Annotated in this window: 55 protein-coding genes (2 of these 55 only partly in view); 23 read left to right on the plus strand and 32 right to left on the minus strand. The window is 71.7% G+C overall.

Going from position 1 to position 55,769, the window contains the following annotated elements:
* On the minus strand, positions 1-257 hold the beginning of the coding sequence (locus tag BM314_RS17750; RefSeq protein WP_020090865.1) for an NAD kinase. 511 nt of this gene lie to the left of the window's left edge; the window shows 257 of its 768 coding nt (coding positions 1-257); the start codon lies at positions 255-257; its stop codon lies off the left edge, out of view.
* A gap of 143 nt (positions 258-400) precedes the next feature.
* Here BM314_RS17750 and cutA point away from each other — a divergent pair, with 143 nt between their 5' ends.
* Together cutA and BM314_RS17760 are read left to right on the plus strand one after the other, a co-directional pair.
* The gene (gene cutA, locus BM314_RS17755) at positions 401-754 is read left to right on the plus strand and encodes a divalent-cation tolerance protein CutA (protein WP_091979273.1); all 354 of its coding nucleotides are present in this window, start codon (positions 401-403) and stop codon (positions 752-754) included.
* A 364-nt stretch (positions 755-1,118) separates the two neighbouring features.
* The gene (locus BM314_RS17760) at positions 1,119-1,697 is read left to right on the plus strand and encodes a cupin domain-containing protein (protein ID WP_244539970.1); all 579 of its coding nucleotides are present in this window, start codon (positions 1,119-1,121) and stop codon (positions 1,695-1,697) included.
* Positions 1,698-1,742: 45 nt separating this feature from the next.
* Here the strand turns inward: BM314_RS17760 and BM314_RS17765 are convergent, their stop codons facing one another.
* From BM314_RS17765 to BM314_RS17780, 4 genes are all read right to left on the minus strand, one after another.
* Positions 1,743-2,879 carry a glycosyltransferase family 2 protein gene (locus BM314_RS17765; RefSeq protein ID WP_091979277.1) on the minus strand — a complete coding sequence of 379 codons (1,137 nt, stop codon included), beginning with the start codon at positions 2,877-2,879 and terminating at the stop codon, positions 1,743-1,745.
* A 67-nt stretch (positions 2,880-2,946) separates the two neighbouring features.
* Entirely contained in the window at positions 2,947-3,705 is a 759-nt protein-coding gene (locus BM314_RS17770; RefSeq protein WP_020090861.1) for a lysophospholipid acyltransferase family protein, read from the minus strand.
* A 95-nt stretch (positions 3,706-3,800) separates the two neighbouring features.
* Positions 3,801-5,330 carry a phytoene desaturase family protein gene (gene crtI, locus BM314_RS17775; RefSeq protein WP_091979279.1) on the minus strand — a complete coding sequence of 510 codons (1,530 nt, stop codon included), beginning with the start codon at positions 5,328-5,330 and terminating at the stop codon, positions 3,801-3,803.
* A gap of 97 nt (positions 5,331-5,427) precedes the next feature.
* Positions 5,428-6,276 carry a type 1 glutamine amidotransferase gene (locus tag BM314_RS17780; protein ID WP_091979281.1) on the minus strand — a complete coding sequence of 283 codons (849 nt, stop codon included), beginning with the start codon at positions 6,274-6,276 and terminating at the stop codon, positions 5,428-5,430.
* 197 nt (positions 6,277-6,473) lie between these two features.
* On the opposite strand from BM314_RS17780, the gene BM314_RS17785 reads away from it, so the two are divergent.
* Entirely contained in the window at positions 6,474-6,788 is a 315-nt protein-coding gene (locus BM314_RS17785) for a hypothetical protein (RefSeq protein ID WP_020090858.1), read from the plus strand.
* A 55-nt stretch (positions 6,789-6,843) separates the two neighbouring features.
* Positions 6,844-7,344, plus strand: a complete 501-nt coding sequence (locus BM314_RS17790) for a cache domain-containing protein (RefSeq protein WP_091979283.1) — start codon at positions 6,844-6,846, stop codon at positions 7,342-7,344.
* Between the two features lie 26 nt (positions 7,345-7,370).
* On the opposite strand, the gene BM314_RS17795 is transcribed toward BM314_RS17790, so the two are convergent.
* From BM314_RS17795 to croR, 7 genes are all read right to left on the minus strand, one after another.
* Positions 7,371-8,579 carry an ABC transporter permease gene (locus BM314_RS17795; RefSeq protein ID WP_091979285.1) on the minus strand — a complete coding sequence of 403 codons (1,209 nt, stop codon included), beginning with the start codon at positions 8,577-8,579 and terminating at the stop codon, positions 7,371-7,373.
* The gene (locus tag BM314_RS17800; protein ID WP_091979287.1) at positions 8,576-9,553 is read right to left on the minus strand and encodes an ABC transporter ATP-binding protein; all 978 of its coding nucleotides are present in this window, start codon (positions 9,551-9,553) and stop codon (positions 8,576-8,578) included. Before BM314_RS17800 ends, BM314_RS17795 begins: the two co-directional genes overlap by 4 nt.
* Positions 9,554-9,557: 4 nt before the next feature.
* Positions 9,558-9,977 (minus strand): DUF2141 domain-containing protein, encoded by a 420-nt coding sequence (locus tag BM314_RS17805; protein WP_091979289.1) that lies wholly within the window; start codon positions 9,975-9,977, stop codon positions 9,558-9,560.
* A 44-nt stretch (positions 9,978-10,021) separates the two neighbouring features.
* A complete protein-coding gene (gene crtI, locus BM314_RS17810; protein WP_091979291.1) occupies positions 10,022-11,611 on the minus strand; it encodes a phytoene desaturase family protein in 1,590 nt (529 codons plus the stop codon).
* A gap of 232 nt (positions 11,612-11,843) precedes the next feature.
* On the minus strand, positions 11,844-12,845 hold the full coding sequence (locus BM314_RS17815) for a helix-turn-helix domain-containing protein (protein ID WP_091979293.1): 1,002 nt from the start codon (positions 12,843-12,845) through the stop codon (positions 11,844-11,846).
* 186 nt (positions 12,846-13,031) lie between these two features.
* Positions 13,032-13,859: a TrmH family RNA methyltransferase gene (locus BM314_RS17820; RefSeq protein WP_170868134.1), complete on the minus strand. Its 828-nt coding sequence runs from the start codon at positions 13,857-13,859 to the stop codon at positions 13,032-13,034.
* Between the two features lies 1 nt (position 13,860).
* Complete coding sequence (gene croR / locus BM314_RS17825) at positions 13,861-14,334, minus strand: 3-hydroxybutyryl-CoA dehydratase (protein ID WP_020090850.1); 474 nt, start codon at positions 14,332-14,334, stop codon at positions 13,861-13,863.
* A gap of 189 nt (positions 14,335-14,523) precedes the next feature.
* Between croR and BM314_RS17830 the strand changes: the two genes are divergently transcribed.
* The 3 genes from BM314_RS17830 (at position 14,524) to BM314_RS17840 (ending at position 17,060) form a co-directional block, all read left to right on the plus strand.
* On the plus strand, positions 14,524-15,129 hold the full coding sequence (locus BM314_RS17830) for a cation efflux transmembrane domain-containing protein (protein WP_091676268.1): 606 nt from the start codon (positions 14,524-14,526) through the stop codon (positions 15,127-15,129).
* Positions 15,130-15,173: 44 nt separating this feature from the next.
* The gene (locus BM314_RS17835) at positions 15,174-16,025 is read left to right on the plus strand and encodes a metallophosphoesterase (RefSeq protein WP_170868135.1); all 852 of its coding nucleotides are present in this window, start codon (positions 15,174-15,176) and stop codon (positions 16,023-16,025) included.
* Positions 16,026-16,166: 141 nt separating this feature from the next.
* Positions 16,167-17,060, plus strand: a complete 894-nt coding sequence (locus BM314_RS17840; protein ID WP_091979406.1) for a transporter — start codon at positions 16,167-16,169, stop codon at positions 17,058-17,060.
* Between the two features lie 182 nt (positions 17,061-17,242).
* Here BM314_RS17840 and BM314_RS17845 read toward each other — a convergent pair whose 3' ends face one another.
* Positions 17,243-18,688, minus strand: a complete 1,446-nt coding sequence (locus BM314_RS17845; protein ID WP_091676273.1) for a homospermidine synthase — start codon at positions 18,686-18,688, stop codon at positions 17,243-17,245.
* 375 nt (positions 18,689-19,063) lie between these two features.
* On the opposite strand from BM314_RS17845, the gene BM314_RS30650 reads away from it, so the two are divergent.
* The 4 genes from BM314_RS30650 (at position 19,064) to BM314_RS17860 (ending at position 24,077) form a co-directional block, all read left to right on the plus strand.
* On the plus strand, positions 19,064-19,240 hold the full coding sequence (locus BM314_RS30650) for a hypothetical protein (RefSeq protein WP_020090845.1): 177 nt from the start codon (positions 19,064-19,066) through the stop codon (positions 19,238-19,240).
* Positions 19,241-19,342: 102 nt separating this feature from the next.
* Positions 19,343-20,032, plus strand: coding sequence for an invasion associated locus B family protein (locus BM314_RS17850; protein WP_056531428.1), 690 nt, complete (start codon positions 19,343-19,345; stop codon positions 20,030-20,032).
* A gap of 188 nt (positions 20,033-20,220) precedes the next feature.
* A complete protein-coding gene (locus tag BM314_RS17855; RefSeq protein WP_244539971.1) occupies positions 20,221-23,601 on the plus strand; it encodes a tetratricopeptide repeat protein in 3,381 nt (1,126 codons plus the stop codon).
* On the plus strand, positions 23,598-24,077 hold the full coding sequence (locus BM314_RS17860; protein WP_091979299.1) for an AAA family ATPase: 480 nt from the start codon (positions 23,598-23,600) through the stop codon (positions 24,075-24,077). The genes BM314_RS17855 and BM314_RS17860 overlap by 4 nt, the downstream gene beginning before the upstream one ends.
* Positions 24,078-24,096: 19 nt before the next feature.
* Here BM314_RS17860 and fliP read toward each other — a convergent pair whose 3' ends face one another.
* Genes fliP through BM314_RS17875 form a run of 3 tightly spaced genes read right to left on the minus strand, consistent with a single transcriptional unit; the run spans position 24,097 to position 26,445 of the window.
* Positions 24,097-24,855 carry a flagellar type III secretion system pore protein FliP gene (gene fliP, locus BM314_RS17865; protein WP_091979301.1) on the minus strand — a complete coding sequence of 253 codons (759 nt, stop codon included), beginning with the start codon at positions 24,853-24,855 and terminating at the stop codon, positions 24,097-24,099.
* Between the two features lie 29 nt (positions 24,856-24,884).
* Complete coding sequence (locus tag BM314_RS17870) at positions 24,885-25,952, minus strand: lysylphosphatidylglycerol synthase domain-containing protein (protein ID WP_091979303.1); 1,068 nt, start codon at positions 25,950-25,952, stop codon at positions 24,885-24,887.
* A gap of 55 nt (positions 25,953-26,007) precedes the next feature.
* Positions 26,008-26,445 carry a hypothetical protein gene (locus tag BM314_RS17875; protein ID WP_091979305.1) on the minus strand — a complete coding sequence of 146 codons (438 nt, stop codon included), beginning with the start codon at positions 26,443-26,445 and terminating at the stop codon, positions 26,008-26,010.
* A gap of 194 nt (positions 26,446-26,639) precedes the next feature.
* On the opposite strand from BM314_RS17875, the gene BM314_RS17880 reads away from it, so the two are divergent.
* Positions 26,640-27,950: a KpsE/RkpR family capsule polysaccharide export protein gene (locus BM314_RS17880; protein WP_091979307.1), complete on the plus strand. Its 1,311-nt coding sequence runs from the start codon at positions 26,640-26,642 to the stop codon at positions 27,948-27,950.
* Between the two features lie 103 nt (positions 27,951-28,053).
* Positions 28,054-28,338, plus strand: coding sequence for a hypothetical protein (locus BM314_RS17885; protein WP_020090837.1), 285 nt, complete (start codon positions 28,054-28,056; stop codon positions 28,336-28,338).
* A gap of 112 nt (positions 28,339-28,450) precedes the next feature.
* On the opposite strand, the gene BM314_RS17890 is transcribed toward BM314_RS17885, so the two are convergent.
* The 8 genes from BM314_RS17890 to BM314_RS17925 all read right to left on the minus strand — a co-directional run bounded on the left by BM314_RS17890 (position 28,451) and on the right by BM314_RS17925 (position 36,605).
* Complete coding sequence (locus BM314_RS17890; protein ID WP_020090836.1) at positions 28,451-29,812, minus strand: sigma-54-dependent transcriptional regulator FlbD; 1,362 nt, start codon at positions 29,810-29,812, stop codon at positions 28,451-28,453.
* 57 nt (positions 29,813-29,869) lie between these two features.
* A complete protein-coding gene (fliN, locus tag BM314_RS17895; RefSeq protein WP_012321962.1) occupies positions 29,870-30,202 on the minus strand; it encodes a flagellar motor switch protein FliN in 333 nt (110 codons plus the stop codon).
* Positions 30,203-30,212: 10 nt separating this feature from the next.
* The gene (locus tag BM314_RS17900; RefSeq protein ID WP_091979309.1) at positions 30,213-30,824 is read right to left on the minus strand and encodes a FliH/SctL family protein; all 612 of its coding nucleotides are present in this window, start codon (positions 30,822-30,824) and stop codon (positions 30,213-30,215) included.
* Entirely contained in the window at positions 30,821-31,879 is a 1,059-nt protein-coding gene (gene fliG / locus BM314_RS17905; RefSeq protein ID WP_020090834.1) for a flagellar motor switch protein FliG, read from the minus strand. The genes BM314_RS17900 and fliG overlap by 4 nt, the downstream gene beginning before the upstream one ends.
* 25 nt (positions 31,880-31,904) lie before the next feature.
* Positions 31,905-33,536, minus strand: coding sequence for a flagellar basal-body MS-ring/collar protein FliF (gene fliF / locus BM314_RS17910; protein ID WP_091979312.1), 1,632 nt, complete (start codon positions 33,534-33,536; stop codon positions 31,905-31,907).
* A gap of 369 nt (positions 33,537-33,905) precedes the next feature.
* Positions 33,906-34,181, minus strand: a complete 276-nt coding sequence (locus BM314_RS17915) for a CtrA inhibitor SciP (RefSeq protein ID WP_007569077.1) — start codon at positions 34,179-34,181, stop codon at positions 33,906-33,908.
* Positions 34,182-34,272: 91 nt separating this feature from the next.
* Entirely contained in the window at positions 34,273-34,959 is a 687-nt protein-coding gene (locus tag BM314_RS17920) for a flagellar hook assembly protein FlgD (protein ID WP_020090831.1), read from the minus strand.
* A gap of 89 nt (positions 34,960-35,048) precedes the next feature.
* A complete protein-coding gene (locus BM314_RS17925) occupies positions 35,049-36,605 on the minus strand; it encodes a flagellar hook-length control protein FliK (RefSeq protein WP_091979314.1) in 1,557 nt (518 codons plus the stop codon).
* 239 nt (positions 36,606-36,844) lie between these two features.
* Between BM314_RS17925 and mnmA the strand changes: the two genes are divergently transcribed.
* From mnmA to BM314_RS17945, 4 genes are all read left to right on the plus strand, one after another.
* Positions 36,845-37,999 carry a tRNA 2-thiouridine(34) synthase MnmA gene (mnmA, locus tag BM314_RS17930; RefSeq protein WP_091979316.1) on the plus strand — a complete coding sequence of 385 codons (1,155 nt, stop codon included), beginning with the start codon at positions 36,845-36,847 and terminating at the stop codon, positions 37,997-37,999.
* Positions 38,000-38,024: 25 nt separating this feature from the next.
* The gene (locus BM314_RS17935) at positions 38,025-38,678 is read left to right on the plus strand and encodes a class I SAM-dependent methyltransferase (protein ID WP_056531444.1); all 654 of its coding nucleotides are present in this window, start codon (positions 38,025-38,027) and stop codon (positions 38,676-38,678) included.
* Entirely contained in the window at positions 38,675-39,478 is an 804-nt protein-coding gene (locus BM314_RS17940; protein WP_091979318.1) for a TVP38/TMEM64 family protein, read from the plus strand. Before BM314_RS17935 ends, BM314_RS17940 begins: the two co-directional genes overlap by 4 nt.
* Positions 39,479-39,688: 210 nt before the next feature.
* Positions 39,689-41,176, plus strand: coding sequence for a sensor histidine kinase (locus BM314_RS17945; RefSeq protein WP_091979320.1), 1,488 nt, complete (start codon positions 39,689-39,691; stop codon positions 41,174-41,176).
* 35 nt (positions 41,177-41,211) lie between these two features.
* Here the strand turns inward: BM314_RS17945 and bioB are convergent, their stop codons facing one another.
* From bioB to BM314_RS17960, 3 genes are all read right to left on the minus strand, one after another.
* Complete coding sequence (gene bioB / locus BM314_RS17950; RefSeq protein ID WP_020090825.1) at positions 41,212-42,225, minus strand: biotin synthase BioB; 1,014 nt, start codon at positions 42,223-42,225, stop codon at positions 41,212-41,214.
* 31 nt (positions 42,226-42,256) lie between these two features.
* Positions 42,257-43,372 carry a methyl-accepting chemotaxis protein gene (locus BM314_RS17955; protein WP_280142565.1) on the minus strand — a complete coding sequence of 372 codons (1,116 nt, stop codon included), beginning with the start codon at positions 43,370-43,372 and terminating at the stop codon, positions 42,257-42,259.
* A gap of 217 nt (positions 43,373-43,589) precedes the next feature.
* Positions 43,590-44,474 (minus strand): fumarylacetoacetate hydrolase family protein, encoded by an 885-nt coding sequence (locus BM314_RS17960; protein ID WP_091979324.1) that lies wholly within the window; start codon positions 44,472-44,474, stop codon positions 43,590-43,592.
* A 435-nt stretch (positions 44,475-44,909) separates the two neighbouring features.
* Between BM314_RS17960 and BM314_RS17965 the strand changes: the two genes are divergently transcribed.
* A complete protein-coding gene (locus BM314_RS17965) occupies positions 44,910-46,199 on the plus strand; it encodes an OmpP1/FadL family transporter (protein WP_244539972.1) in 1,290 nt (429 codons plus the stop codon).
* A 182-nt stretch (positions 46,200-46,381) separates the two neighbouring features.
* On the opposite strand, the gene phaC is transcribed toward BM314_RS17965, so the two are convergent.
* The gene (gene phaC, locus BM314_RS17970; RefSeq protein ID WP_348272736.1) at positions 46,382-48,163 is read right to left on the minus strand and encodes a PHA/PHB synthase family protein; all 1,782 of its coding nucleotides are present in this window, start codon (positions 48,161-48,163) and stop codon (positions 46,382-46,384) included.
* Positions 48,164-48,379: 216 nt separating this feature from the next.
* Between phaC and BM314_RS17975 the strand changes: the two genes are divergently transcribed.
* The 4 genes from BM314_RS17975 (at position 48,380) to BM314_RS17990 (ending at position 50,914) form a co-directional block, all read left to right on the plus strand.
* On the plus strand, positions 48,380-48,766 hold the full coding sequence (locus BM314_RS17975; protein WP_244492163.1) for a hypothetical protein: 387 nt from the start codon (positions 48,380-48,382) through the stop codon (positions 48,764-48,766).
* A gap of 110 nt (positions 48,767-48,876) precedes the next feature.
* Positions 48,877-50,094, plus strand: a complete 1,218-nt coding sequence (locus BM314_RS17980; RefSeq protein WP_026604561.1) for an LL-diaminopimelate aminotransferase — start codon at positions 48,877-48,879, stop codon at positions 50,092-50,094.
* Between the two features lie 134 nt (positions 50,095-50,228).
* Positions 50,229-50,441, plus strand: coding sequence for a hypothetical protein (locus BM314_RS17985; protein WP_020090818.1), 213 nt, complete (start codon positions 50,229-50,231; stop codon positions 50,439-50,441).
* Between the two features lie 113 nt (positions 50,442-50,554).
* Positions 50,555-50,914, plus strand: a complete 360-nt coding sequence (locus BM314_RS17990) for a hypothetical protein (RefSeq protein ID WP_020090817.1) — start codon at positions 50,555-50,557, stop codon at positions 50,912-50,914.
* A gap of 21 nt (positions 50,915-50,935) precedes the next feature.
* Here BM314_RS17990 and BM314_RS17995 read toward each other — a convergent pair whose 3' ends face one another.
* Positions 50,936-51,271, minus strand: a complete 336-nt coding sequence (locus tag BM314_RS17995) for a DUF3140 domain-containing protein (protein WP_091979330.1) — start codon at positions 51,269-51,271, stop codon at positions 50,936-50,938.
* A gap of 223 nt (positions 51,272-51,494) precedes the next feature.
* Between BM314_RS17995 and prfB the strand changes: the two genes are divergently transcribed.
* A protein-coding gene (gene prfB, locus BM314_RS18000; RefSeq protein ID WP_107353640.1) for a peptide chain release factor 2 occupies positions 51,495-52,623 on the plus strand; the annotation gives its coding sequence in 2 pieces (ribosomal slippage) (positions 51,495-51,563 and positions 51,565-52,623; 1,128 coding nt in all).
* A gap of 181 nt (positions 52,624-52,804) precedes the next feature.
* Here prfB and ggt read toward each other — a convergent pair.
* The 3 genes from ggt to BM314_RS18015 all read right to left on the minus strand — a co-directional run.
* Positions 52,805-54,406, minus strand: coding sequence for a gamma-glutamyltransferase (gene ggt, locus BM314_RS18005; protein ID WP_091979332.1), 1,602 nt, complete (start codon positions 54,404-54,406; stop codon positions 52,805-52,807).
* Between the two features lie 261 nt (positions 54,407-54,667).
* Positions 54,668-55,591, minus strand: a complete 924-nt coding sequence (locus tag BM314_RS18010) for an ABC transporter ATP-binding protein (protein ID WP_091979334.1) — start codon at positions 55,589-55,591, stop codon at positions 54,668-54,670.
* Positions 55,588-55,769, minus strand: partial view of an ABC transporter ATP-binding protein gene (locus BM314_RS18015; protein ID WP_244534798.1) — the final stretch only. 835 nt of this gene lie beyond the right edge of the window; the window shows 182 of its 1,017 coding nt (coding positions 836-1,017); its start codon lies off the right edge, out of view — the gene reads right to left on this strand; its stop codon occupies positions 55,588-55,590. Before BM314_RS18015 ends, BM314_RS18010 begins: the two co-directional genes overlap by 4 nt.

Below are 55,769 nucleotides of genomic sequence, written 5' to 3' on the forward strand. Positions count from 1 at the left end.
AGATGCTCCAGGAGGTCGTCGTCGCGGAACTCGTTCATCAGGAAGCCGACCGTGCCGCGGTTCATCCCGTAGATCGGCTTCGGGTGGTCCATGAAGCGGTGCAGCACCTGGAGCATCAGGCCGTCACCGCCCAGGGCCACGACGACGTCGGCCTCCTCGGGCGGGACGTGGTCGTAGCGCCGCATCAGGGCGGCCGCGGCCTCGCGGGCGTAGCCGGTCGGGCTCGCCACGAAGGCGATCTTCTGGAAACGCGGCATGGATCAGGCGCAGCCGCGCAGGCGCGTCGGGATCGCCTCAGGGTTCACGTCACGGCTCCAGTCTGACGAGCGAACCGCCCGGTTGACGTCCTTGCCCGGCATGCGCCTCACTCCGCGAGCACACGCGCAATTGGAGGCATAGCATGGAGCGTCCGCTCCTCGTCTACACCACCTTTCCCGACCTCGCCTCGGCGCTGAACATCGGCGAGGCGCTGGTCCGCGAGCGACTCATCGCCTGCATCAACGTGCTGCCGGGCATGCAGTCCGTCTACAGCTGGAAGGGTGCGGTGGAGCGCGGTGCCGAGGTCGCCGCCATCCTCAAGAGCCGCGAAGGTCTGGCCGACGCGCTGGCGGTCGCGTTGAAGGCCCGCCACCCCTACGACACGCCGATCATCCTGCATCTGCCGGTCGCCGGGGCGGACGCCGACACGGCCGCCTGGATCCTGGCGGTGACGCAGCCCGGTGAGCCGTTCGAGAACCGGACCCGGGCGGACTGATCCGGCAGACTGCGCCGCGCTGCTTCCCACCCTGACCCTTCCGGCCGGTTCCGGCAGTGTGCCGGACAGGGTCTAGACGGCTGTGGACAAGCGCGCCTTGCCGTCGATGCGGGCGCCACAATGGCTCGTCAGACACTGGTGACATTGGCGTAGTCGTGGAGTCGAATTAAAAAGACATAAATATACGAATCCATGCGAAAAATATCCGATCTTGAATTATGGAACGAGAATTTATACTGAATGATTGGAGTAGAAGATTGAATTCATCTGGTGTGCTTGGCTAGAAAACCTCCGTGCGTACACCGCACGCAATGCGACGCGGAGGAAAATCATGGGACGTTTCAGGAATGCAGGACGGTTGGGGTTGGTCCTGCTCGCCGCAGTCGCGGGCGCCGTGCATGCGCAAGCGGCCGGGGCGCCGAAGAGCGAGCCGCTGATGACCGTCGCGCCGGCGCCGTCCGGTCCCGCCGGCCTCGCATCGGCCGATCCGCCCGCCTTGCGGTACGGTGTCCTCTATGCCGACGACAAAGGCCACAGCCATGTTCAGTATTGCGACCTGAAGAACTTCATCTTCAAGAGCTACGCGCCTCCGGCAGCGCCGCAATATGTCGGCTTCCCGCCGGGTGAGGTGACGTCGATCAAGTACGCGGTCCTGCCGGTCGGCTATGTCGGTACGTGGCACACGGCGCCGGGTCCCCAATGGGTGATCACCCTGTCGGGCCGCTGGTCCGTGGAGGCTACGGACGGGTCGGTGCTGGAGCAGGGCCCCGGCGAGGTGGAATTCAACGCCGATATGGGATCGACACCGCAGGGGCCTGAGGGCCATGTCGGACACCTGACCCGGCAGGTCGGCGACGTGCCGAACGTGCAGCTCATCGTCTCGCTGAAGCCGCGGGTCGGAAAGGCCCGCTCCACCGATCCGTGCCAGCCGTCCCAGCCGTGAAGCACGGCGCGGGCCGGCGACGCTCGTTCCGCCGGCCCGTGCGGGTCAGCCGCCGCTCACCGGATAGCTGCGGCCCTTCCAGGTCGCTGCGCCGGCCCGTTCACGGCGCAGGAGCACGTTCCACTGAATCGCCAGGGCCACCGCGACCGCCGCGGGATGGAGCGGGATCGTCGCCCACGGGGCCCGGACCGCGACGGTGACGGCCGTTCGGGTCGCCAGGGACAGGCCGAGTGCCAGGGCGGCCGGGGTCAGGGCGGAGGCCGGCAGCAGCCCGAGCAGACCGGCCAGGACGAGGAGCGGCGGCAGAATCTGACCGCAGCCGAGGAGCAAGGTCCAGATCGGAAGGGCGCGGGGCGTGGCCATGCCCTCGTGGGCGTTCTTGGAGAAGCCGGCCCAGGCCTGGGCGAAGCCGTCGTACATCCGGCAGGTGGCCAGCGCGGCGGCGGCCACGAGATCCGTCCGGTAGCCCGCGGCCCGGAACAAGCGGGGCAGGCGGACTCCGTCGTGCAGGGAGGTGCGGATCGCGCCGTGGCCACCGGTGGCCGCGTAGGCCCCCCGATCCATCAGGATCAGTTGACCGCAGGCCGCGCCGAGCGACGGGTCGGACAGGCGGCGCATCAGCGGCACGGGCAGGAAGCCGAGGAGCAGGAAGTCGATCATCGGCACCGTCAGCATCTCACCCACCGTGTCGGTCCGCTGCCGGGGCACGCCGCTGACGAGGGCCGCGCCGGTGCGGCGAGCCTGCGCCGCGAGGGCGGCGGCTGCCCCGGCCTCGAGGCGCACATCGGCGTCGATGAACAGCAGGTGGTCGCCGCGGGCGAGCCCGGCCATGTGGCTGCAGGCGTGGTTCTTGCCCGTCCATCCGTCGGGCAGGGCCGGCACCGGGACGAGACGCAGGCGCGGGTCGCCGACGGCGCGCACGATCTCGGCGGTCGCGTCGGTGGAATGGTCGTCGCCGACGATCACCTCCACCGGGACCGCGGCGCTGGCGAGCGCCGCCCGCACGGTGGCGTCGATGTTGCCGGCCTCGTTGCGCGCCGGGATCAGGATCGAGACGAGACCGGCCCCGGCCTCCACCGCGGGCCGGCGCAGGACCGCGAGATTCACCGCCGCCAGGATGGCCGGCAGGAGGGCGGTGGCGAGGCAGAGGTACGCCAGGGCCGTGAGGATCGAGTCGGTCATCGTCTGCGCCGGCAGGGGAGCGCGCCACGATAGGGGATCGGGCGGGATCTGGCGCGCGCGGGCGGTCTCATCCGGCGCGATCCTGACCGCCCGCGGCGCGGTGCGCCGGATCGAACCGGCGGCCGGAGAGGCGGGCCGACAGGCGCCGCCACAGGTCGTAGAGGCCGCCGACGCCCTTCCGGCCGGAAACCAGCGTGCGGAAGCGTCCGGGCTCCCGGCTGATCACGTCGGCGCTCAGGCGGTCGAGGGTTCGGGTCAGTTCGGATTCCAGGCGCGCGAGGCGCTGATCGCGCGGGAGCGCGGCGAGTTCGGATCCGGCGATCCCCGGCCCGAAGGCCGCGAAGGCTCCCGCGCCGCGCTCGTCCCAGAAGGTGTACTCGACGGCGAGCGGGACGAAGAGCGCGTCGGGGGCGATCTCGGCGAGCCGCGCGACGCCGGGACGGAGGGCCAGCGGCCGCGCGCGGGCATCGGCGAAGCGGCCCTGCGCGGTGATCCAGAGCATGCCGTCGGGGGCTCCGAGGATCGACCGTGCGGCTGCCAGGAACTGCGCCGCCCCGCGCGGGCTGTCGAGGTCGACGCCGAAGGCGCCGATCCGCTCGAAGATGCGGTAGCGCGCCAGCATCGCGGCGTCGAACGGCGCGCGGCTCGCCCGCTCCGGATAGAGCCGGCCGCCCAGCACGATGATCAGCGCGGCGTCCCACCAGGCCGGATGGTTGCAGTAGACCACGATCGCGCCGGGATGGTTCGCGTCAGGCGGCGTGCTCCAGAGTGGCAGCCGCAGGGCGTCGAGGTGGCGGTGCAGGTATCGCTCGAACCACGCCACCATAAAGGCGCGGATCCGGGGCGAGACCGAGGGCAGGGGGGCGCCGTGCGCGCCTCTCGCGCCCCCCGCACCGGGGGGCGGAGATGGCGGCGTCGCGGTCACGCCGAGGCGCGCAGGGCGCCGCGCGCGTCCCGGTCATGCGCGTCGGCGGCGATCCAGCCCGACATCATCACCATCGGCATGCCGGGCCCCGGATGGGCGGCGCCGCCCGCGAGGTAGAGGCCGCGCACCTGCCGCGACCGGTTGCCGGGCTTGAACGCCCCCATCACGCGCCCGTGGGAGGCGAGGCCGTAGATCGCGCCGTTCAGGACCTTGTAGCGCTCGTGGATGTCCTGCGGCGTGAGGTGGCGCTCGACGACGATACGCTCTTCGAGGTCCGGCATGCCGGCGGTGCGCTTGAGCTTGTCGAGGATCGTGCGGCGGTAGTTCTGGAACAGCGGCCCGTCCGGGCGCCAGTCGTGGTGCGGCCGCAGATACGGCGTGTGCACGAGGACGTAGAGCGCCTCGCCGCCCTCGGGCGCCACGCTCGGATCGGTGGAGGAGGGAGCTGCCAGATAGGCGGTGGGGTCCGGGGCCGGCTCGCCCTTGTTGTAGATGTAGTCGAACTCCTCCTCCGGGTCGCGGGAGAAGACGAAGTCGTGGTGGTTGAGGTGCTCGTAGCGCTTGTTCAGGCCGAGATAGAGCACCACGCCCGAGCAGGCCGGTTCGGGGTTCTTCTTGGCGTAGGCCTTGGCGGCCTCGCCGCCCACGAGCTCGCGGTATGTGCGGACCGAGTCCATGTTGGAGATCACGGCGTCGTAGGGCGTGACCCCCGCGGCCGTCCGCACGCCCCGGACCGCGCCGTTGGCGGTCTCGATCCCGGTCACCTCGGTGTCGGTCTTGCACGTGGCGCCGAGTTCCTGGGCGAGCTTCGCCAGCCCCTCGGCGACGGCGCGGGTGCCGCCCATCGGGTACCAGACGCCGTCGGCCGTCTGCATGTGGGCGATGGCGCAGAGCACCGCCGGCGCGCCGTAGGGCGAGGAGCCGACATACTGCACGAAGTGGTCGAGCATCTGCGCGAGCCGCGCGTCCTTGACCTTGCCGCGGATCGTCGAGGCCACCGAGGCGTGCATGCGCAGCGACAGTACGTCGCGCAGCGTGCCCGGGTTCATGTTGGCGCGGATGTTGATCGTGTCGAACAGGTCCTCGACCGGCTTCCAGAAGAAGAATTTCTCGGACACGCCGTGAAGATGCTCGGAGATGGTGATGAACTTCTTGTAGCCCTCGCCGGTGCCGGGGGCGAAGCGCTCCATGTCGCCGGCCATCCGCTCGACGTCCTGCATCAGGTCGATATGCGTGCCGTCGTCGAAGAAGCAGCGCCACTGCGGGTCCAGGCGGCGCAGGTCCATGTAGTCGTGGACCGAGCGGCCGGACTCCGCGAAGATCCGCTCCAGCACCCGGGGCACGGTCAGGATCGTCGGCCCCATGTCGAAGCGGAAGCCGCCCTTGTGGAGCACCGCCGCCTTTCCGCCGAGCCAGCCGTTCTTGTCGTAGACCGTCACGCGGTGGCCCCGCGCGGCCGCTACGCACGCGGCGGCGAGTCCGCCGAGCCCGCTGCCGATGACGGCGACCGTGGAATCCTGGCTCATCCTGCTGGCTGGCTCCCCGGGCCGAGGAAGGCGTGGCCCGCAGAGCGAAGCTAGACCTGGGGCCGGGCGGGTCAACGCGCCACCCGGTCGCGGTCGCCTAGTGGCGGCGCTCGCCTGTGGACAGGCGCGCCAGGAAGTTTCCGATCTCCCGCCGGCGGAGCCCGGCCTCCAGCACCTCGGGCCCGACGCCGTGACGCCAGGCCAGGCGGCGCGCGGTCTCCGGGTCGTGGCCCTGGAGCGTCGCGACTTCGTCGGCATAGGCGGCCACGGCCCGCGAGTTCTCGGCGAGGCCCGCCTCGACGATGGCGGTGTCGCAGAGGCGCAGCATCGCGGCCAGCTCGTCGAGGTCGAGCTCGGGATGATACTGCGTCCCCCAGAACCAGCCGCGATCCCGGCGGATCTCGAGGGCCTGGATGCCGAGAACGCGGTTGCCGGCGAGCACGCGGGCGCCCGGGGGCGGCTCTAGGACGGCGTCGGAGTGGATCGCCGGGGCGTCCCAGGTCGCCGGCCGTCCGGCGAGCAGAGGGTGAGTCCGGCCCTCCTCGGTCGGGGTGATCGCCCGGGCGAAGCCGTATTCCGGCCCGCGGGGATTCTCGGCGGCGCGCCCGCCCGCCACCGTGGCGGCGACCTGCACGCCCCAGCACGAGCCGAAGACGGCGCGCCCGGCCTCGAAGGCCGCGCGCATCAGGTCGAGCTGCCGGTTCACGGCCGGCGTGCCCTCCGAGACCTTGAGGGTCGAGCCGGTGAAGATCAGGCCATCGAACTCCGCGAGACCCGCCGGCAGGGCCGCGTCGGCGTCGGCGGCGTTGACGTGCCGGCAGACGGAGCCCGGCGCCAGGTCCCGCACCACCGCCGCGTAGGATGCCGCCGAGGTTCGTCCGGTGGCCGCGACGTGGCGGTCGCGGGCGGCGCGATCGTTGCCGTCGGCGATGAGCAGGCGGAGCATGCGGGATACCGGGGAGCGCGGCCGTAGCGGAGGCGCCTCTATGTCGGTGCGCACCGCGTCGCAGGAACGGCGCGGATCGTCGCGGGAGGCGGGCGCTGAAATCGGGCCCGTCTCCTTCAAACGGGTGATGCGCCCCGCGAGGCCGGGTTTACCCCTGCCGTCTCGGACTCCGAGGAACGATCAGCGCGGAGGACAGGATGCCAGATCTCGCCGAGGTGGAGCTCTACTGCGCGGAAGCCCGGGATATCCTCGCTCACGCGGAGAACATCGTTGCCGACCTGGACCGGAGAGGTGCCTGCGAGGGGCACTGCCTGATGGCGAACCAGGGCCTCGCGGCGCTGCGGAACCTCGACCGCATCATCGAGCGGCACCGCAGGCGGCTGGCGTTCCTGGCCCTGCCCAACGCGGTCGGCCCGTCCCCACCTCCGTCCCCTCCGCGGAAGCGGAACTGGCTGCTCTTCCTCCGGCGGCGCGGCGGGTACGCGGGCCATGGCATCGAGGCGCATTCCTAAGGCTTCCCCGGAGGATCGGGCGAGCCACGCGAGGCGCGCAGATCCCCGCCCGCCGGTGACGCGGCGGTGCGACGGCCTGTCGAGAACCCTGCTGGTCGGGGTCGTGCTGCTCGTCCTGGCGTCGGCCATCCCGGTCACCGCCCGGCGAGCACCCCCGCCGTTGCACCAGGCGGCCGAGATCGAGGCCCTGGTCAACAGGGCGGCCGACATGCTGGAGGCCGAGGGCGCGCGGGCGTTCGACGCGTTCCGGCGCAAGGGGAGCACCTGGCGATACGGGGACGTCTATCTGTTCGTCGTCGACCTGCGGGGGATCGTCCTCTTCAACGCCGCCCATCCGAACCGCGAGGGCCACGACCTGCTCCACGAGCGCGACGCCGACGGGAAGCAGTTCCACCACGATCTCATCGACGCCGTCACGCGGTTCGGGTCCGGATGGGTCGACTACATGTTCCCGAAGCCCGGCCAGTCGGCGCCGAGCGTGAAATGGAGCTACGTCTGCGCGACGCGCGTGGCCGGCGTGGAGGCGCTGGTCGGTGCCGGCGTCTACGTGGAGTAGCGCCGTCCGGGTCGGGACGGCGGGCCCTAGGCCGTCCGCCGCGCCGCCAGCGCGAGGGCGAACGCGAGACCGGCCAGGGTCAGCGCCGCCAGGACGCCCAGGGCCGGGGCCGCGGCGGAGAAGCCCTCGCCCAGGGCGCTCTGGTAGGCCTCGATCGCCCAGGCGTTCGGGGTGAGCCATCCGGCCTGCTGCAGCCAGGGCGGCATCAGGAACCGCGGGACCATCGAGCCTCCGACCGCCGAGAGCAGCAGTACCCCGAAGGTCGAGGCGAGATGCGCCTGCTGGCGCGAGGCCGCGAGCGCGCAGGCCGCGAGCGCCAGACCGGCCGCCATCGCGGAGACCAACAGGCAGGCGGCCAGGAAGGCCGGCCAGTGCGGACCGATCTCGACGCCGTAGAGAAGCGCGGCGGCCAGGAAGATCAGTCCGGCCTGGACGAGCCCCTGCAGCGTCAGGAAGGCGAACTTTCCGAGCACCACGACGGGCAATCCACCCGGCCCGGCCATCAGCCGCTCGGTGAGGCCCGTCTCGCGCTCCTCGACCAGGGACATGGCGCCCTGCATGGCGGCGAAGAGCAGGAACACCGCGGTGATCGCGCCGGCGTAGTAGCTCACCCGGGCATTGGCGGTCCCGGACGCGGTGCTGCGGCGCTCCACCAGGGAGGCGAAGCTGAACGGTTCCTTCTTGGCACGCTGCTCGGCGAAGGCCTCGTCGAGGAACCGGCGCTCGTCTGGACCGATCTTGCCCGTGCGCTCGACGTCGGCGACGACCCGCGACAGGACCACGTCGGGCAGCGCCTCGTTCAGGACCCGCTGGAGCTGGCCGAGGGCGATCGGTGTCGCCAGCGCCTTGGCGGGGTTCTCGACCAGCACCACCGGCTGGTCCGCGGAACCGGGCGCGGCCTCAGCAGGGGCGGCGATCAGGTCTCCACGCAGGACCAGCGCCACGTCGACCTCGCCGGCCCGCACCGCCTGCGCCACGGAGTCGATGTCGGTCGCGGGCAGCCGCGTCACCCGGAGCGAGGGATCGGCCGCGAGCGCGTCGGCGAGGCGCTGTGTCGCCGCGGTGTGGACGAGGTCGGCCAAGCCGAGATGGATGCGGATCCGGTCGCCGATCGCCCCGGAGAAGATCGCCGCGAAGATCGAGAAGATCACGGTCGGCAGCACGAAGGCCATCACCAGCGCGGCCCGGTCGCGCAGGAGGGTCAGGAGCATCACCCGGAAGGCGGCAGCGATCATCCGGCGGCCCCGACCCGGAGCGAAGTGGCTTCGGGATCCGTCAGTTCCCGCGGGCGGAGGGCGTCGAGATAGAGCGTCTCCAGCCGCGGCGCCCGCACCCGGATCTCGGCCACCGGAACGTTCTGGGCGCGCAGGGCGCCGAGCAGTGCCGCGCCGTCGAGGCCGGCCCGTTCGACCGACCGCCAGACGAGGCCGCCAGCCTCGGCGGGCACGAAGCCGGCCCGGCGCAGCACGCCCTCTGCCTGTCCCGTCACCGGGCCGGTGAGGCTCAGCTCCCGCTCGGGCGCGCCCGTGCGCAACTGCGCGAGCAGGTCGGCGAGACGGCCGGCACGCACGACCCGGCCCTGGGCCAGGAACGCGACCCGGGAGGCGAGGCGTTCCGCCTCGGCGAAATCGTGGGTGGCAATCAGGATCGCGGTGCCGGCGGCCTTCAGGCGGTCGAGCACCGCGTGGATCGCGGCCCGCGCGGCGAAGTCGACGCCGCTGGTCGGCTCGTCGAGGAGCACCAGCCGGGGCCGGTTCATCAGGCTCGCGGCGATGTTCACCCGGCGCCGGTACCCGCCCGACAGGACGCCGACCGGACGTCGCGCCACGTCGCCGATGTCGGCCATGGCCAGGGCGGCCTCCACGGCCGCCTTCCGGTCGCGGCGGGAAACCCCCGCCAGCTGCCCGAACACGCCGAGATTTTCCGACACCGTCAGCCGCGGGTAGAGGGCGATCTCCTGCGGCACCCATCCGATGGCGCGTCGGGCCTGTCCCGCGCGGTACGGGTCCGCTCCGGCCACGCGCACCGATCCCGCACTCGGGGCGAGGCGCCCCGCCACGAGGCGCATCAGCGAGGACTTGCCGGCCCCGTTCGGTCCGAGCAGCGCCAAGGTGTCGCCAGTGCCGAGGTCGAGATCGACCTGATCCAGCACCCGTCGGCCGCGGAGGTCGAGGCCGACGCCCGCGAGCCGGACGAGGGGGGCGTCCATCGGTTCACCGACCCGGCAGGGCACGGCCGAGGCGCACCCGTACGGCGGCGCCGGGCTCCCGGAGGGCGAAGGCCGCCTCGGCGAAGTCGGGTCGCGCCCGCCGCCCGACGGCCCCCGAGAAGCCGTAGGGCTCGAGCGGCAGGCCGAGGCCGGTGCGGTCGAGGCGCCCGTTGCCGTTGGCGTCCTGGTAGGCCGCCACCGCGTAGGTGGCCGGCGGGACATCCCGGAAGGTGAACCGCGCCCGGTCGGCGGTGGCCGGCGCGTCGTCCCCCCGGAGACACGACGTCTCCGAGAGACCGCCCTGACAGAGCGCGACGCGCACCTGGCCGCCCCCGGGCTCGATGCCGTCGACCTCGACCTGCACCGCGGCGGCCCAGGCGGGCAGGGTCGCGGCGCAGAACCAGGCCGCCGTGGCAACCGTCACGCGTCCTCTCGGCCTCCGGAGAAGGCTCCGGTCGGTCGCCGCGCTCACGAGGCCTCGCTGGAGGTGGCCAGCGGGGCGGTGTCGGGGATGCCGGCCGCGGCGGCGGCGCGGGCACCGGCAAGCTCCTCGATCAGCAGCCGGGCCGAGATGCGGGCTCCCTCGTAGATCACCGGCAGGCCGGAGCCCGGATGGGTGCCGCCACCGACGATGTAGAGCCCCGGTCCGAAACGATTGTGCGGCCGGAAATACAGCATCTGCATCAGGTCGTGGGCGAGGTTGAAGGTGGCGCCTTCGTGGACGGCGAAATCCTCCTCCCACTGGGTCGGGTCGATGATCCGCTCGTAACGGATGCGGGACTCGAGATCGTCGATTCCGAGGAGCTTCAGCCGTTCCAGGATCAGGGCGCGGTAGGTCTCCCGCATCGCCGCCCAGTCGATCCCCGCCTTCAGGTTGGGCACCGGCACCAGCACGTAGAGAGCCGTGTGTCCGGGCGGCGCCATCCCGCCATCCGTGTAGCCCGCGTGCTGCACGTACAGGGACGGCTGCATCGGCAGCGTGCCCTCCGTGATCTCGCGGATGTTCTTCTCATAGCCGTCGGCCAGGAGGATCGTGTGGTGCCCGAGGCTGTCGGGCATTTTCCCCTCGAGGCCGAGATACAGCATGAAGGTCGAGCAGGAGAGCCGAGCCTTCCGGATCTTGGCGTCGCGCCAGCGCGGCCGGTGCCGCTCCGGGACGAGGGCGCGCACGACCTTCGCGAAGTCACCGTTGATCAGCACCGCGTCGGCGTTGAAAGTCTCGCCGTCCGCTACCAAGCCGGTGGCGCGCTTGCCGTCGAACAGCACCTCCTCGACGTTGCTGTTGAGCCGGAGGTCCACGCCCATGCGGCCGGCCAAGCCCGCCATCGCCTCGGAGACGGCGCCGCAGCCGCCCACCGGGTGATAGACCCCGTGCTCGTATTCGAGGAACGACAGGATGGTGAACAGGCTCGGGCACCGGAACGGCGACATGCCGAGGTACTTGGTCTGAAACGAGAAGGCGAGGCGCACCCGCGGGTCGGCGAAGTGGCGCTTGAGGTCTCGGTCCACGCTCCGGCCCGGATGCAGGTAGGGCAGTGCGGCCAGCATGGCCGGGCTCGCCATGCTGCGCAGGGTGTGGAAGGCCTGTTCGAGGACCGGCTTGAAGTAGTTCAGCTTGGACCGGTTCTCGGAGAAGAAGGCCTTGACGTTCTTGGCGTCGTCCGGCGCGAGGCGGGCGATCTCGCGCTCCAGGCGCTCGACGTCGCCGGTCGCGCGGATCGTTCCCGAGATCCCCTCCGCGCCCTCGAACACGAGGTGGTACTGCGGGTCAAGCCGCTCGAGCTTGACGTGGTCTTCCAGCCGCTCGCCGCAGCTCGCGAAAATATCCGCAAGAATCTGTGGATAGAGGAAGAACGTCGGGCCGATATCGAACCGGTAGCCGCCGGGAGCCTCGACGGTCTTCGTCCGACCCCCGACCTGCGGGTCCTTCTCGAAGATGCTGACGTGGATCCCGGCCCGCGCGAGCAGCAGGGCGGCGGCCAGTCCGCCCGGTCCGGCCCCGACCACGGCCACCCGGCGTCCGGTCAGCGCCCGCAACCCATCCCCAGACTGAAGCAACGTCCCCGACTCCTCACAGAATCCCGATACCCCGTGCAGCCAAGCTAGCTTCGCATCATCGCGCGGCAATTGCAGCCGTTTGTCGCGCGCACAACGCTGTATACGATCATACCGTCGATACACATCCGCAAGGTTTCTCGAGGCGAGCCGCGTCGCGGACCGCCCGTGGCCTCACCGGCGGCCTCGCCAGCGCCGGATCGCGTGTCGGGCCGTCCTCGGTGGAGCGGGCGCGTCAGCGCTGGCCCAGACGCTCGTACCAGGCGTGGGCCTGGGCGGGCGTCCGCTCGAACGTCCGGGTGCCGTGGGGCCTTCGCGTCTGGCGCCATTCCCGCGGCGTCACCCCGAATCGAGCGCGGAAGGCGCGGCTCAGGTGTGCGGGATCCTTGAAGCCGTGCTCGCTCGCCAGGCGCGCGAGCGCCCGCGTCTCAAGCGGATCCTGCAGGGCGATCCGGATCGCCTCCAACCGCTTCTCCCAGACGCGGTGCATGACGCCGCCGACGTTCTGGAAGGCGCGGTACAGCACGGTCCGCGAGACGCCCGCCCCGTCGGCGAGGCGGTCCGGCGATAGGTCGGGCGAGGCCAGGTGGAGATCCATCAGGCGCTCGACGAGGGCGACGAAGCCGGCATCCAATTCCGGGCCCTGCAGCACGTCCGAGGCCGCGGACGGATCGAACAGGCGGCGGACGAAACCGGTCAACTCACCCGCAATCGCCGGCTCGTCGTCGGCGGTGGCCGTCGGCAGCCGGCGGTACAGGGCGTGCAGCCGGGCGACGAGCAGACGGTTCCGCTCCCTGTCGAGGAAGATTGGGATCCGCTCGACCGCGCAGTCGGCCAGCAGGCGCCGCGGGATGGTCAGCCCGATCGCGCTGGAGCTCACCCCGCGGGCATCGAGTTCCCGGCCCATATTGGCGGCCATGATCCGGTTGCGCTGCTGCACCACCGGGCTGCCCGCGACGTCCCCGGACAGGCCACCCGACACGTAGAGCATGAACGTGAAGTGATCCGGCGTCGCCGCGGCGTGGCGGCGATCGCGGACCATGTGCTGGGCCGAGAAGACCATCCGGCTGGCGAGGATGTCCCCCAGGACCGTGCAGGACAGGTTCCCGCGCGGCACCGGAGCCCCTTTGATCTGCTCGATCCGAACGATGGGTGCCATCAGATCGCGCCAGGCCGCGAAGGCCTGCGCGGGTTCGAGGTGATCGGTGTTGAAGTGAAGCGTCGGGAGACTCGACATGCGATCCGGCGCGGCGTCGTGACGGTCTTGAGATCTCAGCTTGCGCACACCCGCGCGCGGCGTCGAGATGTCCATGTGTTGCAGGCGGACGATTGTGTGCCGGCCTTATTCGGCGGCGTCCGCGCGGAGAATACTGAGTTCAGGAAACGGCCGGCCCGGGCGAAGGGAGCTGTCGTCGCGGCGCGTTCACGGCCTGCCGAGGCGCCCCTGGCCGCGCGCGATGGTGTAGAGGGCGACGCCCGCCGCGGTGGCGACGTTGAGCGAGTCGAAGCCGGCGGCCATCGGGATCCGGATCGGACGCGCCCGGGCCAGCGTCGCCGCATCGAGGCCGGGTCCCTCGGTGCCGAGGATCAGGAGCGCGCGCGCCGGGACGTCGAGCGTGTCCAGAGTCTCGGTCGCCCCCGGGCTGAAGGCCAGCGGCTGGAGATCGAGGGTTTCGGCGAGCCGCAGCCAGTCCTGCCCTTCCGGCAGCCGCGCGAAAGGCTGGATCAGGGCGGCCCCTGCGGAGACGCGGATGCTCTTGCGGTAGAGCGGGTCGCAGCTCGCCCCGTCGAGGAGCACGGCGTCGGCCCCGAAGGCCGCCGCGTTGCGGAAGGCGGCGCCGACATTGTCGTGATTGGTCAGGCCCGCGAGGCCGACCACGAGGGCGGGGGCGGGCGGCGGCGGTACGAGGTCGGCCGCGCCGGGCTCCGGCCCGCGCAGACCGACCGCGAGGACCCCGCGGTGGATCGGGAAGCCCGTCACGGCGCTCATCACCGCCTTCGAGGCGCCGAACACGGGCGGCGGCTCCGCGGCGGCGGCGATTTCGGCGGCGAGTCCGGGCCAGCGCTCAGGCGCGAGGAGGATCGATTCGGCGCGGAAGCGGCTGCGGCGGCTGAGGAGGAGCCGCAGGGTCACCTCGCCCTCGACGATGAAGCGCCCGGCGCGGCCCACGAGGTCACGCTCGCGCATCCGGGTATAGGGCTCGAGGCGGGGATCGTCCGGGTCGGCGAGGAGCTCCGGGACCGGAGTCACCTCAGCCCTGGGACCGGTCGGAGCGGTTCGCCAGCGGGTCGGCCTCGGCCTTGGTCGGCACCTTCACTAGGGCCTCGCCGTCGAGGACCGTCTCACCGCCCACCGAGCACTTGCAGGCGAGGCGCGCGCGCCGCCGCTCGGGCATGAGTTCGGCCACCGTCACGGTGACGTCGACGACGTCGCCGATCCGCACCGGGGCGCGGAAGTTCAGGGTCTGGGAGATGTAGACGGCGCCGGGCCCCGGTAGGCGGGTGCCGAGCACCGCCGAGATCAGCCCGGCCGTGTAGAGGCCGTGGGCGATGCGTGTGCCGAACGGCGTGCGCGCGGCGAAGTGCTCGGACAGGTGGATCGGGTTGCGGTCGCCGGTGATCTCGGCGAAGCCCACCACGTCCGAGGAGGCGATGGTCTTCGAGAGGGTCTCCGACAGGCCGACCTCGAGATCCTCGAAATAGAGCACGCGCAGTTCGGGCAGCATGACGCGGCAGACCTCCGGTTCCGGCCGGTCATTCGTCTCGTGCAGCCGGCTCCGGCAACGGCGTCGCACGATCCCGGCGGCGAATCCACCCGGACAAAGGCGTAACGGCCTCGAACTTTCTTGAGCCGGGGACAGGCTTTTCTCAACAGCGGCTCGACAGCGCCGTGCGCGTCGGCGAAGAGGCGTCCCGTGATCGCCGATGATGCGCCCCGGCCCGCGCCGCCCGCCCTCCGCCCGGTCGTCGCCCGCGTGGCGGCGCTCAACCTCGGCTATTTCGGCATCGAGATCGCGGTGGCGCTCGCCATCGGCTCGGTGGCGCTGATCGCCGACAGCCTCGATTTTCTCGAGGACGCGGCGATCAACCTGCTGATCTTCGCGGGTCTCGGCTGGAGCGCGCGCAACCGCGCCCGCCTCGGGACCGCCATGGCGGGGATCCTGCTCCTGCCGGCGCTGGCGGGGGCCTGGGCGGCCTACGGCAAGATCGCCGATTTCACCGCCCCAGCGGCACTGCCCCTGACCCTCGCGGGGCTCGGCGCGCTCGCCGTGAACCTCACCTGCGCGCTCATGCTCGCCCGGCACCGCTCCGGCTCGGGCAGTCTGACCCGGGCAGCCTACCTCTCGGCGCGCAACGACGCCGTCGCCAACCTGGCGATCATCGCCGCCGGTCTGGTGACGGCCCTCCACCCGTCCCCCTGGCCGGACCTCGTCGTGGCGGCCGGGATCGCGATCCTCAACGCCGACTCGGCCGCCGACATCCTCAAGGCAGCCGCGGCCGAGCGCAGAGCCGCGCGGTAGCGGTCCTCGGGCGGCCCCCAAACGGCGACACGGCAGCGACCATCATGCGCATCTTCCCCATCTCGGACCTGCACCTGGAGCGGCGCCGCCTCGGCCGGATCGCGCCGCCCGCGGAGCCGTTCGACCTGCTCGCCTGCCCAGGCGACCTCCACGAGGGACATCCCGAGCGGGGGCTCGCGGCGCTGCTGCACCTCGCGCAGGGACGGCCGATCGTGCTGGTGCCGGGCAACCACGAGCGCTACGCGCCGACCGGGGACCGGCGGACCGCGCCGGAGCTGATCGCCGCCCTCGAGGCCGAGGTCGGTCGCCTCAACGGGCTCGGCGCGCAGATCCATCTGCTCCAGCACGCGCGGAGCTGCGTCATCGACGGTGTCCGCTTCGTCGGCACCACCCTGTGGAGCGACTGGACCCTCGCGGGGCGCTGGCTCGCACCGGACGCGCCGAACCGGCCCGACGATCCGGTGGCCTACGCGGCGTCGCGCATGACCGACCCGGTGACGGGCTCGCGGGAATATCTCGGCTCGATCCGCAAGGCCGACGGCAGCCCCTGGCAGCCGGCGGACGCGATGGCGGAACACCGGATCGAGCGGGCGGCCCTGCACGCGGCGCTCCGGACCCCGCACGACGGACCGACCGTGGTGGTGACCCATCACCCGGCGAGCCCGCTCGCGGCCGACCGGTTCCGGGATGCGCCCGGCGTCCCCTGGTGGGTGCCGGCCTTCTACGCCAGCACGGCCCTCGACGACCTCGCGGAGGCCGAGCGGCCTGAGCTGTGGATCTCCGGGCATTTCCACGCCGGCCACGACCTGCGGGTCGGCCGTTGCCGCTGGATCTCGAACCCGGTGGAGGGCACGACCTACCGCGGCGACTTCGTCGTCGAAGTCGAGGGGCGGTGATTTAGTCCCCTCGCCAAGAGAACGGTCTGTCGACGCCGTGCGATCGCGCACGGCTTGGCCGTAACGGCGGGATGCTGTCGGAGTGAACGCTCGTCAAACCCTGATCGGCCCCGAATGACGGGGCTCAGGTTCGGGGTTTTCATGGCCGGATTTAGCCTGACGTCACGTTGGGTCGCGGCGGCGGCTCTTGCCGTCTCGGCCCCGATCGCCGCCGCGTCGACGGCCACGACCGCGCGGGCGGCGTCCGCGGCGCAGCCGGGACAGACGGTCGGCCTGCCGGTGGGCGACCAGCTGCCGGTCGGCCTGTATTTCGTGAACCTGTCGAGCTTCGGCGTGCGCGGCACGCTCCCGCGCGACTCGTCGACCAACGTCAACCTGCCGACCTTCGCGTGGGCGACGCCCTGGGATGTCGCGGGTGCGCGCCTGCAGTTCTTCTTCACCCAGCCGGTCGCGGCGGCGAGCAGCCAGGGGGCACCCTATCAGAGCGGCGTCGGGCAGCAGCTGCTGGCGGCCCAGCTCGCCTGGGACCTCGGCGGCGACATCGGCTTCAGCTACCTGTTCGGCGGCTACCTGCCGATCCAGACGCGGTTCCTGACGCAGTCGGCCTCGCTGACCCACCGCTTCGCGCTGAGCTACACCGGCCAGGGCTGGAACCTCACGGCGAACCTGCTCTACGGCGTCTTCCTCGACACGCGCTCGCCCAGCGGCACCCTCTACCCGGACTACATGAACCTCGACCTGACCATGACGAAGAAATTCGGCTCCTGGCAGATCGGCGCGGTGGCCTTCGGGTCGACGGACCTTCCCACCGGCGTGGCGAGCTACCGTCCGCAGGGCCAGATCGCGGTGGGCGGTCTCGTCGGCTACAATTTCGGGCCCGTGAACCTGCAGGCCTACCTCACGCACGACGTGGTCGAGCGCAATTACGGCGGCCGCGAGGTTCGCGGCTGGCTGCGCGCGATCGTGCCGCTGTATCAGGATAAGAACGAGGTCGAGCCGGGCCGCACCCTCGTGACGCGGCGGCAGGCCGAGTAGCCGAGCCGGCTGAAACTGTCCGGGCCGGCGTCATCCCGGGCATAGGCCGCGGGGCCGGGCGGGGGCCTTACGAAAGGGGCCTCCGAGATCGTCGCATCTCGGAGGCCCCTTTCGTGCGTTCAGGACGGCGCCGCCGATCCGGCGCGGATCCGCGCCCCGCCTGACGGGGCGCGGCGGAAGCCTCAGCCGTGCACCAGCACGTTGCGGAACTGCCAGGGATCGCTGGTGTCGATGTCCTCCGGGAACAGGCCCGGGCGGTCGGTGAGCGGCGTCCAGTCCGTGTACACGCCCACGACCGGGCCGAGATACGGGGTCTGGACCTCCAGGCAGCGGCGGAAGTCCATCTCGTCGGCCTCGACGATGCCGGCCTCCGGGTTCTCCAGGGCCCAGACCATGCCGGCGAGCACCGCCGAGGTCACCTGCAGGCCGGTGGCGTTCTGGTAAGGGGCGACCCGGCGGGTCTCCTCGATGGAGAGCTGCGAGCCGTACCAGTAGGCGTTCTTCGCGTGGCCGTAGACGAGCACGCCGAGCTCGTCGATGCCGTCGACGATCTCGGTCTCGTCGAGGATGTGGTGCTGCTCCTGCACCTGCGCCGCCTTGCCGAACATCTCGTGGAGCGACAGCACGGCGTCGTCGGCCGGGTGGTAGGCGTAGTGGCAGGTCGGCCGGAAGACCGGCTTATCGCCCTCGCGCACCGTGTAGTAGTCGGAGATGGAGATCGCCTCGTTGTGGGTGACGAGGAAGCCGAACTGCGACCCGGCGGTCGGCACCCAGGTGCGCACCCGCGTGTCGGCGCCCGGCTGCAGCAGGTAGATCGCGCAGCGCGACCCCTTCTCCTGCTCGCGGGCGTTGGCGGGCTTCCAGGTCTCGTGCGTCCCCCAGCCCAGCTCGGCCGGCTGGTTGCCCTCGGAGACGAAGCCCTCGACCGACCACGTGTTCACGAAGACGCCCCGCGGCTTCGGATTCTTGGCGCGCTGCGTGTCCCGCTCGGCGATGTGGACGCCCTTCACGCCCAGATCCTTCATCAGGGCGGCCCACTCGGCCTTGGTCTTCGGCTCGGGCCGCTGCAGGCCGGTATCCTGGGCGATGTTCAGGAGCGCCTGCTTGACGAACCACGAGACCATGCCGGGATTGGCGCCGCAGCACGACACGGCCGTGGTGCCGCCGGGCTTCTGCGCGCGGGCGTCGAGGATGTTCTCGCGGAGCGCGTAGTTGGTGCGGTCGCCCTGGCTCTTGGTCTTGTCGAAGTAGAAGCCCGGCCAGGGCTCGGCCACGGTGTCGATGTAGAGGGCGCCGAGTTCGCGGCAGAGCTCCATGATGGCGCGCGAGGAGGTGTCGACCGACAGGTTGACGCAGAAGCCCTGGCCGCCGCCCTCGGTGAGGAGCGGGGTGAGCACGTCGCGGTAGTTCTCCGGCGTCAGGGCCACCTTCTCGAAGCGCAGTCCGTGCTTCTCGGCGAGGGACCGATGCGTGTCGACCGGGTCGATCACGGTGAAGCGGGCGCGGTCGTACTCGAAGTGGCGCTCGATGAGCGGCAGGGTGCCGCGGCCGATCGAGCCGAAGCCGATCATCACGATGGGGCCGGTGATCCGGCCATGGATCGGGTGATGGGTCGGCTGGTCGGTCATGCGGGATATCCTCGTCTGGCGGACGCCGGGCGCGTCCGCTCATCTGCTCGCGGGCGGGTTATGGCGCGCGTGTGACAGTGCGGCGACAGGCCCGCGCCGCCGGAGCGGTGCCGGTGCGGTCCAGGGCCCGAGTCGCCGGAAACGCGCTCAATGGCGGCTTGCCCGTCGCCGGTCAACCGCGCCCCCATTACCCTTCGTTAACGCGCCCTCACCGAAACGTCGCGCGAAGTATGAATCCAGCGCATGCGTCCCCTATCATCTGCTCAGTGGCAGTCTCTTGGCGCGGGCCTCATATTGCAATGCAGCAAGGCCGCGCAGAGGGCCGCAGAGTTGGGGAGCGACGAAACGCCCGGGACCTCGCACCTGGAGTCCGTCATGCTCGCGCTCATCACCGCCCGGATCCCCGGCCCTGCCGTCGAGACCGCCGATCGCGATCCCGGCTTCCTGACCCTCGTCTTCGCGGTCGCCCGCACGCTGCGCGTCGGCGCGGAGAGTGCCTTCGCCCGCCGCTGCGCGCTCGCGCGCTCGATCGGTGGACCGAATCCTCTCTGAGACGCGCGCAACCCACCGGCGCCGTCTCCGGCGATTGCGTCGCCCCGGCTTGGGCATTAGGCGGCACTGCCGCCCAATGGCTCTCCGGGGGATCGTGATTCCATGTCGACATTTCGTGCGCTTCTGCGTCTCAGCCTGATCGCGACGTCGCTTGCGGCGGTCCCGAACCTGGCGGCGCGCGCGCAGGATGCCGAACCCGACGCCGCTCCGGCCGCCGAGGCGCCCGCGAAGCCGAAGCCCAAGCCGCGGCCGAAGCCGGCTCCCCACAAGGCGGCCAAGCCTACCGAGGCGGCGAAACCCGAGGAGGCCGCGACGCCGGCGGCCGCTGCGGCGCACGCCGTGTGGCCCGCCGGCGCCAGCACCGTCAGCGAGAGCTACGGCGACTGGACGATGACCTGCACGCGCCCGAGCGACAAGGTCACCTGCATCGTGGCCCAGTCCCAGGGCGATTCGCGGACCGGCCGGCGCAAGTTCGGCTTCGAACTGCAGACGCCCGCGAACGGCCGGGCCGAGGGGATCGTGCTGATGCCCTTCGGGCTCGCCATCGAGCCAGGCGTGACCTTCAAGCTCGACGAGCAGACCCTCGGCAAGGGCGCCCCCTACACGACCTGCAGCGCCGAGGGCTGCATCGTGGCGATCAGCTTCCCGACGCTCGCCCTCGACGGCATGCGCACCGCCAAGGCCCTCACCGTGACCGGCGAGAAGGCGGGCGGCACCGAGCCGGCCACCGTCACGGTGCCGCTGACGGGCTTCTCGCAGGCCTTCGACCGCGCCGTCGCACTCGGCGGCTGAGCCGCGCGGCGGCCCGCGGCCTTTTCCGGTTACGGTTAAGCCAGCGTTAGCCGCGGTCGAGCAGGATCCCGCCGAGAAGTGGCGCCGCGCGCCGCGGTCCCTCGGGTGCCGCGCGCCGGGTTCGGATCGGCGAGGCGATGGGATCGGTGGGCGGGCGACCCCGGAACGGTCGAGGACGCGGCGCGCGGGTGCTGACCGCGGCGCTGGCGCTGCTCGCCCTTCTGGCAGGGATCGCGCCCGCGCTGGCCGCGCGGCTCGTCAGCACCAAGGGCAGCGAGGTCGGCACCGGGGCCGGCGGCTACGGCCGGATCGTGCTCACTTTCGACAAGCCGGTCGCGGTCAAGGCGAAGCTCGCCGGCGGCGTCCTGCTCCTGAGCTACGGCGAGCGGGTGGCGCCCGGGCCCGAGCACCTCACGGACGAGATGCCGGCCTTCATCGCCAGCGTCCGCCGCGATCCCGACGGCACGGGGCTCCGCCTCGCCCTGCAGCGCCCTTATCGGGCCAACGTCCAGTCGGCCGGCGAGCGCGTGTTCGTGGACCTGCTTCCGGAGGGTTGGTCCGGCCTCATGCCGCCGCTGCCGGCCGAGGTGATTGCCGACCTCGCCCGCCGGGCCCGGGCGGCCGAGGAGGCGCTCAGGGCGCGCACGCCGGAGCCGGTGCGCCGGGCGCTGTCGCTCGAGCTCGCGCTGCTTCCAACCCTGACGCGGCTGTCGCTGCGCCTCCCCGCGGAGGCCGTCTCCACGGTGACCGCCGAGGGACCCGTGACGCGCGTGCGGGTGATCGGCGCCTGGACGATCGATCCGAGCGGCACCCGCGGCCGTCCGCGCCCCGGAATCGCCAAGCTGGCGACGGAGACCGACGCGAACTCGGCGAGTCTGCTGATCACGCCCGAGGACGGGTTCAGGATCGGCACCGAGCGCGAGGACGGCGCCATGTACGTGGACGTGGTCCGCCCCAAGCCTCTGGAGCCGGCCGCGACCGCCGTCGACGTGCCGGGTCCCGCCGCCGCGAAGCAGGCGCCGCCGCTGCCGGTCGCGCCGCGCCCGGCCCAGGCCAGTGCGCCAGTCACTGTGCCAGTCACGGCGCCCGTCGCTGCGCCAGTCACTGCGCCGGCGGCCGCGCCGCGCCCCCCCGAGCCGCCGCCGACGCGCCGGGCCGGCGGCGGCTTGCTCTTCCCGTTTCAGACCCTCCCGCCGGCGGTCCTGTTCGAGCGCGGCGGGATCGCGACGCTGGCCTTCGAGACCGCCGAGCCGGTGGTCGTCCCGCCGGCGAGCCAGGGCCTCGCGCCGATGGGCGCACCCGCCCGGACGGGGCCGCTCACGGTCGTGCGGTTCCCGGTTCCGCCGGGTCGGCTCGTCGATCTCAACGCCGTCACCACCGGGACCGGCGTGGCCTGGGAACTCTCGGCAGGCAGTGCGCTCAGTCCGAGCGACACGATCGATCCCGTCCGCAAGCCCGATCCGTCCGGCCGCATCGCCGTCACCCTGACGCTGCCGCATCCCGGATCGGCAACGTGGCTCGCCCTCGACGATGAGCGGATCGCGGTGGTCGCGTCGGCCGCGCAGCGCCCCGTCGGCAATCCGAAGAACCGTCGCTTCGTCGATTTCGAGATCCTGCCGAGCCGGCACGGCCTCGCGGTGCTCGCCGGCGCCGACGATCTGGCGGTGCGGCCCGAACTCGACGGCGTCTCGATCGGCCGCGAGGGCGGACTCGCCGCGTCCATGGCGGCGCGCAAGCCGGACGTGGCGCTCGTCGACGCGGGGGCCCTCGCGATCGCGAAGGAGCCCTGGGAGCGCGCCAGGATGGGCAATGTCCGCGCGACCCTGCGCGGCCTCTTCGACGCGGCCGTCGCGGCGACGCCGACCGAGCGCGGGCCGGCCCGCCTGGCGCTGGCCCGCGCGGATCTCGCCAACGGCCTCGATTACGAGGGCCTCACCGCGCTGGAGATCGCGGCCGCCGACGATCCGCTGCTGGCGATCCAGCGCGACACCGCCGTCCTGCGGGGCATCGCCCTGGTGCGGATCGGCCGGAGCGCGGAGGCGCTGAAGGCCCTCAGCGTCCCGCTCCTGAGCGACGATCGCGAGGCCGCGCTGTGGCGCGCGATGGCCTCGGCCGGGGCCGGCGACTGGAAGACGGCGGAAACGGGCTTCCTCAAGGTGCTGCCGCTGGCCGACGGCTATCCCGCGGACGTCGCGCAGACGATCCGGGCCCGGGCCGCCGAATCGGCGATCGAGAACGGCGATGCCGAGACCGCTGCCGCGCGCGCCGAGGCCGAGCGCGACCTGCCGCCCTGGATCCGTGACCGGCTGGCGATGGTCCGCGCCCGCGTGGCCGAGGCGACCGGCCAGACCGAGGCGGCCCTGGACGCCTACGCGCGCCTCGACAACTCGGCCGTCCGCCCGGTCTCGGTCGAGGCCGCGCTGAGAGGGGCACTCCTGGCGCAGGCCTCCGGCAAGCTCGCGCCCGACGCCGCCATCGAGCGGCTGGAGCGGCTCGCCCTGACCTGGCACGGGGGCCCGGTCGAGGACGGTATCACCGCCGGTCTCGCCCGCCTCTATCTCGCCGCCGGCCGGTGGCGCGACGCCTTCACGGTGGTGCGCCGGGCCAACGTCTTCGCGCCGAACGCCCCAGCGACCGCGGCGCTGGCGCGGGACGCGCAGACGGCCTTCGAGAACCTCTACCTCACCGACAAGGGCGACAAGCTCTCCGGGATCGAGGCCGTGTCGCTCTTCTTCGATTTCCGTGAGCTGAGCCCGATCGGGCGGCGCGGTGACGAGGTGGTGCGCCGTCTGGCCGACCGCCTCGTGACCCTCGACCTCCTCGATTCGGCCGCCGACCTGCTGCAGTACCAGATCGACAACCGCCTCACCGGCCCGGCGCGATCCGCGGTGGCGGCGCGCCTCGCGACGGTCCGGCTGATGGACGACAAGCCGATGGAGGCCCTGAAGGTCCTCGACGCCACCGAGCTGCCCGAGCTTCCGGGCGAACTCAAGCGCGCCCGCGGGCTGGTCCGCGCCAGGGCCCTGTCGGACCTGACCCGCACCGACCTCGCGCTGGAAACGATCGAGGACGAGAGCGGTCCGGATATCGAGCGTCTTCGCGCCGACATTTACTGGGGCGCGCGCCGCTGGCGCGAGGCCGGGGAGGCCCACGAGGCCCTGCTGGGCGATACGTGGCAGTCCGGCCAGCCGCTGGACGATCAGGCGCGCGCCGACATCGTGCGCGCCGCGATCGCCTACGATCTCGCGCACGAGGCCGTGGGCCTGGAGCGGCTGAAGGCGAAATTCTCTGAGGGGATGGCGGCGAGCCCGGACGCCCGCACCTTCGCGCTCCTGACCGGCACCGACCCGACCCGGGCACCGGGTTTCCGGGACATCGCGGCGCGCGCCACGAAGGTCCAGACGCTGTCGGCTTTCCTCGCCGAGTATCGCAAGCGCTATCCGGATGCCGCCGCGCCCGCGCGCGGTCGACCCGAGGCGCCGGGTGCGGGCGGCGAGGCGCCCGCCGCCGGTGCCCAGGGCGGACAGCAGCAGAGCAGCGCCGGGACACCCGGCGCGCCGCCCGGGTGAGCGCGGCGGTCGTCATCGACCCGGACGCCTTCCTCGATACCGAGCGCGGCCGCGTCTGGACGCCCGAACGGAACGCCGAGGCGTGGCGGCTGGCCCTCGCGGCGCTGCGCGCGGCGCTCGCCGCGGACTCGGTCGAGCGGCTCGTGGTCGTGTGCGGGCTGCAGGGGGCCGGCAAATCGACCTGGATCGCCCGGCAGCGGCCCCAGCTCGGCCGCGTCTACTTCGACGCCGCCTTGCCCGGCCGGCGGCACCGTACGCCGATCCTCGCCATCGCGCGAGCCTGCGGCGTTGCCGCGGAGGCGGTTTGGATCCGCGCGCCGCTCGCGGTCGCCCTCGAGGGGAACCGGCGGCGCGCCGCCGACCGACAGGTTCCCGAAGAGAGCATCCGCTCCGTCGACCGTCTGTTCGAGCCGCCGTCGCGCGCGGAGGGCTTCGCGGCGGTCCGGATCGTCGACGCGACGTCCCGCGCCGGCTGACGGCCCGGCACGGCCGCCGTCAGCCGCCGTAGCTCTGGACCAGGGAGCCGGCCACCAGGGTCCAGCCGTCGACCAGCACGAAGAAGATCAGCTTGAACGGCAGCGCGACCGTGGCCGGCGGGACCATCATCATGCCGACCGCCATCAGCACCGAGGCGACCACGAGGTCGATGATCAGGAACGGGATGAACAGCAGGAAGCCGATCTCGAAGGCGCGGCGCAGCTCCGAGATCATGAAGGCCGGCGTGACGATCTCCAGGCCGACATCCTCGGGGCCCTTCGGCGTCGGCACCTTGGCGAGGTCGAGGAACAGCTTCAGGTCCTTCTCGCGGACGTTGCGCAGCATGAAGGTCTTGAACGGCGCCGAGGCGCGCTCGAATGCCTGCGCCTGCGTGATCCGGCCGGCGATCAGCGGCTCGATACCGGCGCTGTAGGCGGCGCGGCCGGTCGGGGCCATCACGAAGGCGGTCAGGAACAGCGCGAGGCTGACGAGCACCGCTGTCGGCGGCGCCGTCTGGGTGCCCAGCGCCGACCGCAGGATCGACAGCACGACGACGATGCGGGTGAAGGCCGTGGCCATCACCAGCACCGAGGGGGCTACCGCCAGGACGGTGATCAGCGCCACGAGCTGGAGGGCGCGCTCGGTGGTGCCGCCGGCACCGAGATCGAGGGTGACGCTCTGCGCGAGGGCCGGACCGGCGGCGAGCACTCCGCCGGCCAGCGCGACCAGTGCGGCGAGCGCGACCGGCGGCAGGCGCAGCTTCGGGACCTGGCGCATCGGGCGTGTCGGCACGGGAAGGTCTCGAGTCACGGACGGTCGCAGGTGGGTGTGGCCGGGCGAACGCCGGCGCGGCGGGCCTCGAGATTCTGCCAGACGAGGAGGGCCGGCAGGCCGAGCACCACGTCGGGCACGCGGCGCGCGAGCGACAGGGCGAGGGCAGTCCCCGGGTCTATGCCGAACAGGCCGCAGACCAGCACCAGTCCGCCCTCCTGGACGCCGAGGCCGCTCGGGACCACGAAGGCGGCGGCCTTGATCGCCTGGCTCAGCGCCTCGATCACCAGAATGTCGGCCCAGCCGACATGGTCCACGCCGATGCAGGCGAGGACGACCGCGACCTCGACCGTGCCGAGCAGCCAGGCCAGGGCGTGGAGCGCGAACGATTGAGCGAGGTGTCCCCGGCGGCCCGGAGCCCAGACCGTGTCGAGGGCGCCCTGGATCCGGCGGTTCGGCTCGGGGCGCGCCTCGGCGTCGCGCACGAAGCGCCGGCCGAGGGCGGCGAGGCGATCCTCGAGCACTCGCACGATGCCGGTCCGCTGGAAGGCGAAGAAGGCCGCCACCGCCAACCCGGCCACGACGAGCGTCCGCAGCGTCCAGCTGGCGAGGGCGGCCGCCTCGGCGCCCTCGACCCGGCTCAGGAGGCCGGCGCCGAGGCCCGCGAACAGGGCGAGCGTTCCCACCTGAAACAGCATGTCGGCCAGCACGGAGGCGGCCGCCAGGGAGCCGGCGACGCCCCAGAAGGTGAGGAGGCGGGCGCCCAGCACGTCGCCGCCCACCGAGGCCACGGGCAGCAGCACGTTGATGCCTTCGCGGACGAAGCGCAGGATCATGCAGGCCGAAGCCGTCGCGGGCGCCAGCCCGTCGAGAATGCGCGCCCAGGCGAGTCCGCAGAGCAGGATCACCACGATCCGCACCAGCGTGACGCCGGCGAAGCCCGCCACGCCGATCCGTCCGAAGGCCGCGGCCACCGCGGCGAGATCGTTGGTCGCCACGAGCCAGACGGCGAGGCCGAGGCCGATCAGGGTGCCGAACAGCGGCAGGCGACGCAGCACGGCGTGGGCCGCCCGCCGCTTCCGGGAAACAGGGTCGCCGGTCACGGTGTGCGGGCCTCGCGTCGAGAGGCGGGCAAGAGCGCGCTCCAAGTTGTGCCGGTCAGCGGACCGGCGGCGATTCGTCGGGTGGTATCGCCGCTAGAGCGGTATTGGGGCCGAATTCGGGGACCCTGCGACGTGGCAGGACGGGATTGAGCACCGCGGCGAGCGCCTCGGCGGGCCCGGCGGCGGGATCGAGCAGGACGACCCGGCCCTCGGCCAGGCTCGCGCCGGTCGCGACCGCCACGGCGCGCTTCGGACAGGGGCCGAGGCAGCCCGATTCCACGATGCACAACTTCCGCCGGCGTCCGCCGCCGTCGCGGGCGGCCCGCTTCCCGGCCTTCTTCAGCGCCGCGCGGAGGTCCCGCCCGCGCAGGCCCTGCCGCTTCGCGCATTTCGAGCAGACGACGACGATCTCGGAGAGTTTGGTCTTGGCCGTGCGGCCGGTCGGGCAGCCATCAGGGGAGCCATCCGGGGCCGCGGCACGCAGTTCTGTCATCATTCAGAGACTGTAGGACGCGATACCGGCCCCGGGCTACGGCGCCCGTCGCCGCGGTGCAGCAGCCGGGCGGCGGGCGGGCTGGGCGCCATAAAAAGGGCCTAAAAGAACGGGATTCCGGTAACCGCGCACGGGCCGCCCCTCGGCCGGCGCCGCGGCAGCGGAACCGGCGCAGACCCAGGAACAAAGAGCGGATGAGCTTCGACGACGTCAAGGAAGACACGCGCGAAGGCGAAATCGTGACGTTCGCCGCTCCGACCATGACGGAGCTGCGGCGCAGCGCGGAGACGATCCGGCCGGTGCCGGAGAAGCGGACCGCCCGGGCCCTCGTGGCGAACGTGCGGCAGCGCCTCGACTGGAGCCGTCTGCCGGGCCTGCGTCCCCGCGAGGAGGACACCTCGACCTACGGCGCGCGGATCATCCGCCGCGTCGGCCTGTTCGTGCTCCTGCCGACCCTGGTGGTCGGCCTGTACCTGTTCGCGTTCGCGTCCAATCAGTACGTTGCGGAAGCCCAGTTCGCGGTCCGCGGCAACGTCGAGCCGATGGAGAACATCTCGCTCGGCCAGTACACGAACCTCATCCAGAAGCACAACAGCCAGGACAGCTTCATCGTCCGCGACTACATCAACAGCCAGACGCTGGTCGAGGCGCTCGAGAAGAGTATCGGCATCTCCAAGATGTTCTCGCGGTCCGAGGCGGATTTCTGGGCCCGCTTCGACCCCAGTGATCCGATCGAGGATCTGACTAAATACTGGCGCAAGCACGTCGAGGCGCATATCGACTCGATCTCGGGCGTGATCCGCCTGTCCGTGCGCGCCTTCACGCCGGAGGACGCCCTGACCATCGCCCAGGCGGTGGTGTCGCGCTCCGAGGCGCTGATCAACGACATCTCCAAGCGCGCCCAGGCCGACATGGTCGCCCAGGCCGAGGCCGACGCGAAGGTCGCCCAGGACCGGCTGCGCAAGGCGCACGTGGCGCTGCAGGCATTCCGCAATCAGTGGGGTGTGATCGATCCGATCAAGACCGCCGAGGGCACGCTGACCACGCTGACCCTGCTGCGGAAGGACAAGCTCAAGGCCGAGAACGACCTGCAGGTCCTGCGCGGCTCCAGCCTCGACGAGCGCTCGCGCTCGATCCAGACGCTGGTGGCCAACATCGCGGCCATCGACCAGCAGATGAAGTCGCTCCAGGACGAGCTGACGAGCGCCAACGCCGCCGCCGGCGGCCAGAACATGACCGAGGCGCTGCTCCAGTACGAGGGCCTGCTGGTCGAGCGGACCATCGCCGAGAAGCTGGAGGAATCGGCCCACAGCCTGCTCGACCGGGCGCGCATCTCGGCGAGCAAGCAGCACATCTTCCTGGCCACGTTCGTGCCGCCGGTCCTGCCGACCGACAGCCTCTATCCCGAGCGGGGCCACTCCCTCCTGGTGTCGTTCTTCTGCTTCCTGGTGATCTGGAGCTCGTCCGCGCTGCTGATCGCCGGCATCCGCGACCAGAGGATGTAGCGGCATCCGCGGCTCCCGGGATCTGGATCCCGGGCCGCGCGATCTGTAGAGGGAGGCGGCCCGGACAACCGGGCGCACCTGGATGAGCGAAGTCTAACGGTCCATGTCGGATTTCTCCGATCTCGTCGCGAAGGCGATCCAGCCGTCGATGACCCGTGAGGAGCGCGAGGCGGTCTACACGGTCGTGCGGCAGGCCGTGCTCCGGCTGCAGGAGCGGGAGGCGTTCCCGCCGGACGACCCGCGGGTCGCCCTCCAGCGCCACCTCGTCGAGGAGACGATCCGTGACGTCGAGGGCGACGTCGCCCGCTACGAATCCCTGCGCAAGCTCGACGCGGCTTTCGCGGCCCAGGCCGAAGCCCACAAGGCGGCCCAGAGCGGGCGGCGCTAGGGCGTCACCGCCGGTCCGCCCCCGTTACGGCACTAGTACGCCCGGCCCTTCACATCCGTGACGTTCGCCGTCGTCCGGCGCGTCCGCGCCGGGGCCGCTCCGTGGATGCGCGTCAGCCGCAGGCGACGCTCGCCCGGACGCTGCCGGGCTCGGCCACGTCCAGGCCCGCCGACACGTACTCGTTGAGCTTGTTGCGCAGGGTCCGGATCGAGATGCCGAGGATCTTGGCCGCGTGGGTCCGGTTACCGAGGCAGTGGTCCAGCGTGTCGAGGATCAGGTCGCACTCGACCTGCGCCACGGTCCGGCCCACCAGCCCGCGGGTGGCGGCCTCGGCGACCTGGGCGGCGCGCGCGGCCGGCCCCTCGACCGCGAAGGTCTCGCCCTCGGGCGACAGGATCGCCTCCGGGCCGATCGCGTCGCCCGAGGCGAGCAGCACCGCCCGGTGCAGGGTGTTCTCCAACTCGCGCACGTTGCCGCGCCACGGGTTCCGCAGCACGAGCGCCCGGGCCTCCGCGGAGAGCGGGCGGACCGGCATTCCGTTCACCGCGGCGTATTTCCGGGCGAAGTGGGTGGCGAGTTCGAGGATGTCGGCCGGGCGCTCGCGCAGCGGCGGGAGCCGCAGGCCGACGACGTTGAGCCGGTAGAGCAGGTCCTCCCGGAACGTGCCCTTGCGGACCTCCTCGGCGAGGTTGCGGTTCGAGGTGGCCAGCACGCGGATGTCGACCCGCACCGGGGCGGTGCCGCCGACCCGGTCGATCACCCGCTCCTGAAGCGCCCGCAGCAGCTTGGCCTGCAGGCGCACGTCCATCTCGGAGATCTCGTCGAGGAGCAGCGTGCCGCCGTTGGCCTCCTCGAACCGGCCGATGCGCCGGGCGACCGCGCCGGTGAACGCGCCCTTCTCGTGGCCGAACAGCTCGGATTCGAGCAGGGCCTCGGGGATCGCCGCGCAGTTCACCGAGACGAAGGGCTTGCCCGCCCGGTTGGACTTCTGGTGGACGTGCCGGGCCAGCACCTCCTTGCCGGTGCCGCTCTCGCCGGTGATCAGCACCGAGGCCTCGGAGCGGGCGACCTGCTCGGCGAGCTTGACCACCCGCTCCATGGACGGGTCGCGCCAGACGAAGGCGGCGCGGTCGGTGGCGACCGCTTCCAGCACCGCCGCGATCATCTCGGGATCGGGCGGGAGCGGGATGTACTCCTTGGCGCCCGCCCGGATCGCCGCCACGGCGGCCGAGGCGTCCGCCGAGACGCCGCAGGCGACCACCGGCGTGCGGATCCGCTCTCCCTCCAGCGCGGTGACGAGGTCGCGGATCGGCAGACCCACGTCGATCATGATGAGATCGGCGCCCCGCGCGCGCAGGACGGTGAGGCCCTGCGGCACGGCGTCGGCCTGCGTGACGGCGGCGCCGCGCTGCATCGCGATCTTCGAGGCGGTGATCAACTCGCCGTTGAGCCGCCCGATCATCAGGAGCCGCATGGTTCGTCCCTCTCAAAACCCGCGCGCGGACAGCACACCGGCGTCCGCGGCTGAAAATCACTCACCCTTGACGATCTCGGTCATCGTCACGCCGAGCCGGTCCTCGACGAGGACGACCTCGCCGCGGGCCACCAGCCGGTTGTTGACGAACACGTCGATCGCCTCGCCGACCTTCCGGTCGAGTTCGAGCACCGCGCCGGGCGCGAGTCGGAGCAGGTCGCCGATCGGCATCCGGGCGGAGCCCAGCACCGCCGAGACCATCACGGGCACGTCGAAGAGCTGCTCCAGGTCGGCCGCGGTCTTCGGGGTGGTGGGCGCGTCGCGGATCGAGCCCGCGGCGTAGTCGGTGTCGTGCTCGCCGAGCTGGGGCAGGCTGAAATCGTCGGACATCAGGATCTCCTCACAGGCCCGTCGGCAGGCCGAGGGCGTCGAGCACCGTCGCCTCGATGCGGGCGCGCTCCCGAACGATGCCGCCGTCCGCCCACTCGATGCGGGCGTCGCCCGCCGCCATGTCGGGGTCGCCCAGCACCACGAGCCGGCCCTCGTAGCCGCGCTCGCGCGCGAGGCGCTTCACCAGGGTCTCGGCCTCCTCGACCAGGCCGTCGTGCACCCGCACCACCAAGTGCGGCACGCCGCGCAGGTGCTGGAGCGCCGTCCGGGCCGCCTCGCCGATGCCGGCGAGCGGGGCGGCGTCGAGGGCGTCGCCCGCGACCTTGCGGGCGATCAGCATCGCCACCTCGACCGCCTGCGCCTCGCGCTCGGCGTCGCGCGCGTCGGCCTGTGCGATCAGGCCCGCGGCGGCGAGCGCCAGGCGGGTCATGGCGTCGGCGAGCCGGCCCTGGACCTGCGCCTCGGCCTGGACCCGGCCCTCCTGCATGCCGCGGGCATGGGCCTCGGCCTCGGAGCGGGCCGCGGTCTCGGCGGCGCGCAGGGCCTCGGCGCTGGGGCGGCCGCTGCGGAAGTCGGTCTCGAACAGGAACGGCTTCGCGCTCCGGGCGGATTGGGCGCTCAATAGACCAGCTCCTCCTCGGCGCTATTCTTGGCGATCATGATCTCGCCCTTCTCGGCGAGGTCCTTGGCGATCTCGGTCATCTTGGCCTGCGCCTCATCCACCTCCTTGAGGCGGACCGGCCCGAGCGAGGCCATCTCGTCCGTGAGGTTCTTGGCCGCGCGGGTCGACATCTGCCTCAGGAAGAAGCCGCGGGTCGGCTCGTTGGCGCCCTTGAGCGCGCGGCACAGGGTCTCGTTGTCGATGCTGCGCAGCAGAGTCTGGACGCTGCCCGGATCGAGCTTCAGCAGGTCCTCGAAGGTGAACATCAGCTCGCGGATCCGCTTGGCCGAGCCGCGGTTCGCCTGGTCGAGGGCGGCGAGGAAGCGGCCCTCCGTCTGCCGGTCGAAGGCGTTGAACACGTCGGCCATCATCTCGTGGGCGTCGCGGCGCTGGGTCTGGGCGATGGTCGACACGAACTCGACCCGCAGCGTCTCCTCGATGTGGCGCAGCGCCTCCTTCTGCACCGTCTCCATGCGCAGCATCCGGTTGAGGACGTCGATGGCGAAGTCCTCCGGCAGGATGGTGAGCACCTTGGCCGCGTAGTCGGCGCGCACCCGCGACAGCACCACCGCCACCGTCTGCGGGTACTCGTTGCGCAGGAACGACGCGAGGATCTCCGGGTCGACCTGGGCGATCGAGGCCCAGACGCGCTTGCCCGACGCGCCCTTGATCTCCGCCATGATCAGCGAGACCTGATCGCTGGGGAAGATCTTGAGGAGCAGCGCCTCGGTCCGCTCGAAGTTCGACGAGATGCCGCCGCTGTTGCCGAGCTTGGTCACGAACTCGATGATGAGCTTCTCGACGGTCTGCGCCTCCAGCGTGCCGAGCTGGACCATGGCGGCGCTGACCTTCTTGATCTCCTCCTCCTCGAGCATCTGCCAGATCGGGGCGCCTTCCTCCTCCCCGAGCATCAGCAGGAGCGCGGCGGCGCGCTGCGGACCGGGCATCGACGCGAACGAATCGCCGCCCGCCGTCGCCAGCGTGTTCGCCAGACCCAGTGCCGCACCTGCCGCCATCGTGTTGCCCTCGACGCCCTACGCTTCACTCTTCCTGGATCCAGGTGCGCAGCACCTCGACGGTCTCGGACGGGCTCGCCCGGACCATGTCGACCACGCGCTGGACCGTCTCGGCCTGGACCTGGCCGTTGATCTTGGCGAACTCCATCAGCCGCGCGGTCGGGTTGTCGCGGTCGATGACCGTCACGGTCTGGCCCGGACCCGCGACCGCGGCGGCGTCGCCGGGGAGCGCGATTCCGGACGCCGTCAGGACCGGGGCATCCGGGACCGGCGCGAGCACTTGGCGCACCAGGGGGCGGACCACCGTGAGCAGGACGATGAGCGTCAGCAGCGCCAGGACGGCGAGCTCGGCCATGCGCAGCACGTCCTCCTTGGTGGGGGCGAGCAGCGACTGGATCAGCGTGGGCTCGGTGAATTGCGGCACGCTCGGCGCCTCCGCGAAGCGCAGGTTCACCACCTCGATCTGGTCGCCGCGGGCCTTGTCGAAGCCGACGGCGCCGCGCACCAGCGCGGTGATCCTCTCGATCTCGGCGGGCGTGCGCGGGCTGTAGGTCTGCTTGCCGTCTGGGGCGGTGGCGTAGACGCCGTCGAGCACCACGGCGACCGACAGGCGCTTGATCCGGCCGCTCTCGGCGATCTCGGTCTTGGTGACCCGAGAGATCTCGTAGTTGGTGGTTTCCTCGTTCTTGTTGGTCGCGTCCTTGGGCGTCGGCGTCTTGTCGCCGCCATTGGCGCCGGGCAACTCGTTGCCGACGCTGACCTGTCCCTCGGCATTGCCGGTGACCGCCGATTCGGTGCGGGTCTGGGCGGAGCGCACGACCCGGCTCTCGGGATCGAAGGTCTCGGAGCGGCTCTCGACCCGGTTGAGGTCGAGTTCCGCGTTGACCTGGACGCGGGCCCGGCCCGGGCCGACGATGCCGGCGACGACGTCCTCGATCTGGCCGCGCAGGCGCCGTTCGAGGCCGACCTGCCGGTCCTCGAACCCGCCGGCGACGTCGGCCGCGGCGTCCCGGGCGCCGTCGGCCAGAAGCCGGCCGCGCTCATCGACGATCGAGATCCGTTCGGGCTTGAGGCCCTCCACCGCGGAGGCCACGAGATGGCGGATCGCCCGGACCTGCCCGGAATCGAGATCGCCCATCAGCTTCAGCACGATCGCCGCGCTCGGGCTCTCCCGGTCCCGCTCGAACAGGCGGCGCTCCGGCAGCACGAGATGGACGCGGGCCGCCTGGACCCGCCCGATCGCCCGAATGGAGCGCGCCAGTTCGCCCTCCAGGGCGCGCAGGTGGTTCACGTTCTGAACGAAGTTGGTGGACGAGAACGCGTCGCCCTTGTCGAAGATCTCGTAGCCGACGCCGCCCTGGGTCGGCAGGCCCTTGCCGGCGAGGTCCATGCGCAGCTTGGCGAGGTCCGGGCGGGGGGCCAGGATCGTCTGCCCGGCATCGCCCCGCGTCTCGTAGCGGATGCCGCGGCTGTCCAGCTCCCGGACCACGGAGGCCGAGTCCTGCATCGACAGGTCGGAGAACAGCACGCCCATGTCGGGGCGCGAGACCCGCAGGATGATGAAGGCGAAGAAGCCGATGAGCGTCAGCGTCACCGCCGCCATGGCGGCGATTCGGGCCGGTCCGAACTTCGTGACGAGATCGAGAACCGGCTTCACGGGAGGATTCGCTGCACTCTAACGCTGGCGGACCCCGGCGGCCCGCTCGGCAGAAATTGCCCAGGTCGTGGTTAGCGGGTCGTTAATGCGGGGGCGTCCCGCGGGCTCGGATGCGGGCGCCGGAACGACCGAAGCCGCGCCCGGGGTCCGGACGCGGCTTCGTGAGTCCTCGGATTCGACCGGGCCAGCCCCTCGGCGCCGTCTGAGGTCGTCGCTGCGGGCGGGTGGCCTTCGCGTCGGTCCGGGGCCGCGAAGCGGGTCCCTCGACCAGAGTCGCCGACGCGCCGGGTCCGGCACCCGCGGCCTCGATGAGACCCGGAAGCGCCGGCGGCGTCCCGGGATAGGGGCGCCCGGCACGGGCGCCGCGGATCAGTGACGGTAGTGCTGGATCCGGGTCGTCCGCAGGCCGGCGAGGCCGTGCTGGTCGATGGAGAACTGCCAGCTGAGGAATTCCTCTGTGGTCAGCGTGTAGCGCTTGCACGCCTCCTCCAGGCTGAGGAGACCGCCGCGCACCGCGGCCACGACCTCGGCCTTGCGCCGGATCACCCAGCGACGGGTGCTCGGGGGCGGAAGGTCCGCGATCGTCAGGGGGCTGCCGTCGGGCCCGATCACGTACTTCACTCTCGGGCGGCTCGGTTCGGTCATGATACGCTCTACACTCGACTGACCTGTCGAGCATTGAAGGTACTTGTGCCCGCTTAAGAGATGTTGAAGCGAGTCACTCGGATGTGATTCGTTAAGTGCCACTTGTGGACAACCCGATGGTCTGGACGCTGGACAGCGGCACGCGCTGCGAACCGATCACCAGCACCGGCGACGTTCCGCTGAGATCGACCTCGTCGACCGTGCCCGTCAGGCTCGTATCGACCGAAACGCTCGAGCCGGTGGCATCCGTGGCCGCCACCTTGATCGAGTAGTTCCCGTCGGGCGCGGTCAGGCCGGCCGAGGTCTTGCCGTTCCACGTGTAGGTCTGGCTGCCGGCATTGAGCGCGGTGGTCTGCGTGGCCACGACGTTGCTCTTCGAATCCAGGACCGTGATCACCGCCTTCGAGGCGGCCCGGGCCGGGTTCAGCGTCCAGGAGGCGGAGCCGCCGGACAGCTGCGAGGCGCTGCCGTCGGCCGACACGGTCTTCCCGATGTAGCTCGTGGCCGAGGCCGAGCTCGCCGATTGCGAGGCGCTCAGGATGCTGTCGAGGCGGTCGTTGGTCTTGAGCTGCTGCTCGACGCCGGCGAACTGCACCAGCTGCTGCGTGAACTGGTTGGTGTCCATCGGGTCGAGGGGGTTCTGGTTCTTGAGCTGCGTGGTCAGCAGCGTCAGGAACTGCGTGAAGTTGCTGGCGATCTCGGTGGCGTTGCCGCTGCTGCTCGTGGACGAGCCCGTCGTGTTCGTCGTGCTCGTCAGGCTCGATATACCGCTCGTCATGCTGATCTCTCCTGTGCCGCGTCCTGGCGCAGGGGCCGGATGCGCGTCGTGTCTGTGTGGGTCCGCGATGCGGGCGCCGCGCGCACCGCCTAGATCCTCATGTCGAGGCCGCCGTAGCCGCGCAGGACGCGGATCGGGGCGACCTCGTGCGGGGCTTCCGCCTGATCGCGCGACCAGCCCGTGCCGCCCCCGCGCGGGGAATCGCCCGGCTGACCGCCGCTGCCGCCGCTCTGGGCGCTTCCGTCGCCCCGCAGCGACAGGTTGATCCCGCCGGCCGAGGGATCGAAGCCGGCCTGGGTCAGCGCCTGCTGCAGCTGGCCGGCGTCGCGCTGGAGCAGCGCGAGGGTCTCGGGCCGATCGACCACCAAGTGGGTCATGACGCGGCCGTGCGCCTTGTCGATCTCCAGCTTGACGTCGATGCGCCCGAGCTCGGCCGGGTCGAGCCGGATCTGGAACTCGTTGGATCCGCGCAGCGACCTCAGGCCGATGGTCATCGGCACTTGGCCGATCGGGATGGGTGGGTCGGTCTGGAGCGACGCGGTCTGCGTCGGCGCGGCGGTCTCCTGGGCGGCGCGCGTCGTGTCCACGGCCTGGCCGGATGTCGCGGGCGGCGCCGGAGCACCCTGCGCCGCCGCGGGCAGCGTCTGAAGCGGACCTGCGCCCTGGCCAACGTCGGTCAGGGCGGTGAGGAAATCCTGGGCCGCCGCATCGGACGTCGCGGCCGCCGCGCCGCCGGCCGTCAGGCCGTCGATCGGGACGCTGCCCGGTCCGACTTTGCCGGGTTCGTGACCGGCGCCCGCCGATGCCGGAGCAGTACCGGCGATGCTGGGGACGGCCCCGGCCGCGCGGTCGCCGCCCTGAGCGTTCGTGCCGGAAGGGCCCGCGGCTGCGCCGGTTCCGGAGAGAGCCGCCGAGCCGTCCTGCGCTGGTGCCGTGCCGGTACCCGCATCCGTCTCAGCCTCGGCCTCGGTCTTGACCGTCCCGGTCGCGCCGCCCCCCTCGGACAGCGCGGCGATGAGGGCCAGCAGGGAGGCGGACGGCCCCGAGGCCGCGGGCTGCGCGGCGGGCTCGGCCTTCTGCGGCGGCACCGCCGCGTCGGCCTTGGGGCCTGTGGTGCCTGCCGCCTCGGCGGCCGGATCCTGCCCGGCCGCGACGGCCTCGGAATCCTGCTGCCCGGCGGCTCCCGTCCGGCCGGTCTCGGCGGTGCGCGCCGCGACCGCCTTCGGAGCCTCGGCGCGCGCGCCCGCGGCGGAGGGCGGTCCCTCGGCCCGCGCGGCCGAGGCCGGCGCATCCGCCGGCTTGGCGAGGCTGACCCTCTTGTCCGCGACCCGGGCCTCGGTCTGAAGCGCCGCATCCCGGGCGCGGTCGCCGGCCAGCCGCGCGGCGTCGGCCTGATCGCGCAGGTCGGCCTGACGGGCGCGGGCCGAGGCGGCGACGTCGCGCTGATCGGCGGCGCGGGCCCGCGCCGTCGCGGCGTCGTCGCGGGCCTGGGCCGCGCTCAGGGCGGCGCCGAAGCGGTCCTGCGCGGAATTGCCGGCGCGGGCCGCCACGCCCGCGGCCTCCCAGCCCGAACGCTGCGCCTGCGCGTTCCGCGCGGATGGAATCCACGTGGTGACATCCAAACGATCCGCCGCGCCGCTCGCCATTCCGGACTCCTCTGGGCCGCACAGCAGCAAGGCGCGCGCCACCGTGCCGGCCGGATAAGTCTCTGAAAAATCTCGTTCTCTGCTTGCAGCACGTGGGTCGGACCTGATCGAAGCTGCCGCCCGCCCGGCAGGATCTGCCGAGTGTCCGATCTCGCTGCCCTGGAAAGCCGGGCGAAGTCCCGCTATAGACGGCCCGTGCAGCCAGGGAGCTTCCGGGCCGGCGGCTGCGGACCCTCGCGATGAACGCCCTCGATCTTCCCAAAGCCCCCCACGAGACGCGCGTCGTCGTCGCCATGTCGGGCGGCGTCGATTCCTCCGTGGTCGCGGGCCTGCTGAAGCGGCAGGGCTTCGACGTGGTCGGCGTCACGCTCCAGCTCTACGACCACGGCGCGGCGAGTCACCGCAAGGGAGCGTGCTGCGCCGGCCAGGACATCCACGACGCCCGGGCGGCGGCGGAGCATCTCGGCATCCCGCACTACGTCCTCGACTACGAGGATCGCTTCCGCGACGAAGTCATCGAGAAGTTCGCCGAGAGCTACCTCGCGGGCGAGACGCCGATCCCCTGTGTCGAGTGCAACCGCACGGTGAAGTTCCGCGACCTGCTGGGCCTCGCCCGCGACCTCGACGCCGACGCGCTCGCCACCGGCCACTACGTGGCCAGCCGGGCGCTCCCGGGCGGCGGCCGCGCGCTCCACCGCGCCCTCGATCCCGCCCGTGACCAGAGCTACTTCCTCTACGCGACCACGGCGGAGCAGCTGGACTTCCTGCGCTTTCCCCTGGGCGAGCTGGAGAAGACCGAGACCCGCGCGCTCGCGAAGGATCTCGGCCTGTCCCTCGCCGAGAAGCCGGACAGCCAGGACATCTGCTTCGTGCCGCAGGGCCGCTACAGCGACGTGATCGCGCGTCTGCGCCCCGACGCGGCGCGGCCCGGCGAGATCGTCGACCTCGCCGGCCACGTCCTCGGCCGGCACGACGGGATCGTGCATTACACGGTGGGCCAGCGGAAGGGCCTCGGCCTGTCCGGGCCCGAGCCGCTCTACGTCGTGCGGCTGGAGCCGGACTCGGCCCGCGTTGTGGTCGGGCCGCGCACGGCGCTGGCCACGACCCGGATCCGCCTCTCGGACCTCAACTGGCTCGGCGAGGGGCCGGTGGCGGCCGTGCGCGACCTGCCGGTGGCGGTCCGCGTGCGCTCGACCCGTCCGCCGCGCCCGGCGACGCTGACGGTCGGGCCGGACGGCGCGGCCGAGGTCGTGCTCGCCGAGCCCGAGGACGGCGTGTCGCCGGGCCAGGCCTGCGCGATCTACGCGGATGACGGCCCCCGGGCCCGGGTCCTGGGCGGCGGCACCATCCGGCGTGTCGACGCGTTGTCGGCCCGGCCCCGCGAGGCCGCCTGATCTCAACCTCTGGAACCTTCGAACGATGCTGAGCGAGCCGCAGATGGCCGGGCCGAGCACGGCCCTGATGCGCAAGGCCTATGCCCGCTGGGCCCCCGTCTACGACGTGGTCTACGACAAGCTCACCGAGCCCGCGGCCCGCGCCGCCGTCGAGGCGGCGGCCGAGCATGGGCCGCGGATCCTGGAGGCCGGCGTCGGCACCGGGCTGGCGCTGGGCTACTATCCGAAGGCCAGCTTCGTCTGCGGCGTCGACCTCTCCGAGGACATGCTCAAGCGCGCCCGCGCCAAGGTCCGGCGCCGGAACCTGGCCCACGTGAAGGGCCTCCAAGTGATGGACGTCTGCCACCTCGGCTACGCCGACGCGAGCTTCGACGCCGTCGTGGCCCAGTTCCTGATCACCCTGGTGCCCGATCCCGAGGCCGCGATGTCGGAGTTCCTGCGGGTGGTGCGCCCGGGCGGCGGCATCGTCCTCGCCAACCATTTCGGCCAGAGCGACGGCCCTCTGGCCCGGGTCGAGGAGGTCGTGGCGCCGCTCTGCACGAAGATCGGTTGGTCGTCGGACTTCAAGGCGACGCGGATCGAGGCCTGGGCGCGGCGCAACGGCGTCGAGGTCCTGGGGTTGAAGCCGACCTTCCCGGGCGGGTTCTTCAAGATCCTGCGGATGCGCAAGCCCGGGTGAGCGAGACCGGCAACGCCCCCGTCGCCGAAGGCCGCGTCGAGAACCGCGAGGGGCGCTGGAAGCGCCTGCGGCGCTGGCTCCCGCTGGCGCTGCTCCTGACGGTGTCGGCGGTGGTCCTGGTCTCGGGAGCCGCGCAACTCCTCAGCCTCGACCGCCTGCTCGCGTCCCGCCTCTGGCTGCGCGGCTTCGTCGAGGCCGGGTATCTCCGCGCGCTGGTCGCGGCCTACTGCCTCTATGTCGGGGCCGTCGTCGTGTCGGTACCGGCCACGCTGATCCTCACGATCGTCTGCGGCTTCCTGTTCGGCATCGTGCCGGGGGCGCTCACCGCGGTCTGTGCGGCCACGACCGGGGCGGCCATCGTGTTCGCGATCGGCCGCGGGCCCGGCGCCGATCTGCTGCGGCGCATGGGCGGCACGCGCCTGGCCGGGCTGGCCGAGGGCTTCCGGCGCGACGCCTTCGGCTACATCGCGGTGCTCCGCCTCCTGCCGCTGTTCCCGTTCTGGGTGACCAACCTCGCGCCCGCCGCCTTCGGGGTGAAGATGCGGGTCTTCGTGCTCGCGACGTTCCTGGGGCTGCTGCCGGGCGCGGTCGTGTACGCCACCACGGGCGCGGGCATCGAGGACGTCGTCGCCGCCCACGAGGCCGCCAGGGCCGCCTGCCTCGCGACGGGGGCGGGCGGCTGCGACCAGGCCCTGACCTTGCGCGCCCTGGTCACGCCCAAGATGGTTGCAGGTCTCGCGATGCTGGCCGTCTTCGCCCTGGTCAGCATGCTGCTGAGCCGCCGCGCCCGACGCGGCTGAGATGCGCAGCCGAGACGCGCGATCCGCCGCCGGCTGTGTTTTTCGGTGTCTGAGGGCGCGTGCCACCGCTTGGAGGGGGATATCGTATAGTGCTCGCCGCCGGGAGCCTGTATTCCCGCCTGCGAATCTGTGGCTTGCGAACATGTATCCCGCGAAGGCCGAACCCGGCTCGAGCTTTCTCAATCCTCTCTCCGCCGATCCTCATCCGCGATGCCGGCGCGGAGCGTGACCGGCGTGTCCCTAGAGTCCCATCAGGCCGAGGCACCGGCGACGCCGGCGCCCGCACCGGCCCGCGACGTCCCCGAGCGGCGCACCGCGCGCCTCGGCCTGTCCGGGCGCCTGTTCCTCGTCACCGTCGCGTTCGTGGTGGTGGCCGAGGTGCTGACCTACGTGCCGGCGGTGGCCAATTACCGGATCGAATGGATGTCCGACCGCCTGGCGGCCGCGCAGGTCGCCGCTCTGGTGCTCGACGGGCGGACCGGCGAGCCGGTCTCCGAGCCGCTCGAGAGCCGGCTCCTGGCCGGCGTGAACGCCCGCGCCATCGCCGTCCGCGGGGGCGGCGCCCAGCGGCTGCTCGCCATCGAGCCCATGCCCGAGCAGGTCGCCGACACCGTCGACCTGCGCGACGTCACGGCCCTGTCGGCGATCCGGGGCGCGTGGCGCACCCTCGTGGCGCCGGTCCACGAGCCGATCCGCGTGGTCGGGGAGGGCGGCATCGGCTTCGACCGCGTCGAGATCCTGCTCGACGAGGCGCCGCTGCGCACCGCCATGATCGACTACGCGCTGCGCCTGCTGGTCTCGTCGCTGATCATCGCGGCCGCCGCGGCCGGCCTCGTCTTCGTTGTGCTGCAGGTGCTGATCGTGCGGCCGGTGCGGCGGCTCGCCACCAGCATCACGGCCTTCGCGGACGATCCGGAGGATGCCGGGCGAATCATCGCGCCGTCCCGCCGCAGCGACGAGATCGGCCAGGCCGAGCGGGCGCTCGGGCGGATGCAGCGCAGTCTCGCCGACCAGCTCCGGCAGAAGCGGCGGCTCGCCGAACTCGGTCTCGCGGTCAGCAAGATCAGCCACGAGCTGCGTAACCTGCTCACCGGCGCGCAGCTCCTGGGTGACCGCCTGGAGGGCACCGAGGATCCGACCGTGCAGCGCGTGGCCCCCCGCCTCGTCGGGACGCTGGCCCGCGCGATCCGCTTCTGCGAGGCGACCCTCGCCTACGGGCGCGTCTCCGAGCGCGCGCCGCTCCTCACCAGCACGCCGCTGGCACCGGTCTTCGCGGAACTTCCGGATCTCGCCGCGCTGGCGGCGCATCCGGTCAGCGTCCAGGTCGCGGCGGGCGATCTCTCCGTGCAGGCCGATCCGGAGCAGCTCGGGCGGGCGCTGGCCAACCTCGTGCGCAATGCCGTGCAGGCGCTGGACGGGGCGGCCGTGCCGGAGGCCGCCGTGAGCGTGGTCGCTGCCCGCGCGGCACCGGGCCGGGTCACGATCCTGGTCGCCGATAACGGTCCCGGTCTCCCGGCGCGCGCGCGGGAGAACCTGTTCGCGCCGTTCCAGGGATCCATGCGGTCCGGTGGCACGGGCCTCGGGCTGCCGATCGCCGCCGAGCTGATCGGGATCAACGGCGGCACCCTCACCCTCGACGATTGCGAGGCCGAGGGGCTGAGCGGCGCGCGCTTCCGGATCGTGCTGCCGGAGGGCTGACGGGACCGGACCCGCGAGATGGTGCCCCGCTGCCGCTACTCGGCCGCGGCCCGGACGGGCTCCCCGACCCGGATGCCGAGATCGGCCAGCAGCGCCGCGTCGTCGTCCTGCCCGTTATTGGCGGTGGTGAGCAGCCGCTCGCCGTAGAAGATCGAGTTGGCGCCGGCGAGGAAGCACAGCACTTGGGCCTCGCGAGTGAGGCTCTTGCGGCCGGCGCTGAGCCGCACGCGGGAGCGCGGCATCACGATCCGCGCCGTGGCGCACATGCGCACGAGATCGAACGGATCGACCGCCGGCTGGTCCTCCAGCGGGGTGCCGGGCACCGCCACGAGGGCGTTGATCGGCACGCTCTCCGGGTGGGGAGCGTGGTTGGACAGAACCTGAAGCATCGCGGCGCGGTCGGTGACACCTTCGCCCATCCCGACGATACCGCCGCAGCACACGCCGATCCCGGCCTCGCGGACGTTCGCGAGGGTCTGCAGGCGCTCGTCGTAGGTGCGGGTGGAGATGATGTCCTCGTAGAAATCCGGCCCGGTATCGAGGTTGTGGTTGTAGGAGGTCAGCCCCGCCTCGGCGAGGCGTCCGGCCTGCGAGGGCGTGAGCATGCCGAGCGTCACGCAGGCCTCCATGCCGAGGCCGCGCACGCCGCGCACCATGGCGAGCACCGCGTCGAATTCCGGGCCGTCCTTCGGCTGGCGCCACGCGGCGCCCATGCAGAAGCGCTGGGCGCCGGCGGCCTTGGCGGCGGCCGCCTCGGCCAGCACCGTCTCCACGGGCATCAGCCGCTCGCGCGCGACGCCCGCGCCCTTGTGATGGGCCGATTGCGGGCAGTAGGCGCAATCCTCCGGGCAGCCGCCGGTCTTGATCGACAGGAGCGAGGCCCGCTGGATGTCGGCGGGGTCGTTGTGCCGGCGGTGCACCTGCGCGGCCCGGAACACGAGGTCCATCAGCGGCAGGTCGTGGATCGCGCGGATCTCCGCCACGCTCCAGTCGTGGCGGATGTCGCCGAGGTCGGGCTGCTGGGAACCGGGGAGGGAAGTCGCGCTCATGCGGTGTTTGAGCCGGATCGGCGGACAGAAATCAAGCGGGCCTCGCGCCCGATCCTCCGACCGAGGGGTCGGTCTGGACGATCATGCCGTACCAGCCCAGCCCGCGATAGGTCTCGTATCCCGGTGTCCGATGGTACGCCGTGACCGTGCCCGACCGCGGATCCCGCACGACTCCGCTCGTCTCGCCGTCCATCCGGCAGGAGACCCGCTCGGTCAGGAGACCGACCTGATCCGAGGCGGCCAGCACCCGGCCGCCGGCATCGACCAGCAGGGCGCGGGTGCGCCCTCGATCTTCCGGCGCGACCCGGATCCCCGAAACGATGGCGTGGGCCTGCGGTGCCCAGTCGAAGTGGATCGCCAGGACGCCGAGAGGTGCGCCGGTCGCCTGACCGCCCGCCCGCACGCTCGCCGCGTAGGTGGCGACCTGCGCGCCGCCCAGCGCATCCTCCTGCCGCACGTCGACGCAGACGAAGGCGTCGCCGCTCTCCAGGGCGAGCGCCTCCCGGAACCACGCTTCCCCCGCGACGCTCCGGCCCTGCAGTCCGGGGTAGCGGTCGGCGCGGCCGGTCGCGAGGATGCGGCCGTCCAGGCCGCAGATCCAGAGATCGAGATAGACCGTGTAGGCCGAGAGGATGATGCCGAGGCGGTCGCCCGCGAAGGCCGCCGCGGCCGGGCCGGGATCGGCCGCGCAGGCGACGACGGCGGCGTCGGTCGCCCACCAGCGCACGTCGCAGGTCCGCTCGTAGAGGTTGCGATCGATCAGCTCGACCGCGTTGAGCGCGAGATCGACCAGGCGTTCTCCCTGGACGCGGCCCGCCATCGTCTCGACGGTGCGCTGCAGCTCGACGATGCGGCCGGACAGGTGAAGCTCCAGCTCGCCGGCGATGACGTCCACGGATTCGCCGAGGGCGCGCACTTCCTGGGCGACGACCGCGAAGCCGCGTCCCTCATCTCCGGCCCGCGCGGCCTCGATGAGCGCGTTGAGGGCGAGGATCTTGGTCTGCGCCGTGATCCGCCGGATCCGGCCGGTCTTCTCCTGCGCCGCCTGCTTGACGGCATCGGCCAGGATCTCGATCGACCTGAGCGTCGGCGGCTCGGACTCCGATCCGGAGGTCCGGCCATTGGGGAAATCAGTTTTCGCACTCATGCCGGGCCCGATCGACGAGGCGGGCATTTTACAGCTATAATATAATACAGTCTTAACCGATCAAGGCCGGCGATATAACTTACAATACTAAAATCAATCCATAATTCAATCGAGAGTATATAGGTCCCGTCGGTCGCGGGTGCCGGGCGCTCGCCATTATCGGTGACGTTGCCCGGGCGCGGGGCCGCCGCCCGGGCTCGGGCGGCGGCCCCGTCTGTCAGTGCGTCGGCTCGCCGGCCGAGACCTTGGCGGTCCAGTCGTCGAAGGCGATGACCTTCTGCCGCTGCTCGCCGAGCCGGTCGATGCGCAGGACCATCTCGTCCCCGGCCTTGAGGTAGCGCGGCGGCTTCATGCCGAGGCCGACGCCAGGCGGCGTGCCGGTGGTGATCACGTCGCCCGGCTCCAGCAGCATGAAGTGCGACGCGTAGGCGACGAGTTGGGGAACGTCGAAGATCATCGTTGCGGTCGAGCCGGTCTGACGGCGCTCGCCGTTCACGTCGAGGCTCATGGCGAGGTTCTTCAGGTCGGGAATCTCGTCGAGGGTCACCAGCCATGGGCCGAGGGGGCCGAAGGTCGGCGCGCTCTTGCCCTTGGTCCAGGTCGGACCGCGGTTCATCTGCCACTCGCGCTCGGAGACGTCGTTGCAGATGCAGGCGCCCGCAACGTAGCTCAGCGCCTCGTTGGCGTGGACGTAGCTGGCGCGCCGCCCGATCACCACGGCGAGCTCCACCTCCCAGTCGGTGCTGTGCGACCCCTTGGGAATGATGACCGTGTCGTTCGGCCCGCACAGGCTGGACGGGGCCTTGTTGAAGATGATCGGCTCCGCGGGGATCGGCGAGCCGGTCTCTTCGGCGTGGTCGGCGAAGTTCAGGCCGATGGCGACGACGTTCCGGGTGCCGCCGACGCAGGGGCCGAGCCGCACGTCCGGGGACAGCTTCGGCAGGGTCTCGGGATCCAAGGCGCGCAGCCGCGCCAGCGAGTCGGGCGCGAGGGCCGGCCCGGCGATGTCGCGCACGATGCCCGACAGGTCGCGCAGCCCCCCGCTGGCATCCACGAGGCCGGGCTTCTCGTCGCCGCTCGGGCCGTGCCGGAAGAGCTTCATGGCCGCACTCCTCATCCTTCCCTGAACCGGTCTGCGCCGGACGCCGGGACCATGGCCGGGCCTCGACCTGGGTGCAAGGCCGGCCGCGTCGGCGTGCCGGTCCGCCGGGTGTCGCCGCAGGGCAACAGGACGGCGGAAAAGTGCAGGGTCGGCGACGTTCGGATATATTGTTCCTGTCACCATCTCGGTGGGACAGCTCGGATCAAGACTGAAAAATCTCGATCATCACGGGCTTTCGCTCGTGAAGGTGCCGTTTACCGCTCCTTATCTACTACTATTCCTCTCGGTGCCGAAAATGGTCGGGGTCATTGCGGTTCCGCACCCGAAACCGGCACCATGCATGGAAGGTCGCCGCATAACGGGTCTCGAACAATCGACGGCGCCCAGCAGAACGAAGGCTTGGGGGAAGAGATGGGCGGGACGGTTCGCGCTGCGATGCTGGCGGCGACGGCGGTGGTCCTCGGCGCCGGGCAGGTGCAGGCGGGGGCGTTCGGGATCCGGGAGCAGAGCACCGAGGCCCAGGGGCTGGCCTTCGCGGGCGCGGCGTCGGGATCGGGCGGCGTCTCGTCGATGTTCTGGAACCCCGCGACGATCACGATGAACCCGGGCTTCGTCGCGGAGCAGAACTTCACCTATATCGGCCTCTCCTCGACGATCCGTCCGGATGCCGGCACCAATCCGGGCTTCGCGCGGCTGGGCGGCTCCGGCGATATCGGCCAGGGCGCCGTCGTGCCGGCGGGCGCGACCTCGTACCAGCTGAACGACCGCCTGTGGCTCGGCCTCTCGACCGGCGCCCCCTTCGGTCTCGTCACCAAGCCGCGGGACGTGTGGGCCGGCGAGGTCTACGGACGCTCGTCGCGGATCTTCTCGCTGGCGATCAACCCGGTCATCGGCTTCAAGGTCAACGAGTGGCTCTCGATCGCGGCCGGCCCGAACATCGAGTATTTCCGCCTGACCCTGCGACAGGCGCTGCCGATCCCCGGCATCCTGCCGACCTCGTATCCGAGCTCCTTCCTCAAGGGTGAGTCCTGGGGCGCGGGCTTCACCGCCGGCGCCACGCTCACGCCCCGCGACGGGACCGTGCTGGGCATCGGCTACCGCTCGTCGGTGCACCACGACATCGACGGCTCGATCGGCGTCCCGCTCGTCGCCCTGGCGCCGCTGGCCGGACAGGTCCGCGCCAAGCTGAACACGCCCGAGAAGCTGAGCGTCGGCCTGACCCAGGCGGTCTCGCCGGTGGCGCGGGTGAATCTCGGCTTCGAGTGGGACAACTGGTCGAGGCTCGGCACCATCGGCATCGTGTCGAAGACGATCGGCCTGCCGGTGAACAACCTGCCGCTCAACTACAAGGACGGGTTCACCTACGCGGTCGGCGCCGAGTACGACGCGTCGCCGAACCTGACGCTGCGGACCGGCTTCGCCTACGAGACCTCGCCCATCGACTTCCGGAACCGCTCGGTGCGCCTGCCGGACGGCGACCGGTACAACGTCTCGGTCGGCGCCAGCTACCGCTGGAGCCAGCAGCTGACGCTGAACCTCGCCTACTCGCACTTCTTCCTGGACCGCTCGCGGATCCTCGCGGGCATCGGCCGCGACTACAACATCAGCAACATCGCCTTCGCGGGCGTGGTGGATTCCAGCGCCGACATCGTCTCGGTGGGCTTCCGCTACGTCTTCGGCGCGCCGCCGGCCCCGGTCCCGGCGCCGCTCGTGCGGAAGTATTGACGGGCAGCTCCGGTCGTGTCCGTCGCTGCCGCCGTCTTCGCGAGCGGAATGAAGCGATCCAGGGCAGCGCCACGCCGACAGGTGTCGCGCTGCCCCGGGTCACGTCGCTCCGCTCGTGATGTCGGGGCGGCTCCGTGACCATCGGGGCCGATCACCCAATCGATCCGCGTGCGTCGCGCGCCTCAGGCGCGCATCCGCACGTATGTGCCGGGCGCCGGCCCTAAGGATTGCAGCGCGTCGCCGCCCGGCTGCCGGGCCGGCACCCGCTCCGGGGCCTGCGCCTCGATCCACTGGAACCAGTAGGGCCACCACGAGCCCTTGGTCTCGACCGCGGCCCTGATCCAATCCTCGAGCGTCCCCTTCACGGGGCCGCCGGTCCAGTAGCCGTATTTCGGCTTGGACGGCGGGTTGATCACGCCGGCGATGTGGCCGGAGCCGGCGAGGATGAAATCGACCTTCCCGCCGAAGACCTTCGAACCCTCGAAGACCGACAGCGCCGGCGCGATGTGGTCCTCGCGGGTCGCGAGGTTGAAGATCGGCACCTGGACCTTCCTGAGGTCGAGGCGGACGTTGCCGAGCACCATCCGCCCCTGCGCCAGCGTGTTGTCGAGGTAGCAGTTGCGCAGGTAGAATGAGTGGTTGGCCGCTGGCATCCGGGTGGCGTCGGAGTTCCAGTACAGCAGGTCGAAGGCCGAGGGTGCCTTGCCCTTGATGTAGTTGTTCACGACGTAGGGCCAGATCAGGTCGTTCGGCCGGAGCATGTTGAAGGCGTTCGCCATGCGGGCGCCCTCCAGGTAGCCCTGCTCGGCCATGCGCGCCTCGACCTGGCGGATCTGCTCCTCGTCGGCGAAGACCTTCAGGTCGCCCGCGTGGGTGAAGTCGACCTGCGTGGTGAGCAGCGTCGCGCTCTTGATCCGCCGGTTGCCGGTGGCCGCCTGCATGGCGAGCGTCACCGCGAGCAGCGTGCCGCCGACGCAGTAGCCCGCCGCCGTGACCTCGCTCTCACCGGTGGCGACGCCGATCGCGTCGATGGCCGCCTCGATCCCCTCGCGCATGTAGGACTCGAAGTCCTTGTCGGCGTGGCGGGAATCGGGATTGACCCAGGAGATGCAGAAGACCGTCAGGCCCTGGTCGACCATCCACTTCAGGAAGCTCTTCTGCGGATTGAGGTCGAGGATGTAGAACTTGTTGATCCAGGGCGGGACCATCAGGAACGGGCGCCGCAGCACGGTCTCGGTGGTGGGCGCGTACTGGATCAGCTCGATCAGGTCGTTGCGGAACACCACCTCGCCGGGGGTGACCGCCATGTTGCGCCCGACCTCGAACCCGCTCGGGTCGGTCTGGCGCACGCGCAGCTGCCCGCCGCCGGCCGCCAGATCCTCCTCGTACATCTTGAGGCCGCGGACGAGGTTGGCGCCGTTCTCCTGCAGGGTGTGGCGGATCAGCTCCGGGTTGGTCGGCAGGAAGTTCGAGGGCGACAGCATGCTGGTCACTTGGCGCAGGTAGAACTGTGCCTTGTGACGCGTGTGCGCGTCGAGCCCCTCGGCCTCGTCGACGAGGCTCTCCGCCCAGCGGGTGGCGAGCAGGTAGGCCTGCTTGAGGAAGTCGAAATACGGGTTGGTCGTCCACTCGGCGTGGGCGAAGCGCGCGTCCCGGGGCTCGGGCAGCGCCACCGGATCGGCGGGCTGGCCCTGCAGGCGCAGGTAGGTCGAGCCCCAGAGCGACAGGAAGGCCTGCGACAGGCGCGCCTGCGCCTCGGCGCTGCGGTTCGGATCGGCGAGCCAGGCCTCGGCCACCTGGCCGAGCACCTTGGCCGCCTCGTTCATCTCGCTGCCGGGTGCGCCCGCCTGGCCCTCGGGCCCGAGGAGGCGGGCGACGTTGCGCCCCATCGCCTCGACGAACTGACCGGCATTGCGGGAAATCGCCTCGAAATCCGGCATCGGGGCGACCGTGCCGTCCGGCATCGCGCCGTTCGAGACCGACTTCGGAGGGGCGGTCCGATCCGGCGCCTGCGGGCTCGTCAAACGTGCCTCCCTGTGCTTCATCTGTTGACCCGATGGCGCGGGCCTCGTTTCCGACAAAATAAGGAGCGAGCCAGAGTTTTCGCCAGCCCGGCTCAGGACGTCGCCGAAACATCCGGCCGATCTTTTCATACGCATGTGACGATGGATCGTGCCATTTTGAACCCCGCCATCCGCCCGCATCGCGCCGGTCCGCTGCGCCGCCTGACGCGCGCGGCCGGCCTGGGCGTGCTGGTCGGCGCGCTCGGGGCTTGCTCGGGCGACGTCGTCCGCTCGCTGGCCTCCGATGCAGGCTACGGGCCGCGGGTCGTCGCGGCCCCGGATTTCGTCACGGACACCCGCAGCAAGGCGCAGCCCGACTTCATGCCGGTGGGCGTCGACGCGCCGAAGCGGCCGGTCCGGGCCAAGTCGGTCACGGGCCAGAAGGCCCTGGAGGCGGAGCTGGAGGGTGCCCGCGGCCGCAACGAGGCCCGGGGGCGGGCCGCCGAGAGCGCCGGGCGGGGCGCGGCCGCCACCGTCAAGCCGGCTCCGGCGGCGTCGCAGTAGCGGCCCTTTTTCAGGGTCGGCGGCGGCCCGCAACTCTGCTAGAGCACGTGGTTCGCCCGACCGGCCCAGACGAGAGACGCCGGATCCGGGACGCGCCGATGGACACGCCCATGACCGACTTCCACCGCATCAAGCGACTGCCGCCCTACGTCTTCGAGCAGGTCAACCGGATCAAGGCTGCCGCCCGCGCGCAGGGCGCCGACATCATCGATCTCGGCATGGGCAACCCGGATCTGGACGCGCCGAAGCACGTCATCGCCAAGCTGTGCGAGACGGCCGGGCGGCCGCGCACGGATCGCTACTCGGCCTCCAAGGGCATCGCGGGCCTGCGCAAGGCCCAGGCGGGCTATTACCAGCGGCGCTTCGGCGTGACCCTGAACCCCGACACCCAGGTGGTGGCGACTCTCGGGTCCAAGGAAGGGTTCGCCAACATGGCCCAGGCGATCACCGCGCCGGGCGACGTCGTGCTGGTGCCGAACCCGAGCTACCCGATCCACGCCTTCGGCTTCCTGATGGCCGGCGGCGTCATCCGCTCCGTGCCGGCCGAGCCGACGCCGGCGATGTTCCCCGCCCTGGAGCGGGCCATGCGCCACTCGATCCCGAAGCCGGTGGCGCTGGTCGTCTGCTACCCGTCGAACCCGACCGCCTACGTGGCGAGCCTCGACTTCTACCGCGACCTCGTGGCCTTCGCGAAGCAGCACGAGCTGATCCTGCTGTCGGACCTCGCCTACGCGGAAGTCTATTTCGACAACAACCCGCCGCCGTCGGTGCTGCAGGTGCCCGGCGCTATCGACTGCACGGTGGAGTTCACCTCGCTGTCGAAGACCTACTCGATGGCCGGCTGGCGGATGGGCTTCGCGGTGGGCAACGAGCGCCTGCTCGCGGCGCTCACCCGGGTGAAATCCTACCTCGATTACGGCGCCTTCACGCCGATCCAGGTCGCCGCGACGGCCGCCCTCAACGGCCCGGACGACTGCATCCACGAGATGCGCAGCATCTACAGGAAGCGTCGCGACGCGCTGGTGGAGTCCTTCGGCAAGGCCGGCTGGACCATCCCGTCGCCCGCCTCGTCGATGTTCGCCTGGGTGCCGATCCCCGAGCGGTACCGGGAACTGGGCAGCCTCGAATTCTCCAAGCTGCTCCTGGAGAAGTCCGACGTGGCGGTCGCGCCCGGCATCGGCTTCGGCGAGTTCGGTGACGAGTACGTCCGCATCGCGCTCGTGGAGAACGAGCAGCGCATCCGGCAGGCGGCGCGCAATATCCGCCGGTTCTTCGACGGCACCGACAAGACGCTGCACAACGTCCTGCCGATGGCCCGGACCGGCTAGACCGGCCCGCGCAAATTGTTGCCGCGGGGCGACAGACGCCGTCAAAGGTGTCGGCGCCCCGCGCCGGCGCTTGTCAGCGCGGGGCGCGATGGCCAGGGTCAGGTGCGGGGGTCTTCCCGCGTCCCGAGTCTCGCATGCGCCGCCTGAACCTCATCGCCGCCCTGCTGCTCGCCGCCGCGGCCTCGGCCTGCGCGCCGAACCCGATCATCGCCCGGGACCCGATCCCTGCGCCAGGGCCGGCGGACGTGTACGCGTGCGACTCGAAGCCGTTACCGGTCAACGCCTTCACGACCGATTGCCGCCCCGTCCCGGCGAGCCCGCAGGTCGTGCTGCGCGCGCGGGGCTGAACCCGCCCGGAATTTCGGTAACCGGTCGATTCGGACGGGCCGGACAAGCCGCCCGCGATCAGCTAGACTGTAGGCCAGATGCCGGCCCGCCCGGCCCCCTGACGGAGCATCGCGTGAGCACCAAGACCCTGATCGCCGCCGGATTGCTCGCCCTCCTGGCGGGGCAGGGCGCCTCGGCCTCCGACGCCGCATACCCGCCGGCGCCCTACCAGCCCCGAGCCTTCGTGTTCACCGCCCCGAACGGCCCGACGGTCCTGCAGACCGAGGGCTGCTGCCAGGTGGTGGTGCCGCCGGGCCGGCCCGATCTCGCCCAGCCCGCCGTGCCGGTGGCCGAGGTGATGAACGGCGGCGGCTTCGGCTACACCGGGTTCGACTACTACAACGACCAGATCACCGAGGGGCGGTTCGGCGCGCGCAAGCGGCCGCGGGAGTACGTGATCGCTCCGTCCTACATCGTGCCGCCGCGCTACTGAGCCGCCGGGCGTTCCGGGGCCTCAATCCTTCTGCGGATCGTGGCCCCAGTTCATCAGCGACATCCGCCATGGGGAGTCGGGGTCCTTCCGGGCCTCGCCGCCCTGCTTGAGATGGCGGTGGACGTAGCCCACGACCTTGCGCATGGCGGCGTAGTCGTCGTCCGTCAGGTCGGCCTTCTTGGTGTCCTTGATGGCCAGGATGCGCCGGCCCATCGCGTGGCCGGTCGACTCGCCGCCGTCCTTCTTCTGGCCGACCTCCCGGCTCGCCGCGCTGTCGAGGTGCTTCCTCAGCGCCGCCGGCGTCATGTTGACGGCCTCGTTGAAGTCCTTCCACGTCGCCGCGTGATCGTCCGCCATCCGCCTGCCTCCCGGGCCGTGTCGCTCGTCCCCGACAACGCGCCCGAGGCTCGCCGGCTCGCCGCCATCCCTGCGGTTGGGCGCCGCACGGGCGACGGGCGACGCGGCGGGCGACGTGGCGGGCGACGTGGCGGGGAAGCGTTTACAGGCCGGGTCACGGGGGGTATCACCCCGACCCGACGAGCTTCCATTCTCTCCCCACACCCCATTCCCGAAAAGCCAGATGCGCGCCGAGATCGAGCAAGCCTCGGATGCCGCCAAGCAGTCTATAGGGCTGCTGAGGAGGCATCTTTGACTGGGATACAGTCGATAAACGCCTCGCGGAGCTGAACGCGGCTTCCGAGGACCCCAACCTCTGGAACGACGCCGAGGCCGCCCAGAAGGTCATGCGCGAGCGTCAGCAGCTCGACGAGGCCGTCACGGCGATCAAGAAGCTCGAGCGCGACCTCGAGGACGGCGCCACGCTGATCGAGCTCGGCGAGATGGAGGGTGACGAATCCTCGATCCGCGAGGGCGAGGCGGCGATCCTAGCCGTCGAGAAGGAGGCCGCGAGCCGGCAGGTCGAGACGCTTCTGTCGGGCGAGGCCGACGGCTTCGACACCTATCTCGAGGTCCATGCCGGGGCCGGCGGCACCGAGAGCCAGGACTGGGCCAACATGCTCCAGCGCATGTATGCCCGCTGGGCCGAGCGCCGGAAGTACAAGGTCGAGGTCGTCGAGATGACCGACGGCGAGGAGGCCGGGATCAAGGGCGCCACGCTCCTAATCAAGGGCCACAACGCCTACGGCTGGCTCAAGACCGAGTCCGGCGTGCACCGTCTGGTCCGGATCTCGCCCTACGATTCCAGCGCCCGGCGGCACACCAGCTTCGCCAGCGTCTGGGTCTATCCGGTGATCGACGACCGGATCGAGATCGAGATCAAGGAATCCGACTGCCGGATCGACACCTACCGGTCGTCCGGCGCCGGCGGCCAGCACGTCAACACCACCGACTCGGCGGTGCGCATCACCCACAACCCCACCGGGATCGTGGTGGCGTGCCAGCAGGAGCGCTCCCAGCACAAGAACCGGGCGACCGCCTGGAACATGCTGCGCGCCCGCCTGTACGAGCTGGAGCTGAAGAAGCGCGAGGAGAAGGCCAACGCCGAGGCCGCCGCCAAGACGGATATCGGCTGGGGCCACCAGATCCGGTCCTACGTGCTGCAGCCGTACCAGCTGGTGAAGGACCTGCGCACCGGCACCCAGTCCACCGATCCGGACGAGGTGCTCGACGGCGACCTCGACCCGTTCATGGAGGCCTCGCTGGCGCAGCGGGTCTACGGCGGCGGTGAGGCGGTCGAGGATATCGACTGAGGCGGCGTGAGCTGCCTCCCCGTCATCACGAGCGCAGCGAAGTGACCCAGGGCGGCGCGCGATCGATCAGCGTGGCGCGACCCTGGATCGCTTCGCTCCGCTCGCAATGACGGCGGTGCTGACAGAGAGCGCCGTTGAGGCCGAAGGATGAGCGCCGGCGGCGCCCATCCTCCCACGCCTCTCAATACCCCAGCGCCGCCCCGTCCTTGCGCGGGTCCGAGCCGGCCGCCAGCGTGCCGGCCTTGCGGTCGATCCAGATGACCTGCCCCCCGCCGAGCGGCAGCGGCGCGCGGATCGCCGGGTGGCCGCGCTCGACCAGCCCCGCCATCACGGCGTCGGAGATCCCGCCCTCGACCTCCAGGCTGCCGCCGTAGGCGAAGCTGCGCGGGGCATCGAGGGCCTCCTGCACGTCGAGGCCCCGGTCGAGGAGGCCCGACAGCAGCTCGACATGGCCCATGGCTTGGTAATGGCCGCCCATGACGCCGAACGGCGCGACGGCCTGCCCGTCCTTCATCAGCATGCCGGGGATGATCGTGTGCATCGGCCGCTTGCCCGGCCCGACGCTGTTCGGGTGGCCGCCCTCCGCGCGGAACGACAGGCCGCGATTGTGCAGCAGCACGCCGCTCTCGGGCGCCAGGATACCGGAGCCGAAGCCCTGGAAGATCGAGTTGATCAGCGACAGCGCGTTGCCGTCCCGGTCGACCACGCAGAGGTAGACCGTGTCCTTGTGGGCGCGGCCCTCGGCCATCTCGCGGGCGATCTCGGGATAGATCTCCGGCTCGCGGGCCCGGCCCATGTCGATCGCGCCGTGGGCGGCGGCCTTCCAGGCGTCGGAGAGCAGGTGCTCGACCGGCACGTTGGCGAGGGCCGCGTCGCCGAACAGCACGTCGCGGTGATGGTAGCCCTGCTTGCAGACCTCGGCGAAGAGGTGGAGCCGGTCGAGCTCCGAGAGCGCGCCGACGTCGTAGTGCGACAGCACGTTCAGCATCATCAGCGCCGCCAGACCCTGGCCGGCGGGCGGGCACTCGTAGACGTCGTAGCCGCGGTAGCGGGTCGAGACCGGCGCGACCACGTCGGGCCGCGCGGCGGCGAAGTCGTCCAGCGTGTGCAGGCCGCCGAGGGCGTTCAGCCGGCGCACCATGTCCTCGGCGACGGGGCCCTCGTAGAAGGCGCGCGCCCCCGCCTCGGCGATCGCCCGGAGCGTCGCCGCGAGCTTCGGCAGGCGGACGACGCTGCCGATCGCCGGCGCCTGCCCGCCGGGCAGGTAGGTCTCGGCGGCGTGCGGATCCGCGGCGACGCGCTCGGCGCCGCGCAGCCAGTCCCAGCCGACCCGCTGCTGGACGACGAACCCGTCCTCCGCGTAGCGGATCGCCGGCTGGAGCAGCTCGCCCAGCGACCGGGTGCCGTGCTCGCGCACCAGCAGATCCCAGGCCGCGACCGCGCCCGGCACCGTCACGGCGTGGGGGGAGGTGGGCGTGATCGCGACGCCGTGCTCGGCGTACCAGTCGGGCGTCGCGGCGGCGGGCGCGCGGCCCGAGCCATCGAGGGCGATGGGCTTGGTGGCGCCCGCGGGGGCGTAGAGCGCGAAGCAGTCGCCGCCGATCCCGGTCATCAGCGGGTCGACCACGCACTGCACGGCCACCGCCGCGATACCGGCATCGACGGCATTGCCGCCCGCGCGCAACACCTCGATGGCGGCGAGCGTCGAGAGCGGGTGCGAGGTCGCGACCGCGGCGCTGGCGGCGTAGACCGGGGATCGGCCGGGGGCGGAGAAGTCTCTCACGGGATGTCCTGCTCTGCTGGGCGACTTAAAGAATCACCGCTTGATGCATATCGCCACCTCGGGATGAGGCGGTGACGGCGATGACGGCGCGGCCTCGTCCATGACGGATGGCTTCGCCGCCTCGTCTCTGCGAGCGCAGCGAAGCAACCCAGTCGCCGCAACGCTGGGCAACCTCGCGCTGCCCTGGGTCACTTCGCTGCGCTCGTGATGACGGCGGAGGCCGGGCTGACCGGTTGTTCCGATCGAGGATCGCCTGGACGATCACGCGTGCTGCCCTCTCGGCAGCGCCACCCAGTGCCCCGGCGCCACCTCGGTGAGCGGCCCGTCGGGCGGCTGATCGTGGCCGGCGAGATCCCGCGCGGCGAGGCGGGCGCGCTCGTCGGCCGGGTGCGGCACCGGCACCGCGGCGAGCAGGCGGCGCGTGTAGGGGTGGCGCGGATCCTCGTAGAGCGCGTCGGCCTCGGCGAGCTCGACGATCCGCCCGCGCCAGAGCACCGCGACCCGGTGGCAGAGGTAGCGCACCATCCGCAGGTCGTGCGAGATGAACAGGTAGGACAGGCCCATCTCGTCCTGCAGGTCCTGCAGCAGGTTCACCACCTGCGCCTGGATCGAGACGTCGAGCGCCGCGATCGGCTCGTCGGCGACGATGAAGCTGGGCTTGAGGGCGATCGCCCGGGCGATGCAGATGCGCTGGCGCTGGCCGCCCGAGAACTGGTGCGGGTAGCGCCCCATGAACCGCGGATCGAGCCCGACCCGCTGGAACAGGGCGGCAACCGCCTCCCGCCGCTCCGGGCCGCGCATGTCCCGCCGATGCAGCTTGAACGCCTCCGCGACATACTCGCCGGCGCTCATCCGCGGGTTGAGGGCCGCGTAGGGATCCTGGAACACGGTCTGGATCCGCGCGCGCATCTTGCGCATGGCGCCCGCTGAGAGCTTGGCGAGGTCGGTGCCCTCGAAGGCGATCGTGCCCGAGGTCGGCGGGTTGAGCATGGTCACGGCCCGGCCGATGGTCGATTTGCCGGAGCCGGACTCGCCCACGAGGCCCAGGGTCTCGCCGGGGCGGATGTCGAAGCTCACGCCCTCGACGGCGCGGAACACCGCGCCCTTGCCGCCCCACCAGGAGCGGAGGGGATAATGCTTGGACAGGTCGCGCACCGAGACGACCGGCTGCTGCGACGCGTTCATCGCGCGGCCTCCTCACCCAGGAGCTTTGGCAAATCGTACCAGGCGGCGACGAGGTGGCCCGGAGCGGCGCCGGGCGCCTGCGCCAGGGGCGGCATCTCGGCCCGGCAGCGCGGCGTCGCGTAGGCGTTGCGCGGCGCGAACGGGTCGCCCGGCGGGAGATGGCGCATGTCCGGCGGCG

The organism is Methylobacterium sp. 13MFTsu3.1M2 (assembly GCF_900112625.1).
Lineage (GTDB): Bacteria > Pseudomonadota > Alphaproteobacteria > Rhizobiales > Beijerinckiaceae > Methylobacterium.

Bases quoted from the DNA above. Each gene is read 5' to 3' on its own strand.
- cutA (WP_091979273.1), top strand. From the start codon at position 401: ATGGAGCGTCCGCTCCTCGTCTACACCACCTTTCCCGACCTCGCCTCG.
- BM314_RS17765 (WP_091979277.1), bottom strand. From the start codon at position 2,879: ATGACCGACTCGATCCTCACGGCCCTGGCGTACCTCTGCCTCGCCACC.
- BM314_RS17770 (WP_020090861.1), bottom strand. From the start codon at position 3,705: ATGGTGGCGTGGTTCGAGCGATACCTGCACCGCCACCTCGACGCCCTG.
- crtI (WP_091979279.1), bottom strand. From the start codon at position 5,330: ATGAGCCAGGATTCCACGGTCGCCGTCATCGGCAGCGGGCTCGGCGGA.
- BM314_RS17780 (WP_091979281.1), bottom strand. From the start codon at position 6,276: ATGCTCCGCCTGCTCATCGCCGACGGCAACGATCGCGCCGCCCGCGAC.
- BM314_RS17785 (WP_020090858.1), top strand. From the start codon at position 6,474: ATGCCAGATCTCGCCGAGGTGGAGCTCTACTGCGCGGAAGCCCGGGAT.
- BM314_RS17795 (WP_091979285.1), bottom strand. From the start codon at position 8,579: ATGATCGCTGCCGCCTTCCGGGTGATGCTCCTGACCCTCCTGCGCGAC.
- BM314_RS17800 (WP_091979287.1), bottom strand. From the start codon at position 9,553: ATGGACGCCCCCCTCGTCCGGCTCGCGGGCGTCGGCCTCGACCTCCGC.
- BM314_RS17815 (WP_091979293.1), bottom strand. From the start codon at position 12,845: ATGTCGAGTCTCCCGACGCTTCACTTCAACACCGATCACCTCGAACCC.
- croR (WP_020090850.1), bottom strand. From the start codon at position 14,334: ATGCTGCCCGAACTGCGCGTGCTCTATTTCGAGGATCTCGAGGTCGGC.
- BM314_RS17835 (WP_170868135.1), top strand. From the start codon at position 15,174: ATGCGCATCTTCCCCATCTCGGACCTGCACCTGGAGCGGCGCCGCCTC.
- BM314_RS17840 (WP_091979406.1), top strand. From the start codon at position 16,167: ATGGCCGGATTTAGCCTGACGTCACGTTGGGTCGCGGCGGCGGCTCTT.
- BM314_RS17845 (WP_091676273.1), bottom strand. From the start codon at position 18,688: ATGACCGACCAGCCGACCCATCACCCGATCCATGGCCGGATCACCGGC.
- BM314_RS30650 (WP_020090845.1), top strand. From the start codon at position 19,064: ATGCTCGCGCTCATCACCGCCCGGATCCCCGGCCCTGCCGTCGAGACC.
- BM314_RS17850 (WP_056531428.1), top strand. From the start codon at position 19,343: ATGTCGACATTTCGTGCGCTTCTGCGTCTCAGCCTGATCGCGACGTCG.
- fliP (WP_091979301.1), bottom strand. From the start codon at position 24,855: ATGCGCCAGGTCCCGAAGCTGCGCCTGCCGCCGGTCGCGCTCGCCGCA.
- BM314_RS17875 (WP_091979305.1), bottom strand. From the start codon at position 26,445: ATGACAGAACTGCGTGCCGCGGCCCCGGATGGCTCCCCTGATGGCTGC.
- BM314_RS17880 (WP_091979307.1), top strand. From the start codon at position 26,640: ATGAGCTTCGACGACGTCAAGGAAGACACGCGCGAAGGCGAAATCGTG.
- BM314_RS17885 (WP_020090837.1), top strand. From the start codon at position 28,054: ATGTCGGATTTCTCCGATCTCGTCGCGAAGGCGATCCAGCCGTCGATG.
- BM314_RS17890 (WP_020090836.1), bottom strand. From the start codon at position 29,812: ATGCGGCTCCTGATGATCGGGCGGCTCAACGGCGAGTTGATCACCGCC.
- fliN (WP_012321962.1), bottom strand. From the start codon at position 30,202: ATGTCCGACGATTTCAGCCTGCCCCAGCTCGGCGAGCACGACACCGAC.
- fliG (WP_020090834.1), bottom strand. From the start codon at position 31,879: ATGGCGGCAGGTGCGGCACTGGGTCTGGCGAACACGCTGGCGACGGCG.
- BM314_RS17915 (WP_007569077.1), bottom strand. From the start codon at position 34,181: ATGACCGAACCGAGCCGCCCGAGAGTGAAGTACGTGATCGGGCCCGAC.
- BM314_RS17920 (WP_020090831.1), bottom strand. From the start codon at position 34,959: ATGACGAGCGGTATATCGAGCCTGACGAGCACGACGAACACGACGGGC.
- BM314_RS17925 (WP_091979314.1), bottom strand. From the start codon at position 36,605: ATGGCGAGCGGCGCGGCGGATCGTTTGGATGTCACCACGTGGATTCCA.
- mnmA (WP_091979316.1), top strand. From the start codon at position 36,845: ATGAACGCCCTCGATCTTCCCAAAGCCCCCCACGAGACGCGCGTCGTC.
- BM314_RS17935 (WP_056531444.1), top strand. From the start codon at position 38,025: ATGCTGAGCGAGCCGCAGATGGCCGGGCCGAGCACGGCCCTGATGCGC.
- BM314_RS17945 (WP_091979320.1), top strand. From the start codon at position 39,689: ATGCCGGCGCGGAGCGTGACCGGCGTGTCCCTAGAGTCCCATCAGGCC.
- bioB (WP_020090825.1), bottom strand. From the start codon at position 42,225: ATGAGCGCGACTTCCCTCCCCGGTTCCCAGCAGCCCGACCTCGGCGAC.
- BM314_RS17955 (WP_280142565.1), bottom strand. From the start codon at position 43,372: ATGAGTGCGAAAACTGATTTCCCCAATGGCCGGACCTCCGGATCGGAG.
- BM314_RS17960 (WP_091979324.1), bottom strand. From the start codon at position 44,474: ATGAAGCTCTTCCGGCACGGCCCGAGCGGCGACGAGAAGCCCGGCCTC.
- BM314_RS17965 (WP_244539972.1), top strand. From the start codon at position 44,910: ATGCTGGCGGCGACGGCGGTGGTCCTCGGCGCCGGGCAGGTGCAGGCG.
- phaC (WP_348272736.1), bottom strand. From the start codon at position 48,163: ATGCCGGACGGCACGGTCGCCCCGATGCCGGATTTCGAGGCGATTTCC.
- BM314_RS17980 (WP_026604561.1), top strand. From the start codon at position 48,877: ATGACCGACTTCCACCGCATCAAGCGACTGCCGCCCTACGTCTTCGAG.
- BM314_RS17985 (WP_020090818.1), top strand. From the start codon at position 50,229: ATGCGCCGCCTGAACCTCATCGCCGCCCTGCTGCTCGCCGCCGCGGCC.
- BM314_RS17995 (WP_091979330.1), bottom strand. From the start codon at position 51,271: ATGGCGGACGATCACGCGGCGACGTGGAAGGACTTCAACGAGGCCGTC.
- BM314_RS18010 (WP_091979334.1), bottom strand. From the start codon at position 55,591: ATGAACGCGTCGCAGCAGCCGGTCGTCTCGGTGCGCGACCTGTCCAAG.